Source organism: Bacillus gaemokensis (assembly GCF_001590835.1).
Taxonomy (GTDB): domain Bacteria; phylum Bacillota; class Bacilli; order Bacillales; family Bacillaceae_G; genus Bacillus_A; species Bacillus_A gaemokensis.
Genome location: NZ_LTAQ01000001.1, coordinates 230,686 through 287,951 on the forward strand (window position 1 = coordinate 230,686; position 57,266 = coordinate 287,951).

The window sequence follows — 57,266 nt, forward strand, 5'->3', positions numbered from 1 at the left end:
ATTTTCATATGAAGGCCTTAACCAGTCTTCCGATTATTTGTCAAAAAACTTCGCAAGTCCTGCTAACCTTGGATCAACAGGCTTTTCTTTGTTTTCTTCCGAAATCACTTGCCAGTCTTGACCTTGCGTCGGTGCTCCACCGGAAACATCATCACTGAAAATTTGCATTGGAATCTCCAAAAGTATATTTTCCTTGATTATCGGGAGTAAGTCAAGTACTTCTCCGTCTAAGTAATGGATTTCTGCTTCCGTTTCATACTCTTCTTCTGAAGTTTGGAACACCTCAGTTGTTTTAATGTCAAATGGTAATGTTACATCTACTAAAGATCGAGAACATGGTAATACCATGCTTCCAGTTATATGTAGATGAAACGTAAACTTACTGGAGCCAAAATCAACTCTACCTGTTACGTGAACAGGATTAACTTCGCGAATTTCTTTCTCGACTTCTTTTAGCTCATTTACATCTACCATCTCATCCAATGTCAATCCTTTATTTCTCAATTTGTTTAATTGATGGATGGACCATTTCATATCATATCACCTCAAGGCAACAAACAAAATTATAGCTAGCCATTTTATATTTGTCAATGTTTTTTCTTTACACTATAATGAAGTCATTATAGGAAATAATATATAGATTATCATGTTTTTAGAAAAGATGCTACATCGAAAGGAGAGATTATTATAAAGGCAAGTGGTATCATCGTTGAATATAACCCTTTTCATAACGGTCATTCTTATCATGTGCAACAAACAAAAAAGTTAACACAGTCTGACGTTACAATCGCCGTAATGAGCGGTCCTTTTCTACAACGTGGCGAGCCAGCCATTGTATCAAAATGGCATCGTACAAAGATGGCATTAGCTGGTGGAATTGATCTCGTCGTAGAACTACCCTACGCGTTCGCGACGCAAAAAGCTGAAACATTTGCAAACGGATCCATCTCTATCTTAAATGCCCTTGGCGTCTCTGAAATTTGCTTTGGTAGTGAAGACGGAAAAGTTCAGAACTTCTATAACACCATCTCTTTGCAACAAAAGGAAAAAGATACTTTCAATCGCCTTGTACAGCAATTTATGGATGCTGGAAACAGCTATGCAAAGTCCACTTCTGAAGCTTTTTCGCATATCCAAACAAACGCCAATGCTGTTGATATGTCCCAGCCAAACAATATATTAGGTTTACATTACATTGAAGCAATTCTTTCACAAGAAAGTTTAATCCATGCACATACCATACAAAGATTTGCATCTCATTATCATGATGAAACTTTTCAAGATGATCGCATCGCAAGCGCAACCAGCATTCGGAAGCAATTATTTCGTACAGACAATTCTTTCACGACGATTTATCCATATGTGCCAAAACATACTGCATCTCTTTTAGAACGCTATAAACACGCACATAACACGTTGCATAGCTGGGAGGAGTATTTCCCCTTTTTTAAATATAAACTCATGACAATGTCTTCTCAGGAGCTACAACATATATATGAAGTGGAAGAAGGATTGGAGCATCGAATTTTATCCAAAATACATACAACTTCGTCATTTCTTACTTTCATGGAAGCATTAAAAACAAAACGTTATACATGGACTAGATTACAACGAGCATGTACACATATTTTAACAAATACAACAAAAGAAGAACTAGCACGAGCAAATATAGAAAAGCACTCTCCATATATCCGCCTGCTTGGTATGTCCCAAAAAGGGCAAGCTTATATTTCGCAAAATAAAAAGAAAATAGAACTTCCACTCCTTACTCATACGAAGACATTTCAACATCCAGTACTAGATATAGAACGAAAAGCAAACGCTGTTTATTTCTCTATACTGCAAGAGCCTTTGCGCATGAAATGTATACAAAAAGATATGACACAACACCCAATTCGCTACGATGAAACAAACGGAATTTTTTTATAAAACTAACCTACATTTAATCCCGTTTCCTATCTGTAACGGAGAATTCTTTTCATGAAAAAACCTCTCTGAAACGAGAGGTTTTTTCATGACATTTTCTCTAAATATGTTAACGCATCATCTAATGTATCCACTGGTATAATTTTCATCTTTGTTTCAATATCTTTTGCTGCTTCAAGTGCATCTTTATAATTTGATTTTGATGCCCCTTTTTCATTTGGTGCGAAGAATATTTCTGCTCCCGCATCATTTGCAGCTACAACTTTTTGCTGAATCCCACCAATCGGACCAATTTCACCTTTTTCATTGATTGTTCCTGTCCCCGCAATCTCATGACCTTTTGTTAAATCCTCTTTCACAAGTTGATTATAAATTTCTAGTGTAAACATTAATCCCGCTGATGGGCCACCAATTTCATGCGAATCAATCTTCACTTTTGGATCTGCTACTAATTCCCTTTCTGTTAAAATAGAAACCCCTATTCCTACACGTCCCTTGCCATTAGGAATCGGTTTTAACATTAATTTTTCTGTAAGACGTTTCCCACCTCGAACATACTCTACATTTACTATGTCTCCTTCTTTTTTCCCTTTCATATATGCAACAAATTGATCACTCATCTCAAATGACTGTCCATCAACAGCGACAATGATATCGCCTAACTTTAATTTCCCTTCAGAAGGCATTCCTTCTGAAACTCCAGCGACTAAAACGCCTTTATTTTGAAAGGAGACCAAACGATTTGCACGCTTATATGCATTATAAATAGCTGCATTTTGAGAATCTTTCATTGCATACTCTTGACGAAATTGATATTCCTCATCACTCTCTCCTTTTTGCAATATTTCTTCTGCTTTCGAAATATGATTATATTTATTAAATTGCGCTGCTATTAAATTGACAACATTTGCAGGACCCATCGAAACAGTTACCAACATAAAATCCCCCGATTCTTTCTTTCCACCATCAACTTGTACATACGGCGTTAATTTCGCCGCCATTCCAGGTTTTGTTATATAGTACGGCAGACGAACATACACAAGTAACATCGCCAATATTACCCCAATTATGATTGCATATATAAATCGAAAACGCTTAAACATTGTTTTTCTCCTTCCACTGCTCGATTAATAAGTAAATATCTTGAATATGTTTTTTTGCTTCTTCTTCTCCTACACGAATAATATCTTCAATGTTCGTAAAGGCTCGAGAACTAAACTGTTCTACCGCTGGACGCATCATTAAATCCGATGCAATTTGCCGATTCACAACAAGTTCATGTTGCATAATTTCAATACTTTGCATAATCACATCATAAATCGATGTCACTTCTCCATTCACCTTAATAGGAGATACATCTACAGCAATTACAATATCAGCACCCAGGTCTTTGACAACAGATACAGGAATACGATCAATCACCCCTCCATCCACCAGTAAACGCCCCTCTATTTTTTCTGGCACAAATACACCCGGAACAGAAATACTTGCTCTCACCGCATCCGCAACAGAGCCACTTGTAAATACAACTTTTTCCCCCTTTAAAATGTCAGTGGCCACAACCGCCGTTGGGATATCTAACTCTTCTAAATTTTTATTGTATGTAAACATTTTAATCATATCTTTAACACGTTTTCCAGAAATAAATCCCATTTTCGGTACAGTAAAATCCAAATAATACTTTCTTTTAAATAAAGCCGCCATTCGGTAAAGTCTCTCAACATTGCAACTCGCTGCATAAAACGTCCCAATTAAGGCTCCCATACTACTTCCTGCAATCATATGGATAGGAATGTTTGCTTCTCGCAATACTTTAATCACTCCAACATGTGCAAAACCTTTCGCGCCTCCGGATCCAAGAGCTAAGCCTATTTTCGGTTCTTTCATTTCTCTCACCCTCAATTTTTTTTCGCTCACTTTTCATACTTATGGTCTAAATCTGACATGTATCCACGTATACTGAAATGAACGTTTTTTGGGACAAAGGGGGATTTGGTAAAATGTACGAAAAATGGAAAACAGCTTTTTTTACCATAACGATGATATTTCTCACACTTTCTCTCGTACTTCACCCCCAAGCCGCTTTGCAATCTTCTATTCGCGGATTAAATATATGGTGGGAAGTTGTCTTTCCTTCGTTACTACCTTTTTTTATCGTTGCGGAGCTTTTAATTAGTATAGGTGTCGTAAAGTTTATCGGTGTTATATTAGAACCTCTTATGCGCCCACTCTTTCGCGTACCCGGTATCGGCGGCTTTGTTTGGGCAATGGGAATGGCTTCCGGGTTCCCCGCAGGTGCCAAACTAAGCGCTAGACTTCGACAAAGTAACCAACTAACACAAATTGAAGCCGAACGACTTGTATCGTTTACAAACTCTTCTAATCCATTATTTATTTTCGGAGCTGTTTCTATTGGTTTTTTTAATAATCCAAAATTAGGTTTTATACTAGCTGCTGCACATTATATCAGCAACTTTACTGTCGGTTTACTTATGCGATTTTACGGCAATGACAGCACTTACATAAAAGAAAAACAACCCACTACAAAACGTTCCTTACAACACGCTTTTTCTATTCTCCACGAAACACGTTTACAAGAAAAAAGGCCACTTGGGAAAATACTTGGCGATGCTATTATTTCCTCTATTCAAACTTTACTTATGATTGGTGGATTTATTATTTTATTCTCCGTTTTAAATAAAATGATTACCGTCTTCCAACTCACCGCAGCACTTTCTTTTATTATGCAACATATTTTATCTTTCTTCCAACTGTCAACCCATTTTAGTATTCCTATTTTATCAGGACTTTTTGAAATGACACTAGGCAGTCAAATGATTAGTCAAACCAGTGAAACATCCATACTTGAACAAGCGATGATAACCAGCTTTATTCTTGCTTTTAGTGGCTTTTCCATTCAAGCTCAAGTGGCGAGCATATTAGCAGAAACTGACATCCGTTTTAAACCATACTTCTTCGCCCGAATCATTCAAAGTATTCTTGCCCCTATTTACACTTTTATATTTTGGGGGCCACTTTATGAAAAATTACATTCTTTTTCACCTAGTCAACAAGATATTCCCGTTTTTTTATCAAACCATTCTTCTGTTTTGTCAAAGACCTGGAATCTTTTACTCCACTACGGGCCCACTTTTACACTATTTTGTTTATATCTATATGTTATTTTATTATTCTTACGCACGATCAACAAAGAAAAACCCCGTTCATTTTAACGGGGTTTGAAACTTTTCTTTTAAAGCTCGCTCTACAGTAGGAGGAACTAACCCCGCTACATTTCCACCATAACGAGCTACTTCTTTTACGATGCTCGAACTTAAAAATGAATATTGATTATTTGTCATAATAAAGAAGGTCTCAATATTATCATCTAACTTACGATTCATCGATGTGATTTGCATCTCATATTCAAAATCAGAAACGGCACGTAAGCCACGTAAAATTGCGTTAGCATTACGCATTTTTGCATATTCAACCAACAATCCACTGTGCGAATCAACTTTTACATTCGGAATATCTTTTGTCGCTTCTCTAATCAACTCCAAACGCTCTGCCACCGAAAAGAAAGGTGTCTTAGATGAATTATTTAACACCACAACATATACTTCATCAAATACCTTTGCGCCCCTTTTAATAATATCCAAATGTCCAAGAGTTATCGGATCAAAACTTCCTGAAGAAATTGCTATACTTGTCATTTGGTCCCCTCACCTTCATACTTATAAATCGAAATTGCGGTAATACCGTAATTTTCTGCCCTTACCTTTACAAGTCTTCCTATTGTACTAGGTAAGACTACATCATCACCATGTTCCGCCATAATCAAGCCATCTTCTTTCAGTAAGTCATGTTGGTCCATTATACTAATTAGAGAAATGATTTTTTGATCTTTATATGGAGGATCAATGAGTATAAGATCAAATGATACTTCACGTTTAATTAGCGCCTTCACAGCGCGCTCTGCATCATTTCTATACACTTCAGCTTGATCATGCACTTTACAACTTTCTAGATTTTGGTGAATGACCTTCACGGCTTTGTTATCACGATCAACAAAAATAACTTTCTCAATCCCTCTGCTAATCGCTTCAATTCCAAGTCCTCCACTACCTCCAAATAAATCGAGGGCGATTCCACCTTCATAATAAGGACCTATCATATTGAAGATGGCTTCTTTTACTTTATCCGTCGTCGGACGTGTTTTATTACCAGGCACGGCTTTAAGTGGATGCCCTTTACATTTTCCAGAAACTACTCTCATTTGTTGTCACTACCTTCATTTCAATCTATCGAGCGATTATTACAAACTCATCCCATTCTAGGTAACCGCTATCAAATCCCCTTTGCTTTTCAAGGATTTTTTCTCTATCAAGAGATAACTCAATTTTCCTCTTACTACCTAACAAAATCTGTTACCTATTCACATAAAAACCAGTGTATTTCTATAAAAAATCATCACATATCATATGATAACTTTCCGTTAGTCCCACATATATGTATCCCGCTATTCTCAGATAAGAGTCCCTTCATTAACAGAAGTTTCACTTTATCTTTTTTATCCTATCATAAAATATAAGAAAGAAAAATAAAAAGCAAACGATAAATTTCAAATTCATTATGTATATCTTCATTCAGATTGGACATAAATAAATATAACAACATCACCTTCGATGTTGTTGCCAACCGCGGAGAAGACTTACGTTTCCCCATAAGTTCTTCCTCCGGTTTCTCCTCTCCCTTTGCCTTCTTACTAGTACATACTAGTATAAGAAGGGCCCTGCTTTGCAGGGTTTTTTTTATTTGTCTGCTTTTCATTTAAAAAATGAAATGATACAGTAAAAGAAAGAGGAGGAAATGATATGATTCAACGTTTTATTGAACTAGGAGAAGGCTACTCCGATTTATATGAATTACTTGAAATTGCCAAAACAAATAAAGACCGCGTAGCACACATGTTACAATTTGAAACCTTAAAAAACAAAAAAAAAGTATGCTCACTTGTTGTTGTTCTGAAACCAACAATTATCGGTGACTTCCAACCGCTATACATATGTTGCGAAGGAATTCCTATACTAGAAGATAAAAAAAGCAAACGAATTCTCTTATTCGAAGAAACTGCTGCACAAATCGGAAAGAGAGTTACTTCTTTTGTTGTAAAACCATCTACAACTTTCCCAGAAAAAGATTTATATTTTAATCATCTTATCGGTATTTTGCGAATGAATCATTTTATCCCTCCCATGCAATAGGCTACATTACATCTAACATGCTATTTATCCTATTACTTGCAGGCACTTTCTCAAGCGGAAACAAAGGATTTGTATGTAGAATAAATTGCTCATAAAAGCCTGCTTGATGAGGCTTAATAGCAGTTACATTTACGAAAAGAACCCTCCACCAAAATTGGTGGAGGGTTCTTTTCAACTTAACTATAGTCGTATTCTTTCGCACGATCCGGACGTGAATTTTCAAATTCCGTTTTGAGGAATGGGCGATACGACCGATCGATTTTTTTTACAAAAGGAAGTTTATTTAACTTTTGCATCATATGCTCTATTTGTTCCATATCACAATATACAACTGCATATTTAAATCGCTTTGATATGTAATGAATGTTACCATATTTCCTTAAAATCTTGGCATGTTTCAATGAATGCAAATAAACAATCATACTTTGTCGTTGCCCGAACATAATCTTCTCCATCTTCTCCTTTTATATGCTTATATTCTTGTATCGCATGAACAGTAATCAGAAATTTACGAAATTACAGTACGTTGCAAAACAAATTCTGTATACGTTTTCTTCTAAATCCTAAAAAAACGGGGCATATCACCCCGTTTTTTTACAACCACAACTACCTCCAGAGCCACAACCGCCTCCGCATCCACCTGCATCAAAAAACGGATTTCCCGTCGGAACTTTAATAGCTGATGACACTTCAGAACCAATTGCTACACTGAGTTCATCTAATAACTTTTGCAATGCATTTTCTGCCTTTTTAAAAGCAGAAACCTTCTCATGTAAATCTACAGAGCGCTTTAACTCTCGCATTTTCGTCGAAACAAAAGTATAATCGGGATGATATTTTCCAAAACGTTGTACTTCTTCGTATCGCTCTTTCATTGCCGCAAATTGACCAATTAATGTTTGAGCTTCCAAATCTTCTTGTAACGCCTTATAACACTCTCGATAACCCTCTGCTATATCTGAACAAACAACCGCTTTTGCAAGCTGTTCTGCCTTATCTAAAATCATTACGCTTTCAAGCGTCGCTACAATCATGAGAGACACCTCCGAGTATCCATCATAACACATTTAAAGCAGAACTACTAATTTGAGTGTCCACCTTATCAAAAACAAAAAGATTCTATTACCGAACATTCGTATCCATTATAATCTCTTATATGCAAATATGCTCTGCAATATTATATTCGAGCACATTCCAGCTCCCATTCTCTTCTTTTACATAGCTAATACATGCATTTTTCAAAGGCGTTTTAAATGTAATTTCATCCGGTGAAATCGCGTGTAAAATTGCTTTAATCGCATGAGAATGCGCCACAATAATAACGCGTTTACCCTCATGTATTTTTGCAACATCTTTCAAAGCAGCAAAACAGCGATCCACAATCTTTTCATCTTTCTCCATACCCTCTACATTTCCTTCTGCAATAAGTTGTCTAACTGTAGAAACTGGTTTTCCTGAAGCCTCTCCAAAGTCCCGCTCAACAAAACGTTCATCAAGAATAATAGAATGTATTCCAACAGCATCACCAATTGCCTGTGCTGTTTCTTGTGCTCTTATTAAAGGACTACTAATAATCACATCCCATGCCGCTAACTGCAAAGCAGCAGCACTTTGACTTGCCTGCTTTTTCCCCACTTCATTAAGCGGGATGTCTTCACGCCCTTGAATAATCTCTTGAAAATTCCAATCAGTTTGTCCATGTCGTACTAAACAAATTTCCGTCATGCCATAACTCCTTTTTTCAATAATTCGTTTCTATTGTAACAAAAGTTTCGCATGACGGACATAGTTTTTCCTTCCAATTACGTTGTATTTTGCTGCTTCATATATTGAAACATGTCAATCATAATAGAAGCAACCGCCAGTTGATTTTGAAACTTAGCAACTTTATCTGGAATTGTCTTCTTAAAATACTGTAAGGCAGCTAATTCAAATGCCTCTTTTTCCTCTGGATTACGTGACAATTTCCGATACCAATATGGTTGTTCTCGAATATAACGTTCTAAATCTTCATCAGCTTTTATATATTCCATGAGCTCTGCCCTCATCCTCTTTTCCTCCTAATCTTTTTGAAAGAAAAACGGATTATTTTCAGAATCACTCTGTTCTGGTTGTATACGCTTCCCTTGAAATTGCTGAATCACTTGCTGCACACTCCCAATCGCACTCGTAACATTTGCTAAATGTTGTTGCATTTGTTCTACATCTAATTTTTTTAAAAAGGAAAGCATTTGCCCCATCAAGTCCACAGTTGGTTCATCTGTACTTTCTTTCATAGGAGAAGAAACTGCCTCCCCATCCGCCTTATAAACTCTCCACGTTTCATCTTTCTCCCCTAGTAAATACCACTCCTCATAAAATTGCTGCCACGTTTTTTGACCATTTCGAACTTCATGAACCATTTTAGGGTGATGGTTTACAAACTCTTTAAATTGTTGAACAGAAGGATGCAACTGCCCTTTTGTTGTTGTCATAATCCTCACCTCTTCAAATATATCTACTATATTGTAAGAAAAAAAAGGCGCATGGTTCGCCTATTTTTAGACGATTCATACACCTTTTTTATTTTCGGATAAAATTTTGAGTATAGAATTTATCATATACTCCAACACCAAGCCCAGTAAATTGTTCATTTAGCAAATTCTTCCGATGTCCTTCGCTATTCAACCAACCTTGCACCGCAGCGATTCCATCATTATGCTGCGCCGCTATATTTTCACCTGCAAGTTGAAAGGCAACTTGACCACGTTGTAATCGATCTCCTAACGTCCCAAATTTGGGTGAATCGTGCGAAAAGTAATTATTCTCTTTCATATCTTTACTATGTCCCAACGCTACATCTGCTGTTTGCTGATCCCATGTTACTACCGATAATTGATGACGACCTCGAATAATATTTGTTAAATCTAAAATTTGTTGCATATTCCCCTGCTCTACTTGTTTCATTTTCTCCGTAGTCATTGGCTGTTCTGCTACCAATTCACCAGAATATACAAGTTGATATGGTCTCTGGCTTAGCAAAGTATCATCATCCATATATCTAATTCCGACGAGTTCATGTGTAAAATGATCAAAATACAACTGTGCCCAACCATCTTCCTCTATTGAAACAAGCGGTTGTTCTACAATTTCAGTATCAGACAATTCAAATTGATAACTATTCCTTTCCTTTTTCAAAGAAATTTCATGTGAAAATGGATTTTTTTTATACACCTCTTCATATTTTTCATGCATACGAAATGGTGCTATATCGATTTGTTCACCAGCCGCATAAGCCGTTACTACTTTATGCTCCGCAACCCCAAACTGAACATATTTTGATAAATCTTGATTATAGACCCACCATTCGTAGCCGTATGCAGAGGGTTCAATTCGAGCAGGTTCCCCCCATTTCGCTAACAGATTTTCAGAATCCGCACCTATAAGTTGAGATATTGTTTCCGGAAACCCTTCATTTATCGGCTGTTTCTTTTTTACAATCTTATTCTCCTGCTTAGACTGAGATGGAGTCAATATATATTGCGAAACGAGTAATTTCCCGTATAAGTCAAGCGCTAAAATAAAAATCGTAATCATTACGATACGCAATAATTTCTTCAAACAATATACCTCCTGAACGAACATAAAATTGAGATATACACAAATCCTTTTCTTCCCTTTTGTGTGTACCGCACTCTTTTCACTATATCATATTTTTATCCAAAAAGCCGTGATTCTCCCTTTTCTCGCAATATGAATTGCGATTTCTTATTATTCATACTATTATAAAATTAAAGGTTTAATATTTAAAATAAGGAGGGATTTCATGCAATTTACAAATTCAAAACTTACAGGAACAGTAATTGACTTTACACTTCTAACTGAGATTATGCAAAATCACCATTTCGTACTTGCAGGACAATGGGATTACGAACGCGTTACATACGACTACAAATTTGAAATATTAAAAGATGTATATTATTTGCGTGTACAAGGCTTCGCTACAGAAGGAGATGTTGGAGGCAGACATGCACAGATTAAATTACTTCCACCACTATTAGGAAAGCATTATTATCCACATGGTGTTGAATATGGAGAGAATGAAGTTTTCCCTACAAATGTACTCCAAAAAAGCGAACAACTTCTGCAAAATATTGAAAAAGAATTGAAGGAATTTTCAATTATAGAGTAAACAAAGCATGCGTATCCAGATGGATACGCATGCTTTGTTTACAAATTAAGAATGAATTGTCTTTTTGACTGGATACCCATAAATAGATCCATCTTTTATCTTAACTTTGTCTTCCCACGGAACTTTGTAATTCCCCTCAGCTAAATCTTTAACAAATGTATATGGATTTTCTTTCACCCCACCTGGAGTAGCTACGTATCCTCTAGCCCCTAAATTATAAATGTTATTTTCAAGTCCCCATCCTAATCTAGCTTGATCAGCTAATTCAGGATATACTTCTGCAGTAACAATTTCCCATGGATTACGATGCCCTTGTACTAAAGTAGTTCCATCAAAGTTACATACTTGTCCTTCACCAAAGTAATAAAACACACCATCATACCCTGCTAAATTTACTGATAATGTATACATTAAATTTTGCCATGCATTCGAACGGTTTGTTAACATCCATTGTTCACTCACCTGTGTGCTGTATCCAGAAATCCGAATCAGAACGTTAGCACCTTTGTAAGCTGCTTCACGAGCAATTTCAGGGAACATTCCATCATGACAGATGCAAACAGCTAACTTACTTCCTCCAGGACCATCACAAACAGGTAATCCTAAATCTCCTGCTTTCCATGGTTCAACTGGAACCCACGGATTCAATTTGCGATATTTCAAAATCATCTCGCCTTGAGGGTCAATAATAATTGCTGTATTATATGGTTCCCCACCATCTGGATTTTTTTCCATTATTGAAAACACACCATATACCTGTGCTTCTTTACATGCTTCAGCAAACAACTCTGTTTCCGCTCCAGGCACTGCACATAAAAATTCTTCTGTTGTCCATTTTTTTGTATTGAGCCCTTGTGTACTATACTCAGGAAATACGATTAATTCTAATCCTGGATAACCGGATTTGGTTGAATGAATCGTATTAATAATCTGTTTAATTTGTTTATCAATATCTGCTCGTGACTCCACTACTGGTACTGGATATTGAATTAACGCTGTTAAAAAACCACTAATTGGCTTTACCATACTTCCACTACTACCCATTTAACATCCCCCTTAAAAATAGTTTATGTTTAATAGAGAGAACAAGTTTGATTTGCACCTCTCTACTCAAACCTAGTACTACATGTGTATTGAAACTAGTAGCGAACGTTACACTTGCTTTAAAAGCATTCATTTTCATTCATGACTATAATAGATTAACATAAATAAACAGAAAATTAAATTTATTTATCCTTCATTTTCCCTATTGCATATTAATTCTATTTCCCCATATCAAAAGGTGCATAATCTCCATGCACCTTTTGATTACTTTGTTTGTAAATAAGGAGGTACAGCTTGTAATTGCTCCTCATCTTTTTTCCGTTCTTTACGTGCCCATTTAAAAAATACATAACCAATAATCGCACCATATACTATTTCCTGGACAATTTTCATTATGATACCACCTGTTTGTTGATCCTGTACAATTGGCATCCAATGTAAAAAATCTGGTCCGGTTATATTTAAATCTGTCAATGTCCCGGCTGGTACACAGAGTTCCATCGCTTTCATCCAAGCATTTGGATCCGTATATGTCGCGAACAATGGTTCACTTGCGAAAATTATTAGCGCACAAGCTGGCGTTAATAAAATACCATTAGCAAACATATAACCAAGTTTCTTTATATCACTTAATGTTTGATATTCTGATAACGGATTTAACATTGGCCACCACATCATCATCGCTGTAAAGAATAGTATAGCGAGAAGAATAGGATGTGCCACTTGACTTTGTTTCACCGCATCAAAAACAACTGGTAAATGATAAAAAGAAAATAACCCATTGAATACAAAGAGGGCAATAAGCGGGTTTGCGAAAAGCAATACAATAACCCGGAAAACCTTAAAGGATGTAGCATATTGATACAGCCAAGCAGGTATCCCTAATAATAATAGCGGAGGCACGGCAATATACATCACTGCCATTTCAAACATATGTGCACTGAAAATAATATGTCCAAGTAAATCAACAGGACCTCCCTTTACAATATATAGAAGGAATATTCCTGTCGTAAAATAAAACATCTGTTTTTTACTTACCTTTTCTGAACTCTCAAACCGTGTTCTATACGGCCCAATAATGAGAAAGTAACAGATAAGGATTGAAACCATAAAACATAAAAAGATCGGGCTCCATAACGCTTGAAAACCAAATATCCATAAGTTGCTCATTTTCACACCCACCTTTTCAATATGAATTTCTTATCATCATAGGAAAAGAGGGCCAAAATAACTCAAAGGCCCCCTACCCATTACTGTTTAAACCCATACAATTGTCATAAAAGCCAAAATCGTTAACAATCCTACTAGCAATCCAGAATATAAGAAAAACGATGCTGCTTCATGGCCCTTGTGACTCATATGCATGAAATAATATAGCTGAAATATAACTTGAACAACCGCTAACAATAAAATAAATGGTACAGAGAAAACAGGACTAAAAGTTTTCGGATAAGCGACTGATACAAAAGCTACAATTGTTAAGAAAATCATCAAACCAAATGTTATAACTTGATGCTTCATTTCCTCTGCACTTTTTCTTCTACGATAAACGAGATCTACCTTCGAGTTACTTGTATGTGTTTGCTTTATTGCCATTGTTTATCCCACCATTCCCATCAAGTATACTACAGTGAAAATAAACACCCAAACTACGTCGATAAAATGCCAATAAATAGATGCGACGTAAAACTTTGGAGCATTGTATAAATTCAATCCACGCTTCGCGTTACGAAAAATCAATGTTAAGATCCACAGTAATCCGAATAGTACGTGTAATCCATGTGTCCCAACAAGCGCATAAAACGCTGAACCAAACGCACTACTTCTCATTGTATGTTTAAATTCGTGTGCGTAATGATTAAACTCATATATTTCAAATCCTAAAAAACCTAACCCAAGCAATACAGTAACAATTAACCAAAGTTGCATTTGCTTAAAGTTAAAGTTCTTCATGTGATACATTGCATACACGCTCGTCAAACTACTTGTCAACAAAAGCATTGTCATAATGAATACAAGTGGCATTTGAAACATTTCTTGCGAAGTTGGGCCACCGTTTGTAGAATTCTTTAACGCCAAATATGTGCCAAACAAGGAAGCGAACAATACAGTTTCGCCTCCGAGAAACAGCCAAAATCCAACAAACTTATTTTTCCCTTCAAGGGTTGCTTTTTCAGGCTCTGCTGGAAATGTTTCATTCGTTAATTTTTCCTCTACATGCATTACGCCTTGCCCCCCTTATCATCTAAATCTTCTTTATGAATATGATAACCATGATCATCGATTACCGATCTCAAGAACATTGCACCAAACGTAATGATAAGTCCAACAATCGCGACTAATAACCAGAATGTATCTTTTCCACCCTGCATATACATTGCGCCAAACGCCGCTATAAATAACCCAAGAGATATAACGAATGGTGAGAAAGAAGAATTCGGCATATGAATATCACTTATAGGCTCTGCCGCTGTCATTTCTTTGTTCCCTTCACGTTTCTCAATCCAGAACGGATCTAATCCACGAACGAAAGGTAATTGTTTGAAATTATATTCTGGTGTAGGTGCAGGCATTGTCCATTCTAATGTACGGCCATCCCACGGATCACGTCCTGCTTTCTCTTTAGACAATGATGTTTTAACAACATTAACTAAAAGGACAATTGTTCCAAGGGCCATAAATGCAGCTCCAATCGAACTAACCATGTTACCAAGCTCTAATCCTTGCCCTTCTAGGTATGTGTAGTAACGACGTGGCATACCAATTAGACCAAGGAAATGCTGGATAAAGAATGTTAAATGGAAACCAATAAAGAACAACCAAAATGTAATTTTCCCAAGTGTTTCATTTAATACTCTATTAAACATAAGCGGCCAATAATAATGTGCACCTGCTAACAATCCAAATACAACCCCACCAACGATTACATAGTGGAAATGTGCCACAACGAAATAGTTATCATGGAATTGATAGTCAGCAGGGGCCGATGCAAGCATGACTCCTGTTACGCCCCCCATTACAAATGATGGAATAAAAGCTACAGCCCACATCATTGGCGTTGTAAATCTGATACTTCCGCCCCACATCGTAAAGAGCCAGTTGAATATCTTTATACCTGTCGGAACTGCAATTGCCATTGTTGCAACTGAAAAAATAGCATTCGCAACAGGACCGAGACCAACCGTGAACATGTGATGCGCCCACACCATAAAGCCTAAAAACCCAATTAATACTGTTGCAAATACCATAGATGAATAACCAAACAATCGTTTTTTAGAGAATGTGGCGAAAATTTCTGAGAATATTCCGAAAGCTGGGAGGATAAGAATGTACACTTCTGGATGACCGAAGATCCAGAATAAATGCTCCCATATAATTGTATTCCCCCCTAAAGCCGGGTTAAAGAAACTAGTACCAAATAAACGATCTAACATAAGCAACGCCAATCCAACCGTTAAAGGTGGAAATGCAAATAAAATAAGCGAGGATGTCACAAATGTTGTCCATGTAAACATCGGCATTCGCATGTATGTCATCCCAGGTGCACGCATATTAATAATTGTGACAAGGAAGTTAATCCCACCAATTAGTGTTCCTATACCTGAGATTTGCAGTCCTAATACATAGAAGTCCACTCCATGCCCCTTAGAAGCAAGAGATAGCGATGCATAAGATGTCCAACCCGCATCAGGCGCACCACCTAAAAACCAGCTTAAATTTAAAAATACTCCTCCGAAGAAAAACAACCAAAATCCAAGTGAATTTAAAAATGGGAACGCCACATCTCGAGCCCCAATTTGAAGCGGTACAGCAGCGTTCATAAATGCAAATACAAGCGGCATAGCTGCGAGGAATATCATTGTTGTACCGTGCATCGTCAACACTTGGTTATACATATCTCCAACAAGAAAATCATTATTTGGAATCGCTAACTGAAGACGGATAAATAGCGCTTCTATTCCGCCAATGATAAAAAACAACCCACCTGCAATTAAATAGAGAATGGCAATTTTTTTATGGTCTACTGTCGTTAAATAATCCCATATAACAGCACCCATCCCCTGTTTTTTTGCTACAGAACTCACGTTTTCAACCTCCCCTTCGCAAATGATCCCTCTTTACTTCTCAACTTTTAACGTTTTCAAATATGCATGTAATGCATCTACTTGACCATCCGTTAAGTTTCCATATTTACCAGTCATTTTATTTCCTGGTTTCATATTTTCAGGATCTTTTAGCCATTTTTTTACGTTTTCTTCATTATTTTCGGCAATACCAGCAACCGTATCGCGATCAGCAAAGTTTGCTAGGTTTGGTGCAATACGTGCAGAAGGTGGTCTACTATCATTTGATCCAACTGCATGACAACCAATACAGCTTTTGTTGAATATTTCCTTACCTTCCTGTTCTTTTGTAGAAGCTACTTCCTTTTTACCATCAATCTTCTTCATATCAGCAATCCAAGATTTGTACTCGCTTTCATCAACAGCTTTCACTTTAAATTGCATTAAAGAATGTGATGGACCACAAAATTCTGTACAAAAACCATTATAAGTGCCTGATTTATCTGCTTTTAACCACATTTTGTTGACATTATCTGTATTCGTATCCATTTTTCCAGCTAAAGATGGAACCCAAAATGAATGCTTAATGTCGGCACCCTTCAAATTCAAATACACTTTCTTACCTGTGGGGATAACTAAATCTTGTGAAGTTACTACCTTTTCTGATTTATAAGAAAATTCCCACCAATAAAGATTCGCTGTTACATCAACAACGATTGTATCTTTATCAATATTCTTTTTCTCCATCGCACTTACATCAGCAAGTTTGAATGTATATGTAACAGTTGGGACAGCCAATATAAGCAAAAGGATAATTGGAATGACTGTCCATATAATTTCTAGCTTGTGATTCCCTTCAACTTGTTTCGGGATATAATCTTCCTGCCCCTTCTTTTGTCGGAAACGCACAATTACATACAAGAAAATAATAGTAACTACAAGTACCACACCTACCATAATTGCACTTGCTAACAAGAGTAAATCATATTGCATTTTCGCTACTTCACCTTGCGGAATTAAAGTAGATTGAAAGGCTTTACCGCATCCCCCCAACAGTAAAGCCAGCAGTGAAACGAATGAAAGCAGTCGCCACTGTTTCTTCATACAAACAACCCCCACTTTCTTTGTGAATTAGATTGTACTTTATAATTAAGTAAAGTAAATCTCAACGTAAAGAAATCCCTCATGTCGTTGTCTTAGAAGAATGTTACTACAATCATTGATACAAATAAGATTGTAAGGTAATTCAAGGAGTAAACAAACATTTGTATGGACCATTTGATGTCGTCTTTCTTACGGAAACCATAGAATCCTAGTGCGATCCATCCGATATTAAGCAATGTTGCAATTACCATAAATGTTACTCCGAGTCCACTCATATAAAATGGTAGTGGTAATAAACATACTGTCCAAATCATTATTTGGCGTTTTGTAAACTCAAATCCATGTACTACTGGTAGCATCGGAATGCCTGCATTGCGATATTCATCAACACGTTTCATCGCAAGAGCGAGAAAGTGTGGAATTTGCCAAATAAACATAATTAAAAATAGCATCCAAGCAATTGGATGATTTAGAGTTGGATCAATTGCCGCCCAACCGATTAAAGGTGGAACTGCACCAGATACACTACCTACTACTGTATTTAGTGTGTATGCTCGTTTTGTCCATAATGAATATAGAACAACATATGTGAAAGCACCAATGAACCCAATGAATACTGCCATCGGCGTTGTCAACAACAAGAATACAAATCCAAGAAGTAATATTGAAATACCAAATGTTAATGCGAATCCAGGTTTATATTTACCTGTTACTGTTGGACGGTTTTTCGTCCGTTCCATTAAATGGTCAATATCTCGGTCTATATAGTTATTTAAACTACATGCCCCCGCCATAATTAATCCCGAACCGACAATTGCAAAAAACATCTTATCTAAGTGGTTCAAAACATTTAATCCATTAAAATGTAAAGCCAACCAAAAACCTGTAAATACAGTAAGTGTATTTGAGTTTACAATCCCCATCTTAACGAGCGCTAATAAATCTTGTACACGTGTTGTTTCCGGTATACTTGTTACAGCTGACTCATCATGCAGCTCACTTGTTGCATGGTTCATCATTTCAACCCCCTCTTAAAACTTTCATCTTTCTATTGCGCCCTTACTTCATATGAAATATCGCGCTATATATATAGCAATATTATTACAGTAGAAATATTGTTAACTCATTCTACTACTAATCTACGCTCATACTCGAGTATATTAAAACATATTTCCCGAACAATTTGTGAAGAAAACATGAACTTTTTGTGTCGAATAACAAAAAAGTTTCTCCTATTACTCCCTAATCATACCATGAGATTACCTTCTATAATAAACTATTTTGTCATATTTGGCATATATTCTCCTCATTTCTTTTCATAATAGAAGTATTTTCACCTATAATAGGTGGTTTTTATTCCATTTTTTTGTTTTTTGAAAGCACTTTATCACCTACCTCCATTCCTTTGCTATTTTATTATTTTTTATATATCATAGGACTGTAGCGCATTTCGTTCAATAAAATTGATGAAATGAAAATATTTCGCAATAACTTCATAACAGAAAGATGGTGAAAAGATTGCAACGCTTTATTAAATGGTTAGCAGTCATTACAAGTCTCGACCTATTATTTGTTTTACTAGGGGGAGCATTGGTTACAAAAACAGGGTCAGGGCAAGGGTGCGGTAAATCATGGCCTCTTTGTAATGGTGAATTCGTTCCTTCCAATTTATCAATGGAAACGATTATTGAACTAAGTCATCGCTTAACATCAGGATCCGCAGGAATTCTCGTTACACTTCTTTGCATCTTATCCTGGAAATATTATAAGCATGTACGTGAAACAAAAACGCTTGCTATTTTATCTTTCGTATTTTTAGTTGCACAAGCATTAATGGGGGCAGCCGCAGTTGTATGGGGACAAGTACCTGCTGTACTTGCTATTCATTTCGGTATTTCCTTAATCTCATTTGCTTCTGTCATTCTACTATCGTGTCTTATTTTTGAGATTGACAAAAAATTCGATGCACGATCTCTCATTATGGACAAAAAGATGAAATTTCATATTTATGGTGTAACAATTTACAGCTATATCGTCGTCTATACAGGGGCTCTGGTACGTCATGAACGTGCAAGTTTAGCATGCCCAGACTTCCCACTTTGTAGTAAAAATAGACCATGGCCTACTCAGTTACACGAATGGGTTCAGATGGGACACAGGGTTGCTGCAATGTTCATATTCGCTTGGATTCTATATGCAATGATTGTTGCGATTCGTCACTATAAACAACAGCGAGTTATATACTGGGGATGGATTACTTCATTTATTCTCGTTACGCTTCAAGCAATCGTTGGTATTTTAGTTGTCTATACAGATGCAAGCTTGCCAATGGCATTGTTACACTCACTCTTTATCTCTTGCCTCTTTGCTGTATTATGTTATTTAGTCATGTTAGGCACGAGAAGCAAAGCAAACGTGCAAGACACACGCGAATCAACTACTACACAAAAGAAACAATCATTATAATAACTTGCCTATGGCAAGTTATTATTTTTATATAAAGAAAAGAGCTACTTTTCAGCAACTCTTTTCTTTATTATTATTGCTCCAGTTCAATTAGCAAATCGCCTGTTTGAATGGCATCGCCATCTTTTACATGTACTTTTTTCACTTTGCCATTGAATGGCGCTTGAACGGTTGTTTCCATTTTCATTGCTTCTGTAATTGCCATAGAATCGCCTTTTTTCACTTCATCGCCTTCATTTACAACCAATTTAATGACAGTTCCCGGCATTGTTGCACTAATATGATTTGGATTTTCACGGTTTCCTTTCACACGTTGTGCAACTGTTGCTTTAACACTTTCATCCTTCACAACAATTTCACGCGGTTGTCCGTTAAATTCAAAATAAAGTACACGTGTTCCATCTGGCTGAGGCTCTCCAATTGATACTAATTTAACCATTAACGTTTTACCACGTTCAATTTCTACACCAATTTCTTCACCAAGTCTCATACCATGGAAAAATGTTGGTGTATCAAGTACAGACACATTTCCATAGAGCCCTACAACTTTTTGATAATCCATAAATACTTTTGGATATAATGCATATGCAACCACATCAAAGATAGTTACTTCACGTCCAAGTTTATGGAATAGTTCTTCTTTTAAAGCATTGAAATCCACTGGTTCTAACAACTCACCCGGTCTTACTGTTAATGGTTCTTTTCCTTTTAGAATAATTTTTTGTAATTCTTTCGGGAAGCCACCATACGGTTGCCCAAGATCCCCAGAGAACATTTCGATAACAGAACCTGGGAAATCCAGCGAATGTCCACGTTCAAAAATATCTTGTTCTGTCAGATGATTTTGGACCATAAACAGTGCCATATCACCAACAACTTTTGATGATGGTGTTACTTTTACAATATCACCAAACATATCGTTTACGCGGCGATACATCACTTTTACTTCATCAAAGCGGTCTCCTAATCCAACTGCTTTTGCTTGTTGCTGAAGATTACTATATTGACCACCTGGCATTTCATGCATATATACTTCTGTATGAGGTGCATTCATACCACTTTCAAATGGTGCATAATATTTACGAACATCTTCCCAATAATGTGAAAGTTTCTCTAATGCATCCACCTTTACATCTGGTTGTCTTTCATTTCCACCTAACGCATAATACAACGTATTCGCACTCGGTTGCGATGTTAAGCCTGCCATTGAGCTAACTGCCACATCGACGATATCAACACCTGCTTCAATTGCTTTCGTATACGTTAACACACCATTTCCACTTGTATCATGTGTATGAAGGTGAATCGGAATCGATACTGTTTCTTTTAGTGCAGAAACTAAATCATAAGCAGCATTCGGTTTTAATAGTCCAGCCATATCTTTAATACCTAAAATATGTGCTCCTGATGCTTCTAATTCTTTCGCTAAATCTTTATAGTAATTCAAATCGTATTTGCTACGCATCGGATCATGAATATCCCCTGTATAACACATTGTTGCTTCTGCAATCTTACCGCTGTCTCTTACAGCATCAATTGCAACTCTCATACCTTCCACCCAATTTAAGCTATCAAAAATACGGAATACATCAATTCCAGCTTGTGCCGAACATTCCACGAATTTTTGGATTAAATTATCTGGATAATTTTTATAACCAACTGCATTTGATGAACGAAGAAGCATTTGGAATAATACGTTCGGCATTCTTTCACGAAGTTCTAATAATCGTTCCCATGGGTCTTCTTTTAAGAAACGATATGCTACATCAAATGTCGCGCCGCCCCACATCTCCGCTGAGAATAAATTTGGTAACATTCTAGCTGTTGGTTCAGCAATTTGGTTTAAATCTTTTGTACGAATACGTGTTGCAAGTAAAGATTGATGCGCATCGCGGAATGTTGTATCTGTTAAAAGTACACGTTTTTGATCTTGTACCCATTTTACTAATCCATCTGCACCACGTTCATTTAAGATTTGTTTCGTCCCATCTTGAATCGGCTCATAATGTTTTACATTTGGTATACGTGCATCTGAGAAAATTGGTTTCTCTTTTTTCCCTACTCCAGGGAAACCATTTACTGTTACCGTACCAACATAACTTAACATTTTCGTTCCACGGTCTTTACGCTTTGGAAACACGAACAGTTCAGGTGATGCATCAATAAATGATGTATCGTATTCTCCTGACAAGAAGTTTTTATGTTTGACCACATTCTCTAGGAATGGAATATTTGTTTTAATACCGCGAATACGGAACTCTTTTAAGTTACGCTCCATTTTCGCAGCAGCTTGTTCAAATGTAAGTGCCCACGTTGTTACTTTTACAAGTAACGAATCGTAGTAAGGAGTAATAACTGCACCTTGGAAACTATTCCCTGTGTCAAGACGAACACCAAAACCACCACCAGAGCGGTACGCCATAATTTTCCCTGTATCAGGCATAAAATTATTAAGTGGATCCTCTGTTGTTACACGAGATTGAATTGCATACCCATGCACAATGATCTCTTCTTGTTTTGGTACACTCACTATCGAACTATGTAAAGCATGTCCATCTGCAATTAAAATTTGTGACTGAACAATATCAATTCCTGTAATCATTTCTGTAATTGTATGTTCTACTTGAACACGTGGATTTACTTCAATGAAATAAAAATCATTGCCTTTTACAAGGAATTCAACTGTACCAGCATTTAAATAATTTACATTTTTCGTTAACTGCACCGCCGCTTCACAAATACGATGACGAAGATCATCTGAAAGTGATACACTTGGCGCAATTTCAACTACTTTTTGATGGCGACGTTGTACAGAGCAATCACGCTCATATAAATGCACAACATTGCCCTTTTCATCTGCCAATATTTGAACTTCTATATGTTTAGGTTTTTCAACAAATTTTTCAACATACACTTCATCATTACCAAAAGCTGCTTTTGCTTCTGACTTTGCACGATCATAAGATTCTTTTAATTCATTACTATTACGTACAATACGCATACCACGACCGCCACCACCAAGGGAAGCTTTAATAATTATCGGGTAATCATACTTCTTGGCAAAGTCTTCAACTTCTTCTATTGAATTAACAGGACCATCGCTACCAGGAATAACTGGAATATTTGCTAGTTGTGCTTGTGTTCTCGCTTTTACTTTATCTCCAAACATATCTAGGTGCTTACTTTTTGGTCCGATAAAGATAATTCCCTCTTCTTCACAACGTCTTGCAAATTGAATATTTTCTGACAAAAAACCATATCCAGGGTGAATCGCATCCACACGATTACTTTTCGCAATCTCAATGATGTCTTCAATATCAAGGTATGCGTCAATTGGCTTTTTGCCTTCCCCCACTAAATAAGATTCATCTGCTTTATAGCGATGGTAAGAACCGCTATCCTCTTTCGAATAAATTGCAACTGTGCTTAATCCAAGTTCTGAACAAGCTCGGAATACACGGATTGCAATTTCTCCACGGTTAGCTACTAATACTTTTTGAATACGTTGCAGCTTTGTCATGATTTTCCCCCTCTACTTTACTACCACTCTAGAGATTAAATAGACACACGCTCTAAAGAGCGTGAAGTTCTTCACTTTCTTTTCTAAATTATACTTGGAAAGCTTCACTTTATTTTTATTCATCATACCTTATTTTTCAACAAATGATAAGTTTTCTGATCAATTTGTTTCACAAAAATAGTATAGCACAACTCTTCCGTTTCTAACAGTTTTATTGTATAACCTATTCGAATTAATAAGTTATACTTTTTTGTTACTTTATCAAAAAGTATAACTTATTAAAAACTATAAAAAAAAAGCTTTGTGTTAAAAAACACAAAACCTTTTATTTCACAACAACAAGGTGCGGCTCACCTTGCCCTTTTTTCTTGTTTATTTCTTCTTGTTGCTTTTCCTGTCGTTTTACGAAACTACCTATGTTTAGCAAGATGCCCATTGCAAATAAATTCGCCATTAAAGAACTGCCACCGTAACTAATAAATGGCAAAGGTACACCAGTAAGAGGCAATAGTCCACTCATACCGCCAATATTAACAAACGTTTGTACTCCAAGCAGGCTAGCAATGCCAATTGCAATTAAACTTCCAAATGGATCTTTACACTTTTGAGCGATTCGGAATGAACGAATGATTATAAGTAACAAACTAATTAAAACAATCGCTACACCGATAAAACCAAGCTCTTCAGATATAATCGCCATAATAAAATCTGTATGTGGCTCAGGTAAATATCCGAATTTTTGTATACTGTTACTAAGTCCTCTCCCATTTAGTCCACCTGAAGCAATTCCGATAAAAGAATTCACCAGCTGAAATCCATCACCTTGCGGATCGTCAAATGGATTCAAAAATGCTGTAAAACGTGCTTTTTGATAAGGTTTCAATGCATAGTTACCAACTAAGTATACTAGTGGAATCCATACAATAGAACTTAGTACCAGACGCTTTATCCATGTATTAATAGGAACACCCGAACAAAGGAACATAATCCCAACAATGCCTACAATCAACAAAACCGTCCCTAAGTCATTTTGTTTCAGAATTAAAAATACTACTAATCCTATCCACAGAATTGTACCTGCTGATCCTTTCCATACTGAAGTATCTGTTTCTTGTCTTCTTGCAAAGAAACGTGCGAGTACAATAATAATAGCTATTTTAACAAATTCCGCCGGCTGTATACCAAATACCCACGCTTGCGCACCATTTGCTTTCGTTCCAAGCAATAATGCTAATGATAGTAATCCAACGCTTCCTACCATCATTAACAGTAAAATAATTCGTTTCCTCCAAAGTTGGTATGGAATTGCAACGATTACTCCTAAGCCCAATACTGCACCTATACCTAATGCTAATAATTGCTTACGAAAAAAGTGATCACTCGGAAAATTAAATTTAGCAAATTTTGTAATGGCCAAAATAGAGCTAGCACTGTATACCATTATAACTCCCAGTACACATAAAATAACAAGAGGAAGCAATAACGAATAATCCATTGACTTCCATACTTTTTTCATTCAATATCCTCTTTCTATTTTCAATTTAATTGTTGTATTCCATATGTATCGAAATTCTTCCTGCTTTATTATACAAATAAAAAGCTCAAACTTGTCCAGTTTGAGCCCCCTTATTTGAACCCGTTATTGTTGTTTATTTGTAAACGCTTCATGAAGTGCTGATAATTCTCGTTCGAGCTCTCCTAACATCTCTTTCCCTTGCTCTTCTGCAATAAGACCAAGACGAACCGCAAAGTCAACCTCACGGGATAGTCCAAACATTTGTGTATCTAACACTTCTTCGTATAATGGACATTGCGGCATCGTAAGGTGGTCCATTTGCACCTTAATAAGTCTTAAAATCTTCTCCGCATCCGCTTGTAGAAGGGCAAGTGCCTTTTCCTGATGATTCGCTACTGTCTCAGACGCCAAATTGATTCCCTCCGTTTCCGTCCTACTCTCCATCCTATCTATTAATATTAGCGATAGTTTTAATAAATTGCAATAGAAACATTTTTTGTGACAACCGTGTCTAATGCTATTATACTGAAAAGTGGGAGCATAATACAAATGGGGGAACAACAATGAGTGAAATTTTATTTATAAACGGAAAAGTGCGTTTTCCAATTACCATTGATCCAAGTGTTTGGATTTTTGATGATCGAAAAGTAGATTTAACAACTTATTTTAATGAAAATAAAGAAGAAGAACCTGAACTAGAAACTTATCTGAAACACACGTCTGAGCATTGGGATCGAGAGATTCGTAATGGTGCCTCTTTTCCACCAATTCAAAAAAGCGTAAAGAAATTTAAAAAAGAACAACTTATTACAGGAACCTTTGGCATACCTCTTCATCCATTTTTCAAAAACGCTGAGATTCTCGATTTATCAACACATGTCGAAATTCATACCACGCAAGATACAATTACACTTCCATTAGAAGAAGCAACAAACGCAATTCTTGGCTTTTCAAAAGATGGAAAACCATTACGAGAAGATGGACCTGTTCATCTTTACTTCGGCGACGGTTCGAATATAAGCAATCCAATCCGAAATATTCGTCAGTTTACAATTATTTAAAGAAGGAGTGGGGAAAGAGCCCACTCCTTTTTATTTCGCTATTTTTTGGGAAATACTATCCCAACCTCAAAATCTAGAAAAACCAAAGAAGTTAAACTACCCGTAAAAACCCGATGGGCGAGCGCTAACAATCAGTGGAGATGAATCTCTCACTGATTAAACTTTCACTTTACAATAAATCCGCTGCTAGTTGTGCTAAATTAGAACGCTCTCCTTTTACAAACTTTACATGCCCACTAATTTTTTGCTCTTTAAACTTCTCTACCACATATGTCAGCCCATTATTATATTCATCTAAATAAGGGTGATCAATTTGCTGAGGGTCTCCCATTAATACAATCTTACTTTTTTCTCCTACCCTTGTTAATATTGTTTTCACTTCATGTTTTGTTAAGTTTTGCGCCTCATCAATAATAATAAATTGATCCGGAATACTCCGTCCTCGTATATAAGTAAGCGCCTCTACTTCAATCGAACCCATTCCTGCTAAAATAGCATCTAATTCCCCTGGTTTTTTCGTGTTAAATAAATATTCTAGATTATCAAAAATAGGTTGCATCCACGGTCTTAATTTTTCTTCCTTCTCTCCCGGCAAATAGCCAATATCTTTCCCCACCGGAACAATTGGCCGAGCAACAAGGAGTTTTTTGTACAATCCTAAATCCTCCGTTTGCATGAGGCCAGAAGCTAAGGCAAGTAATGTTTTACCGGTTCCTGCTTTCCCCGTTAAAGTTACAAGTGGCATATCTTCACGAAGTAACAACTCTAGACCCATAATTTGCTGGACATTTCGTGGACGTATTCCCCAAACTTGCTCATTATGAAAAATAAGTTTTTTCACTTTTTTACCTAAATAGTCCACAATTCCAAGTGCAGAACTCGAACCACCTAATGCATCTTTCATCACAATAAATTGATTTGGATAAAACGGATGATTCGCAATCTCCGATAAAGGAAGCTCTCCTTTTTCATAAAAATAATTCAATTTTTCTTTTGATATGTAGCCTTCCAAAAAGCCAGTATATATATTTTCCACTTCAATTACACGATCACTTAAATAATCTTCTGCTTGTAAGTCAAGCGCATCCGCCTTTACTCTTACAAGCACGTCTTTGCTAACTAAAATGACAGACTTTCCATCCTTTTTCGCCTGTTCTTCTAAAGATAAATTTTTTGCAACCGCTAAAATCCGATTATCATTTGTTTTTTCTACAAAAATATCTTGTAATTGAACAAATGAACGGTGATTTAATTCAATACGAAATGTCCCTCCATTTTCAAGAGGTATACTTTCATGCAGCTTTCCTAGTTCACGAAATTTATCTATTAATTTAGATACATAACGAGCATTTCTTCCAACTTCATCCATATAACGTTTTTTCGAATCAACCTCTTCTAATACAACTGCTGGAATCACTACCTCATTTGTTCCAAATGAAAAAATAGATAAAGGATCCTGCAAAAGTACATTCGTATCTAACACATAAATTTTATCCAACCTGTTACCCCCTGACTCCACTTTGAAATTTGTAGAACAAGGGTTTCATCCATAATATGGACGAACCATTGTTATAATTATATGTAATGTATAAACGAGGTAGAATCGAAATTCATATAAATTAAAACTTTTCTTAATTATTTTCCTCATCTATAATTAAGAACTCTATTCAGGCTTCAAAATTTATATTCTGCTAGGAAACCAATGCCCCCCATTCATCCAAAGTAAAACAGAAGAAAAAAGATGGACAGTTTTTATTCGTCCACTCTATCTATAACTCTTTCATCGCCGCTAATACTTGATTATCTAGCTTTGCAGCGGCACGAAGATCATATGTTTTTTCATATGTCGGTTTTGTAGCGAGCTTCGCCCCATAAAACATGACATCACGCACCTCTTGAACAGCTACTTCTACTATAGTTAACTTAAGGGGAAGCCCCTCCATTCTATCTGTTAGAATTGTCGCTTCACCGCTAATAGAAAATACAGATTCATTTACCATTATAGTCAAGACAACACCTGCATGATGGCGTAAATTCTCTGCAATACGAGAGCGTTGGTCGACCGCGAATCGAATACTTGTTTCATCCATTGCATATACCCATGAAATGGCACTTACATTTGGAACCGTTCTCTCAAAATCAATTGTCGCAATTGTAACAATATGCTCCTCGCGTAAAGATTGCACTAAAGAATCTGTTAATGTAGGTTCTACTACATTTGCCATATCTCCACCTCCACATTTCCTTCCTCTTTATGATAACTTATTTTTCGAATTGTGAAAATATTATTTTTTTCCTCTGTAGTTCAAAAATATTAAAATTACGTGATATACTTATATTGATAGAATTTGTATTGAGGTGACGAAATGAGAGTCAAATGCATGCTTTGTGATAAAAAAGAAGTATTAGATGACGAAAACCCTGTGGCCAAAAGGCTTCGTAACCGTCCTATTCATACATATATGTGCATGGAATGCACAGAGCGTATTGCAGAACGTACAATGGAACGTCATGGAACTGGAAAATTCAATCTTTACCGTGATAAAACAATAGAAGATGAGTGGTAAAATTTAAAATAAGCCCTCATTCATTCCGATGAGGGCTTATTTATATTTCTCCGGCTCTTGATTCATTTGATCTAAGAAACAATCTATGAGTTCTACTGGGAATCTTGTGGAATGCTTTTCTCCTTCTCGTTCATATGTAACCAAATACATATCTTCTTTCTTTTCCACCGTTACATCTCTTAATTGATGATCCCCATATAACATGTTATGAAACAACAAATATGTTTCTTGTGCAGCTACATCACTCGGACGCGCTTCCGCGACAGTTTTAATCGTTAGCCAATTATATAACGCATCTTGTACAGAACGCATGAAACATCTTCCCCCCTTTTAGCTTACTTTCTGTTGCTTAGCTTGACGTAATCGCAATCTATAAATACCGAGCACAATCGCTGCCACAACGAGACCTTCTCCCACTGGTAAAAAAACCCCAAAAAAAGTTAGAACCGTGCATCCAATTGCTAATACCACATAAATTACAACATTTTTTAATAGCGATAGCTTCCTAGCAAAACCCAAATTATATACAAGTGCACTCAAAATAATCATTGTGCCATAAAGCAACCACATACCTACTCCTGGGTTCACATCTACATTGTATAACTTTGCAAAAAATGACATTCTCTCAATCACTACACTTCTCTCCTTTACTCGCGTAAATGATATGAACTCCCTTAAGTACAGTATTTTTCTGCATAAACCTCATTCATTTCACTTACTAGCATCGTATCTTACTTCTTACATTTCGCTTTTATTCCACTTACTATAAGAGTACCTTGCAAAAAAAATACTGTCTAGACAAAAGAGTAAATTTTCGAAAAATAAACAAATAAAAAAAGCTGCCTTTTAAAGAAAAGGCAGCTTCTTATTTTTTACGCTTCTACAGATTTCTTTTTCTTAGCAGCTCTTTCGCGCTCGCTCTTATCAAGAATCTTTTTACGAAGACGGATTGATTCTGGCGTTACTTCACAGTACTCATCATCATTTAAATATTCTAATGACTCTTCTAATGTCATGATACGAGGTTTTTTCATTGTTGATGTTTGATCTTTTGTTGCAGAACGAATGTTAGTTTGTTGCTTCATTTTTACAACGTTAACTGTTAAATCATTCTCACGTGTATGTTCTCCAACAATCATACCTGTATATACTTCTGTACCTGGTTCAACAAAGATTACACCACGGTCTTCTACTTGAATGATACCGTATTGTGATGCTTTTCCTGTTTCTAATGAAACAAGAACACCTTGGCGACGTCCACCAACTTGACCAGCATGTGCTGGTTGATAGCTATCGAATGTATGGTTTAAGATACCATAACCACGTGTTAAAGTTAAGAATTCTGTTGTATAACCAATTAAGCCACGTGCTGGAACCATAAATGTAAGGCGAACTTGACCGTTTCCGTTATTCACCATATCTAACATTTCACCTTTACGTGCACCCATAGATTCCATGATAGAACCAGTATATTCTTCAGGTACATCAATTTGTACACGCTCTATAGGCTCACATCTTACGCCATCAACCTCTTTAATAATTACTTCTGGTTTAGATACTTGTAATTCATATCCTTCACGGCGCATGTTTTCGATTAAGATTGATAAATGTAATTCTCCGCGGCCAGATACAATCCATGCATCAGGAGAATCCGTATTATCTACGCGTAAACTAACATCTGTTTGTAACTGAGAACGAAGACGCTCTTCAATTTTACGAGATGTAATAAATTTCCCTTCACGACCTGCAAATGGGCTGTTATTTACAAGGAATGTCATTTGTAGTGTTGGCTCATCCACACGTAATAATGGTAGTGCTTCTTGATGTTCAACTGGACATACAGTTTCACCAACGTTAATGTCTTCCATACCTGAAACAGCTACTAAATCTCCAGCTTTTGCTTCTTCGATTTCTTGACGTTTTAATCCCATGTAACCGAATAGTTTTGTTACACGGAATTGTTTTACGCTTCCATCAGCCTTCATTAATGCAACTTGTTGTCCCACTTTCATTGTACCGCGGAATACACGGCCAACTCCAATACGACCTACATAGTCATTATAATCAAGAAGTGCTACTTGGAATTGAAGTGGCTCTTCGCTGTTATCGATTGGTGCTGGAATATGATCAACGATTGTATCAAATAATGATTTCATATTCTCTTCTTGGTTTGCTGGATTTGAATCTAAACTTGCTGTTCCGTTCATTGCTGATGCAAATACAACAGGGAACTCTAATTGATCTTCGTTTGCACCAAGTTCGATGAATAAGTCGATTACTTCATCAACTACTTCGTCTGGACGAGCAAAATCACGGTCAATTTTGTTTACAACAACGATTGGAGTTAAATTTTGCTCCAATGCTTTCTTTAAAACAAATCGTGTTTGTGGCATACAACCTTCATATGCATCAACAACAAGTAACACACCATCAACCATTTTCATGATACGCTCTACTTCACCACCGAAGTCAGCGTGTCCTGGTGTATCTAAAATGTTAATTCTTTTATCTTCATAATGAATCGCTGTATTTTTCGCTAAAATTGTAATACCGCGTTCTCTTTCTAAGTCATTTGAATCCATTGCACGTTCTTCTACGTGCTCATTTGCACGGAACGTCCCCGCTTGACGTAATAATTGGTCAACAAGTGTTGTTTTACCATGGTCAACGTGGGCGATAATTGCTATATTACGTAAATCTTGTCGTTTTTTCAACATGTCCAACTCCTAGTGTCTTTTTAATCCTTCTCTATTATAAGAGCGAAGGGGATACAATGGCAATCAAAATAAAATCAAGAATGAAAATATAGTTGTATTCTTACTTTTGTGAAAGTAAAATAAAATTGGAGGGTGAAGATATGGAACACATTCAATATCGCTTTTTATTAACAGCTATTATCGGTGTTATTTTCTTAATTGGCATTGGAATTATGATTGCTGAAAATAGTCCCATCGGTATTATCATTTGCATTATTGGTACATTTGTTACAACAGGATATGGATTTGTAACAAAACGAAAAATGCGTAAATCACAGTAACATGAAAAAGTAAGAAGCGTTTTTCACAGCCTCTTACTTTTTTGTTACTGTGATACAAATTGTAATACCTCTTCATATACTCCAGGTTTTGCCACTAACACACTACTTTTTTCTACAATAGAAAGCGCCGTGCCAGCGAATGTCGTCACTTTTCCACCAACTTCTTCTACAATGATCAGCCCCCCACCAAAGTCCCAAGGGGATAATCTTGGTGTCACATATGCATCCAACCTCCCAGTTGCAACATATACCATTTCTAATGCTGCGCAGCCATATGAACGTGTACCTCTTGCTGTTTTTACAAGCTGCATCATTTTCTCCATATTAAGTAATGGGTTATCAGTAAGCCATGTTGCATTTAAAGCAATAACCCCCTGTTTTACCGTTCCTTTCTCTAAAACAGGAATGGATACCTCATTACAAAAAGCACCCTCTCCCTTTACAGCATGGTACAATTCATCATGAACCGGATCATAGATAAGACCAACTTTCCCGATACCGTTCTCATAAACGCCAATTGAAATCGCGAAATTTCTTTTTTGATGAACAAAATTCATCGTACCATCAATTGGATCAATTAACCAAACAACCCCATTAGAAGAAGTAATATCATCTCCATATCCTTCTTCTCCTAAAATATAATGATCTGGGAATGTTTCTTTAATTTTCCCAATCAAAAACTGTTCTGTTTCCCGGTCCATATTCGTTACTAGATCAGCGGCATTTGATTTCGTCTCTATAATAAGTGCATTTTCCAATGACGCCATTAAACGTTCACCAGCATCTCGAATCCATTGCTTTGCATGTGTATCGATTTTTTGCCATACCTCTTGCATAGTTAAACACTCCGATCTATACTGTTCACAGAAAAAACGAACCCTTTATAAGGTTCGCACCAACTAAATTTTTATACATATACTATTATTACGCTTCTAAACGGATCATTTCAAGTCTTAGCACTTCTAATTTTTGTACGCACTCTTCTTTTTTCTGATTATCATTTTCCATCATCGCATCATATAACGTCGCTAATTCATAATCTAATTCCAATCTTAGCACCGGAATCCTCTTTTCAGCATCTGTTCTCTTTAACGCATTAATCACCTGTCTCATTTTCATTTGCCTCCTCCCAATATTCGTCTGCCCTCGGACTATAATTAACTTAATTTTCTGATTTTTTGTTTTATACTATACTATGTTGGATAAATCATCTATGCAACAAAATTATATTTTTTTACTTAAATTTTTTTGTGCTGTTTTTTTTATGAATAGTACAAGCTATGCTAAAATAAAAACAAACTAGGAGTTGGAGGAACGAACCGTCATGACATTACACACATTTAAAGCAACGGACTTTGCAGCCTTTTCTGTTGATGGCCTTGAAGAACGAATGAATGCTATCAAAGAAAATATTCATCCAAAATTCGAAGCACTAGGCAAACAATTTTCTCATTATTTATCCGAACAAACTGGTGAATCTTTTTTCTACCATGTAGCGAGACATGCTCGTCGCAAAGTCAATCCACCAAACGATACTTGGGTTGCTTTTTCAACAAATAAACGCGGATATAAAATGCTACCACATTTCCAAATTGGTTTATGGGGTACTCATGCTTTCATATACTTTGGTTTAATCTATGAGTGTCCACAAAAAGTGGAAGCGGCTCATGCCTTCTTAGAACATTTAAATGATTTAAAAACAAATATACCAAATGACTTCGTTTGGTCCATTGACCATACTAAACCAGGTGTAAAACTGCATCATACGCTTGAATCAGACGATTTAAAAAAGATGATTGAACGTTTAGCCACTGTAAAGAAAGCTGAATTACTAGTTGGTATTCACATCTCGCCAGAAGAGTTTGCAATCCTTACTGATGAACAATTTCTTACAAAAATTGAATCTACGATGCAATCACTCCTTCCTTTATATAAAATTTGTAATCGATAGTAGAAAACGGACAATATATATTGTCCGTTTTTAGTTGTTATTCCATTATAGCACCCTGATTTTTATTTTTCAAAATCTTTTTACATTTTAACGATTTTTTGTTCTTCTACCTCTTTTGCCTTTTGCACTGCACGATATATAGAGTATCCACTTACCTCTTGAAACTCTTTATCGATTTTCTTCTCTTCTGCTTTCGATGGAACAATTTCTTTAAAACGACGGTATAATCCCATCAATTCTTCTCTAACAACGCCTTTTTCATACACCTTTTCAATTGCCTCATAAAACTTCACAATCGCAACCATTTCATCATTTGACCAATTGTAATCAAGTGGATATTGATATTCCATATGTATACACCCCATTTATCTTTTGTTATTATGCTACCTTAACGATAAAAGTTTCATTCTTCTTCGTTATAACCACTTTGCATTATACACTATTTCTCTTTTTTTATGGGATTGTCTTCTCCTCCATGAGAAGGAAAAAAGCAATATTATTGCTATTACTTTTGTGTATGATAAAAATGATAGTTTTTTCTATACATCTATAATTATTGGTGATATAATGCTTTTGTTTTATAGAAAACAAAGTGAACTTCCATCTCAAAAAACTTTCTCATGAATGGTAAGTACAACGAATCAAGTTCTTATAGACAGTTAAAGAACTATACAAGGGGAAATGACTTTCTTATTGAACAAGATACACATAAAACACATCATAATAAATATAAAAAAGAAGAAGGGGTGTATAGATTGTCCCAATACAAAACACCATTGTTTACCGCTTTAGTAGAGCACAGCAAGCGAAATCCAATTCAATTCCATATTCCAGGTCATAAAAAAGGACAAGGAATGGATCCTACGTTTCGCGAATTTATTGGGCATAATGCATTAGCAATTGATTTAATTAATATTGCGCCACTCGATGATTTACATCATCCAAAAGGTATGATTAAAGAAGCACAAGATTTAGCTGCTGCTGCTTTCGGTGCAGATCATACTTTCTTTTCTGTTCAAGGTACAAGTGGTGCAATTATGACAATGGTGATGAGCGTTTGTGGCCCAGGGGATAAAATTCTCGTACCACGTAACGTTCATAAATCTGTAATGTCAGCTATTATTTTCTCAGGTGCAAAACCGATTTTCATTCATCCTGAAATCGATCCAGAACTAGGCATTTCACATGGGATTACAATTCAATCGGTAAAAAAAACTCTTGAGGAACATTCAGATGCAAAAGGATTACTTGTTATTAATCCAACATACTTTGGATTCACAGCAGATTTGCAACAAATTGTAGAATTAGCTCATTCCTATGAAATACCTGTGTTAGTAGATGAAGCCCACGGTGTGCATATTCATTTTCATGAAGAATTACCGATGTCCGCCATGCAGGCAGGTGCAGATATGGCAGCAACAAGTGTTCACAAATTAGGCGGTTCTTTAACACAAAGTTCTATTTTGAATGTAAAAGAGGGGCTCGTGAACGTAAAACATGTGCAGTCAATCATTAGCATGCTTACAACAACATCGACTTCTTACATTTTATTAGCCTCCCTTGATGTTGCGAGAAAACGTCTTGCGACTGAAGGAAAAGCATTAATAACAAAAACAATACAGTTAGCTGAGCATGTTCGCAACGCCGTAAATGCTGTTGAACATCTTTACTGTCCCGGTAAAGAAATGCTGGGGACAGATGCGACGTTTAGTTATGATCCAACAAAGCTAATTATATCTGTGAAGAACTTGGGTATTACAGGTCATGAAGCGGAGTTATGGTTAAGAGAGCATTACAACATCGAGGTCGAACTCTCAGACTTATATAACATTCTCTGTCTTGTTACATTAGGCGATACAGAAGATGAAACGAATATTCTGATTGAGGCTCTACAAGAACTAGTAACAACCTTTAAACACCGAGCTGACAAAGGTGTTCAAGTACAAGTTGAGATCCCAGAAATCCCTGTACTTGCGCTCTCTCCTCGAGATGCCTTTTATTCAGAAACAGAGGTTATCCCATTCGAAGAGGCTGCTGGCCGTATTATAGCTGATTTTGTTATGGTTTATCCACCAGGGATTCCAATCTTTACACCTGGGGAAATTATTACTCAAGAAAACTTAGACTACATTCATAAAAACTTAGATGCTGGTCTACCCGTACAAGGTCCCGAAGACATGACCTTACAAACATTACGCGTCATTAAAGAATATAAGCCTATCAGTTGATAGGCTTTTTTTTCACCATTTTTTCTTTTACTCATACGATACTAAAGAATGTAACGTATAGGTGGGGATACCATTATGATTGTGATTGGCCGTTCTATTGTCCATCCTTATATCACAAATGAAAATGAACCGTTCGCACATGAAAAACAACAAATTTTAGCCATAATGGCTGGAAATCAAGAAGTATACGCCTTCCGAACAGCTGATGAACTCAGCTTTGATCTTAATTTACGCATTAACATTATTACTTCCGCATTGGAACTCTTTCAAAGTGGACTTCAGTTTCGTACATTCCAACAATCGTATTGCAACCCTAAATTTTGGAAACGGACATCACTCGGAGGATTCCAACTTCTTCCAAACGCACCAGCATCCATTGCTATACGAGATATTTTTAAAAATGGAAAACAGTATGGGACAGAATGTGCAACAGCGATGATTATTATTTTTTACAAAGCACTTTTAGCACTATATGACGAAGAAACATTTAACCATTTGTTTGCAAACCTTCTACTATATACATGGGATTATGATCGTGATTTAAAACTAATCACCAAAAATGGTGGCGATATCGTCCCTGGGGACCTCGTTTACTTTAAAAACCCACAGGTGAATCCAAATTCAATTGAATGGCAAGGAGAAAATGCTATTTATTTAGGCAATTTCTTTTTTTACGGTCATGGTGTAGGCGTAAAAACAAAAGAGCAAATTATTTATCTTTTAAACGAACGAAGAATCCCAGACGCATTTATCTCAGCATATTTAACAGATTTTATCACACGCATAGATAGCCGCCTTATGAGTCAATATGCTTCTACTAACAATCCACAAGCAACACTAGGATTTATCCCTATCAGAGATGATGCAATTGTTGCAACAATCGGTCATACAACTACTATCTATTAAAAAAACGCCTGCATCTGCAGGCGTTTTCTCTATTATTAAGCTTTTGTATGTTCATTATGATCACATTCGCAATGAGTTCCACATTTCCCGTAAAGCACTGTTGTTTTTTCATCTTCAAAGTGTGCAATTGTTCCTTCACATACTTGGCATACGATTGTTCCCATCTTTTATTTCCCCCTAAGTTTATAATCTCAAAACTACTTCCATTTACGTTTCTCTATTATTAAGCTTTCGTATGCTCCTTGTGATTACATTCGCAATGAGTTCCACATTTCCCGTACAACACTGTTGTTTTTTCATCTTCAAAATGCGCGATTGTTCCCCCGCATACTTGGCATACGATTGTTCCCATCTTTCATTTCCCCCTAAGTTTATAATCTCAAAACTACTTCTATTCACGTTTCTATATTATTGGGCTTTTGTATGCTCCTTGTGATTACATTCGCAATGAGTTCCACATTTCCCATAAAGTACTGTTGTTTTTTCATCTTCAAAATGCGCGATTGTTCCCCCGCATACTTGGCATACGATTGTTCCCATCTTTTATTTCCCCCTAAGTTTATGGTCCTAAAAACTTTTATATCGGTAGACTCCTTTATATTACTGGGCTTTTGTATGCTCCTTGTGATCACATCCGCAAGATCCACATTTTCCGTAAAGTACCGTTACTTTTTCGTCTTCAAAGTGTGCGATTGTACTTTCACAATCTTGACATACGATTGTTCCCATTTTAAAATTCCCCCTAAGTTTTATAATCCCAAAAACTTTTTTGTAACCGCTTAACTTTCTGTCTTTATTTTAATATGCTATACTTTTTACGTCAATAGGTTTTTAGTATAACACATTAAAAAATTTATTTTATATTAGTATGCGATAATAACATAAAAAAACAGTCACATCTCATATGTACGACTGTTCCTTTTATTTATTCTTCATATTCAGCATGCAATGAACTAGGTGGCACAAGAAACTTAAAAAATTGAGCTAAATCATCAGCTTCTTCCTCTGATCCTAGTTTAAAAACCTCTCTTAAATGTTGAACATTATCCATGTCATCCTGTCCAAGGAGCGTTGCTCGCCCTGTTTGCATACAAACTACAAGAGGTTTCCCAAAAAACATATTTGTATAAATGACTCCAAAATCATAACGATTTTCATGTGTCATGAATCCTAAAAATCGTACCTTCACACTTTCATGCTCATCATACAATTTGTCAAACATTTACTTCCTCCTTTCTTCACGGCGATTTCTACTTTTATATATTAAACAAAAAAGGAAAGATTCCTTTTTAATTGTCAAAAAATTTACAACAGTGTTAAAATAAACATATATATTACGTCAGGGGGAGAATTTTTATGCAACATGCATTCATTAAACTTGTACCGAAATCTAAACAACAATCTGTTTCATTAGAAGAAATAAAACAACTTTTTCATTACTACAAAACAATCACTTCTCAAACTGGTGTGCAAGTTGGCTATGCATATGCTAACGTTGCCTTTCCATATGAAATAATCGATACATCGGATACGACACTTGAATTGAAATCAAATCATGATCGATATGATTCGATCTATGTAGGTGTTGGAATAGAAAACGAGCAAGCTTTCGTTCAAATATCTTTACCTCCCACCGCAACATTTGGTGATAAAGGAAAAGCTAATGAATTTTGTCGTTTTTTAGCAAAGAAATTAGAGGGGAAACTGTGCTTATTCAATGGAAGAACAATGTATTTTTATAAGCGTTGATTTTTCAAACAAGAAGAGAAATTATTAGAAAGAACATACTATTTGTAAAGGTAAGAATCAATGCCTGCTTTCTTGCACTTAAAACAACATAAGCAATTACATATGCTAAATAAAGAAATACGAAGAATAACATCACCTTATAATGGAATTTATCGCCGTTCGATAATGATAATACAATAGAAAATCCACTCCATAAAAGGAAATGATAAAATATAACATGCAGTATTTTCATGGAACATTCTCCTTTGACATGCTCTATTTTATTATAATATATGGGATTGGAATGAAATCATTACATAATATAAAAAGATATGTCCTATTTACAAATAAATTTCACTTTCTTTCCTATTAAAATTAGAACGCACTCTGCGATTTATTTCAAAATTATTTGTTCGATATTTCTAACGTACTCAAAAAATAATAGATACCTCCATAGTCATTATTAAAATGATTCTTATATTCATCCTAGTTTCCCTCTATTTACAACAATTTCTTTCGTAATTTATCGAAAAATAAAAAATAAACCGTCTCTTATCTTTAAGAGACGGTTTATTTTTCTTATTACCATTATTTTACAATGTGAATTGGCATTCCAAGAGCAACTTCTGCTGCTTCCATTGTGATTTCACCTAATGTTGGGTGAGCATGGATTGTTTGAGCGATATCTTCTGCTGTCATTCCAGCTTCGATAGCTAAACCAATCTCAGAGATAATATCAGAAGCGCCTGCACCTGCAACTTGTGCACCTACAAGAAGACCATCTTCTTTGCGAGTTACAAGTTGTAAGAAACCGTCTGTGCTGTTTAATGATAATGCACGGCCGTTTGCAGCGAATGGGAATTTAGAAACTGCTACTTCCATTCCAGCTTCTTGAGCTTGTTTCTTAGTGTAACCAACAGATGCCAATTCTGGATCAGTGAAGCATACTGCTGGAATTCCGATATAATCGATTGCTGATGCATGACCGCTAATTGCTTCAACAGCTACTTTACCTTCGTAAGAAGCTTTGTGAGCTAATGGTGGTCCAGGAACGATATCACCGATTGCATAGATGTTTGGTACGTTTGTACGGCATTGCTCATCGATTTCGATTACACCGCGGTCAGTCATTTTAATTCCAACTTGCTCAAGACCGATTTCTTGAGTATTTGGACGACGACCTACAGTTACTAATACATAATCAGCTTCTACAGTTTGTACTTCGCCTTTTACTTCGAAGCTAACTTTTACGCCGTTTTCAGTTTCTTCAACGCCTTTAGCCATAGCTTTTGTATGGATGTTCACGTTGCCTTTTTTCTGAAGGGCACGTTTTACAACTGTGCTCATTGCTTTTTCGAAACCAGCTAAAATCTCATCGCCAGCTTCTACTACAGTAACTTCAGTACCGAAGTTCGCATATGCAGTTCCTAATTCCATACCGATGTAACCGCCGCCGATTACAACAAGTTTTTTAGGAATTTCAGGTAAGCTTAATGCGCCTGTAGAGTTAATAACACGTTTAGAATATTTGAATCCAGGAATTTCAATTGGTGTAGAACCAGTTGCAAGAACAGCATTTTTAAACGTATAAGTTTGAGCTGCATCTTCAGTCATTACGCGTAATGTGTTTGCATCTACGAAGTAAGCTTCACCGCGAATGATTTCAACTTTGTTACCTTTAAGAAGGCCTTCCACACCGCCAGTTAATTTCTTAACTACGCCGTTTTTCCATTCTTGAACTTTTGTGAAATCAACTGTTACGTTCTCAGCAGTGATACCCATGTCATCAGAATGTTTTGCATTCTCATAACGATGACCTGCATTAATTAACGCTTTAGAAGGAATACATCCAACGTTTAAGCATACGCCACCAAGGTTAGCTTTTTCAATAATTGCTACCTTTTGACCTAATTGTGCTGCACGAATTGCCGCAACATATCCACCAGGACCTGCACCAACAACGACTGTATCTAATTCAATTGGGAAATCTCCTACTACCATTGTTATTACGCCTCCATTACTAATAATTGTGGGTCGTTCAATAAACGTTTAATTTGGTTTAATGCTTTTTGAGCAGTTGCGCCGTCAATTAAACGATGGTCAAAGCTTAGAGATAATGCTAATACTGGAGCTGCAACGATTTCACCGTTCTTCACAACTGGTTTCTCAGCAATACGACCGATACCAAGGATTGCTACTTCTGGGTGATTGATAACTGGAGTGAACCATTGTCCACCTGCAGAACCAATGTTTGTAATTGTGCAAGAAGCACCTTTCATTTCTGCTGGAGCTAAGCGACCTTCACGTGCTTTACCAGCAAGTTCATTGATCTCGTTAGAGATAGTGAAGATAGATTTACGATCTGTATCTTTAACAACTGGTACTAATAGACCTTTGTCTGTATCAGCTGCGATACCGATGTTGAAGTAATGTTTATGAACGATTTCTGAAGATGCATCGTCTAAAGAAGTGTTCAACATTGGGAATTCACGTAATGCAGATGTTAAAGCTTTTACAACGTATGGAAGGTAAGTTAATTTAATACCTTTGTCAGCTGCAACAGCTTTGAACTTTTTACGATGAGCAACAAGTTCTGTTACATCTACTTCATCCATTAATGTTACGTGAGGAGCTGTATGTTTAGAGTTAACCATTGCTTTCGCAATCGCTTTACGGATACCACTCATTTTCTCACGAGTTTCTGGATATTCACCAGCTGGGATTGGTTGTGCTTTTGGTGCTTCTTCTTTTGCTGCTGGTGCTTCTGCTGCTACTGGAGCTTCAGTTGCTACTGCTGCTGGTGCTTGTCCACCATTTGCAAACGCATCGATGTCAGATTTTACAACGCGACCGTTTTTACCAGTACCAGCTACTTTATGAATATCCACGCCTTTTTCACGAGCATATTTACGAACAGATGGCATAGCAATTACGCGCTCATTTACTACTTCTTCAGTTGCTGCTGGAGTAGCTGCCGCTGCTGGAGCTTCTTCTTTCACTTCTTCAGCTTTTGGAGCTTCGTCATGGTCGTCACCTTTAAATTTAAGGTTTTCGTACCCAGGAGCATCAAACTTAATTAAAGTATCTCCTACTATTGCAACTGTACCTTCTTCTACAAGTACTTCAAGTACTTTACCTTTAACAGGAGAAGGAATCTCTACAACTGCTTTATCATTTTGTACTTCAAGAAGTACATCATCTTCGTTTACTTCATCGCCTGGTTTAATAAACCATTTTACGATTTCACCTTCGTGGATACCTTCACCAATGTCTGGTAGTTTAAATTCAAATGCCACGGAATTCATCCCCCTGATTCATATCATTATTATGGAATATTGCAAAAGAAATCAGCATGTGCTGATTTCTTTTGCACATGAAACTAAAATTAGAAGTTCATTACTTTGTTAACAGCTTCAACAATATCTTTATGGTTTGGTAACCATACGCTCTCAGCTTGAGAGAATGGGAATACTGTATCAGCAGCTGCAACACGTACAACTGGAGCTTCTAAGTTTAAGATTGCACGGTCGTTAATTTCCGCTACAACGTTTGCTGCAATACCAGCTTGTTTTTGAGCTTCTTGAACAACAACAACGCGGCCTGTTTTTTCAACAGAAGCGATGATTGTTTCGATATCTAATGGTTGAACTGTACGTAAGTCAACAACCTCTAAAGAGATACCTTCTTTTTCAAGTTCTTCAGCAGCTTTTAATGCAGCATGTACCATCGCACCATATGCGATAACAGATACATCTGTACCTTCTCGTTTAACATCAGCTTTTCCTAAATCAACTGTGTATTCGCCTTCTGGTACGTCTTGACGGAATGAACGGTACAATTTCATATGCTCTAGGTAGATTACTGGATCGTTGTCACGAATCGCAGAGATTAAAAGACCTTTTGCATCGTATGGAGTAGATGGAATAACAACTTTTAAACCAGGTTGTTGTGTCATTAATCCTTCTAAGCTGTCAGCATGTAATTCTGGAGTATGCACGCCGCCACCAAATGGAGAACGAACTGTAATTGGAGCAGTCCAACGTCCACCAGAACGGTAACGTAAACGAGCCATTTGACCAGAAATTGAATCCATTACTTCATATACGAAACCGAAGAATTGGATTTCTGGAACTGGACGGTAACCTTCAAGTGCAAGTCCAACTGCAAGACCGCCGATACCAGATTCTGCAAGTGGAGTATCCATTACACGATCTTCACCAAATTCAGCTTGCAAGCCTTCAGTAGCACGGAATACACCACCGTTTACACCAACGTCTTCACCAAACACAAGTACGTTAGGGTCATTTTTCATTTCAACGCGTAAAGCATCAGTGATTGCTTGAATCATTGTCATTTGAGCCATGGCTTACTTCGACTCCTTTTCTTTGTAAATTTCATATTGTTCAGCTAAGTTGTAAGGCATTTCTTCGTACATGATTTCCATTAAATCAGTTACTTTTTGTTTTGGAGCTTGGTCAGCCTTAGCAATTGCTTGTTTGATATCTTCTTTTGCTTCTTCGATTACTTTTTCTTCTACTTCTTGAGACCATAGGCCTTTGTTTTCTAAGAATGCACGGAAACGTACGATTGGATCTTTTTGTTCCCATTCGTTTTCGATATCTTTTGTACGGTAACGAGTTGGGTCATCACCAGCCATTGTATGTGGACCGTAACGGAATGTTAAAGTCTCGATTAAAGTAGGGCCTTCACCATTTACTGCGCGCTCACGAGCAAAAGCAGTTGCTGCGTATACAGCTAATGGGTCCATACCGTCTACTTGAATTCCGTAAATACCTGCTGCTACTGCTTTTTGTGCTACAGTTTTTGCTGCAGATTGTTTTTCTACTGGAGTAGAGATTGCATAACGGTTGTTTTGAACAACGAAGATTGCTGGAGCTTTGAATGCACCCGCAAAGTTCATACCTTCGTAGAAGTCACCTTGAGATGCTCCACCGTCACCTGTATAAGTAATTGCAACAGATTTTTTACCACGTAATTTCATACCTAACGCAACACCAGCAGTTTGGATGATTTGCGCACCGATGATAATTTGTGGAGCAAGTGCATTTACATTTTCAGGCATTTGGTTACCCATGAAGTGTCCACGAGAGAATAAGAATGCTTGGTATAATGGTAAACCATGCCATACTAATTGTGGAACATCACGATATCCTGGTAAGATGAAGTCTTCTGCTTCAAGTGCGAAATGACTTGCTAATTGTGAAGCTTCTTGTCCAGCTGTTGGTGCGTAGAAACCTAAACGTCCTTGACGGTTTAAAGAAATAGAACGTTGATCTAGTACGCGAGTATACACCATACGGCGCATTAATTCTTTTAATTGATCATCAGTTAATTCCGGCATTGCTGCTTCATTCACAACTTCGCCTTTTTCATTTAAAATTTGTAATGTTTCAAATTGAGCTGCGATAGCTTTCATTTGCTCATCAACATTAAATAGGGTCTTTTTTGTTTTAGTACCCATTCCGTTCACCTCTTCCTCTCTTGAACCATATTCTGAAACGCTTTCACTAGAAATTTTCTAGTAAGAAAACGCAACCATGTAAACCGACAAGTTTATCCGCCGGTTGAGAATAATTTTGTGTACCTAACAATCTGTACTAATGTTTTTTCAGAAACATATTAATACAATCTTGATCACGTTTTTTAGTTTACAACTATTCTAATCACGATGTCAATTACTTTAGCTACGTTTTTTTTATGAATAACATTGAGGTTTCTACTATACGTACATGTTTTTATTTTCACATCTGTATTAGTAGACAATAACCTACTGTTATATTATTCCCTATTTAACCTATTTTTGATCGTAGAATAATATGTAAACGATTTTATTCCTCTTAGTTTTTCTCCCTTTATCTGAAAAATATGCAATTGCTTCTTCCCTTTCTAGGTAAATGCCTATACACTTCCAACTACTCTTCCATACATTATAATAACCGCAGTATTCGCGGAAAATGATAAAGGAGGTCATCTCATGTACGGATACACATATTGTTATCCAACTTGTTCATATCCTTCCTATGGCTATGGAGGTTCTTGTGGAGGAGGATCCGGACGCGGCTTTGCCTTAATCGTTGTATTGTTTATCCTTTTAATTATCGTTGGTGCTGCTTGCATTCGTTAATGTAAAACAAAACAACTATAGAAAGAAACAGACGGCTTTGCCGTCTTTTCTTTTATTCGTGCCCTTGATGACTGAAATTTGTATTTCAAAATAATCTTAATCCCTCATTTCTCTCTCTGACTTCTCCATATATAGGTGATATGTACTTTATCATGACTTTTTTCATCTCCTTTGGTAGACTAAAGGAGAAAGGAGAGATTACATATGCTTACAATGGATGATGTAATTCGCGAGGGAAACCCCGTTCTGCGAGCAGTAGCAGAAGAAGTTTCCCTGCCAGCGAATGAAGAAGATACACGTATACTACGAGAAATGATTGAATTTGTAATAAACAGTCAAAATCCTGAAATGGTTGAAAAATATAATTTACGTCCAGGAATTGGTCTAGCTGCTCCACAGATCGGTGTTTCAAAAAGAATGATTGCTGTTCATGTTCAAAACACTGATGAAACATTATATAGCTATGCTCTATTCAATCCAAAAATTATTAGTCACTCTGTTGAACGTACGTACTTATCAGCTGGTGAGGGCTGCCTATCTGTAGATCGTGAAGTGCCTGGCTACGTTCCACGCTATACACGAATTACAGTTAAAGCCACTACCATCGATGGTGAAGAAGTGAAATTACGTTTAAAGGGGCTACCAGCAATCGTGTTTCAACACGAAATTGATCATTTAAACGGTGTAATGTTCTATGATCATATTAATCAAGAAAACCCTTTTGTAGCCCCTGATGATGCAAAGCCTCTAGAAAGATAAAGTGAAACTTTAATCAGTGGCTTTCTTCATCCCCACTGATTATTAGCCTTCACCAATCGGGCTTTTACGAGCAGTTTATCTCCCACCTAAATTCTTTGTTTCCATTGATTTTTGAAATGGGAGTATTACTGTCCGCGCATAGCGGGATAAAACAAAAAAGATAAAAAAGCAGAAGCCGCGGCTTCTGCTTTTTTTCTATCACAATGTATTCCATTTTACTTGAAATGGTTTTCATACTCTCCTAAAGTAAATGGGCCCACTGCAATCCATGAAGGATACCATCTTCGCTAACATCTTTCGTCACATAATTAGCAAGTTTTTTCAATTCCTCATGACCATTCCCCATTACAATCCCTGTTCCTACAGCCTCAATCATTTCTAAATCATTTAGCCCATCTCCAAAAGCATAGACCTGTTCACGGCTAAGCCCTAATTTCTCAATGAATTTTTCAATTCCTTTTGCTTTTGAACCACCATTTGGAATGATATCCATCGAATACGCATGCCAACGTATAAAATGAAAATCCTGATAATCATGAATAAACTTCTCTTCCTCACCTACCGAGCAAAAAAGAAGTGTTTGATAAATATCACGATTTTCATAAAAATTTGGTTCATATACTGGATGTTCAAATTGTAAACTTCCGAAACTTTCTTTTACATAATCATGATATTCTACTGTCGCTTTCATATCCTTATGGTCTAAATAAACGAGAGGATACCCCTCTTGTTTTGCAAACGATGTAAATGTATGTAACGTACTCGGATGTAATGGATTTTTAAATATTACTTCGTCTTCAAATACAACATATTGTCCATTAAAACTCACATAGTTATGAATATTAAGTTCATTACGAATATCTTCAAACATGAAAGGTGCACGCCCTGTTGCAATCGCTACATGTACGCCTTTTTCCTGCAAAGTACGTACCGCTTCTTTTGTAGATTTAGGTATTTTTTTATCGTGATCTAATAATGTTCCATCAATATCAAAAAAAACAATTTTATCATTCATTTATAAAAATCCTTTCTAACCCTTCTATGTGCCTATCTTGATTCTTCCTTTTCAAATTCTAAAAAAAAGTATAACATATTAAACATCTGTGAAGAAAGCGTTCACTTTCTAACCTTATTTATGAAATATGCATATACTATCAAAAGAATGCTGATATTTATTCGAATGAATTTTCTTTTCCAATCTATCTCATACTATACCCATAACCAGCGACTACTGTTCGTTACTACGGGATAACCTATACAATAAGATTTCTTTATACAAAAAAGAAACTCATCAGATTATGAACACAGCAATCCCCTCTTTTATCTTTTATGATTTCATAACACATAGATAAAGAGTTATTACTTGTAAATATGCATTTTTAAAATAAGGAAAGGAAGGAGTAATCATGCTGAAGAAGCTGAAGAAAAAGTTAAAACGATATTTAAACGATTTAGTTCGCAAAAAGACAATCGCTTAAATCGTGCCCATTTCGGGCTTTTTCTTCATTCTCATTCGAAAAAACATGAAAATCATCACTGTTTGCTTTATAATAGGTAACAGATAATGCAAAACATAGACAAGGAGAGGTTTTTCCAATGATTTTTAAAGTATTCTATCAAGAAAAAATGACTGAGGTTCCAGTACGTGAAAATACAAAAGTTTTATATTTAGAAGCTGATTCTCAAAAAGATGTTCGTACAAAATTAAAAAAGTTCGCATATAATATCGAGTTTGTTCAGTCTGTTACTGGTGCTCATCTTGAATATGAACAACAAAATGCTGATTTAACATTAACGGAGATCGTATAATTTATGAAATTCCTAAAAAATGATCAGGCAGCCGTTTTCGCTCTTGGTGGACTCGGTGAAATCGGTAAAAATACATACGCTGTTCAGTTTCAAGATGAAATTATTATAATTGACGCTGGAATTAAGTTTCCAGAAGACGAACTTCTCGGAATCGACTATGTGATTCCTGATTACACTTATTTTGTACGAAACGAAGATAAAATTAAAGGCTTATTTATCACACATGGTCATGAAGATCATATCGGTGGTATTCCTTACCTATTACGCCAAGTAAATATTCCAATTTACGGTGGGAAATTAGCAATCGCTTTAATTAAAAACAAATTAGAAGAACACGGATTGCTTCGAAAAGCAAAACTTTACGAAATCCAAGAAGATGATGTCATCAAATTCAAAAAGACATCTGTTTCATTCTTCCGTACAACGCACAGTATTCCAGATTCGTATGGGGTTGTCGTAAAAACACCTCAAGGACAAATTGTCCATACAGGTGACTTTAAATTTGACTTCACACCAGTGGGAGAACCGGCAGACTTAACAAAAATGGCCGAAATCGGTAAAGACGGTGTACTTTGTCTCTTATCCGATAGTACGAACAGTGAAGTACCTAACTTTACGATGTCTGAGCGCCGTGTTGGTGATAGCATTCAAGATATTTTCCGTAAAGTGGAAGGGCGTATTATATTCGCAACCTTTGCATCGAATATTCATCGTTTGCAACAAGTTGTCGAAGCAGCTGTTGAAAACAATCGTAAAGTCGCTGTATTTGGAAGAAGCATGGAAGCTGCGATTGAAATTGGTCACAATCTCGGTTATATTCGCTGTCCAAAAGATACATTCATAGAAGCTTCTCAACTGAATCGATTACCAGCTAATAAAGTTGTTATTTTATGCACAGGTAGTCAAGGGGAACCCATGGCAGCACTTTCTCGTATTGCTAACGGTACACATCGTCAAATTCAAATTATCCCTGGTGATACAGTTGTTTTCTCTTCTTCACCAATTCCAGGTAATACAGTTAGCGTAAGCCGCACAATTAATATGTTATACCGTGCGGGTGCTGATGTTATTCACGGAAAACTTTCAAATATTCATACAAGTGGTCATGGTGGACAAGAAGAACAAAAACTTATGTTACGTCTTATTAAACCTAAATACTTCATGCCAATTCATGGGGAATATCGCATGCAACGTATGCATATGAAATTAGCAAACGATTGTGGTATTCCAGAAGAAGATTGTTTCATTATGGATAATGGTGATGTTCTTGCCCTACGTTCAGACGAAGCAAGCGTTGCTGGAAAAATTCCATCTGGTTCTGTTTATATTGATGGAAATGGCATTGGCGATATCGGTAACATTGTATTACGTGACCGTCGTATTCTTTCTGAGGAAGGACTTGTTATCGTAGTTGTTAGCATTGATATGAAAGAATTTAAAGTTTCAGCAGGACCTGATATTATCTCTCGTGGATTCGTTTATATGCGTGAGAGTAGCGATTTAATCAATGATGCACAAACTTTAATTACTACTCATTTAGAAAAAGTAATGGAGCGAAAAACAACACAATGGTCTGAAATTAAGAATGAAATTACAGATACATTAGCACCATTCTTATATGAAAAAACAAAACGTCGTCCAATGATTTTACCAATCATTATGGAGATATGATAAAAAAGGACAATGCTTACAAGCATTGTCCTTTTTTATTTTACCTATCGTATCCTTCTATTCGCAGGCACTACTCCCCACTTAATACTACCTTAAGAAGTGTTTAAAACGATCCACTTCATCATCATGACCGATTACAATTAAAATATCTCCCGATTGGATGTTTTCTGTAGCACGAGGAGAAACAATGACTTCTTTTCCACGTTTAATTGCTACAATGTTTAATCCAAACTTCGCACGAATATCAAGCTCAATTAAAGAGTGACCATCAATCTTTTTATTTGCAATGATTTCTACAATGCTATGCTCATCAGAAAGTGCTAAGTAATCTAATACGCTACTGGAAGCAATATTATTTGCAATACGTTTCCCCATATCACGCTCAGGATGAACAATATGATCAGCTCCTATTTTACTTAACACTTTTTCATGATAATCATTTTGAGCTTTCACAGTAATATTCTTTACACCTAATTCCTTTAAGATAAGGGTCGTTAAAATACTAGCATTTAAATTGTCACCAATCGCAACAACCACATGATCGAAATTACGAATCCCAAGGCTCTTTAGGACCATTTCATCTGTCGAATCTGCAATCACTGCATGCGAAGCAATGTTTGCGAATTCATTTATTTTATCTTCATCAGAATCAATTGCCATTACTTCCATACCTAATTGAGCTAATTCACGACAAATACTGCCTCCAAAACGTCCAAGTCCGATGACAGCAAATTCTTTTTCCTTTTCACTCACATGAATTCCTCCAATTACATCAATTCCTACTTATTTTCATTGTAGCATATTTTATATTTGCCACAAAGACTAGCAAGCCCGACTCATTTTTGCTTCTGTATATAGAAATACTGTTGTAAATAAAATGCCATAATACAAATTAGCATCCCAAACACAAAAATATTTCCAAACGAACTAAACGTTTGAAAAACAAATAATAACGTTTCTTGTCCAAAAAAGGCAAATAATAGCTGTGTAAAAGCAAACAACAACGCCCATCTATAATGATGTTGATGAAATAAATAATGTGTCGCTCCTAAAAATGCACTGAAAGAAACAATAAAAGTCCACCATGTTTCTAAGAAATCTTGCCACCCGACAAAATGATATCCCTTTACTACAAGCGCAATGATTCCTATGACGAACATTGTTGGAACACTCCAAAATAGCGCTCGATTCCGGAAAAACCGAATTCCATTTACATCCCCTTTTTCACTTGCACAATACGTTAAAAATGCTGTACTTATATATAGAACAGAAAGAACCGTTAACACAATGATTAACCAAAAATGAAGCTGATAATATTCATGTTCTATATTTGTTACTATAGCTGCTAACATACTCGGAATTAACATACCCGTCCAACCGTCGATTTTTCGCTCATTCCAAAATACAGCATTACCAATTCGGATACCTAACAACATAAAAATAATGACACCAATTATAAATAACGTTGTCTTATTCCCCACTAAACTTGTTGAAAAGGCAATTAAACCAATAAACAAAAAAAGAACAAAACCATTCATAATTTCTAATACGGGTGATAAATACTTTTTCACCCACTGATATGTTTCTTCATATTCATGTTTGTTTGCTAAGCGATATGCATAAAAGCTAATCCCAAAATAAACCGCCGCAACAATAACATATGCATATAAAAAGAAACATAAAATCGCACTGCTAATCTGCACCTAATTCCCCACCCTTTTTCTATGTATCACATTGATTTTACACATTTTTCATATAAAAAGTAAACCCAAACCTATCGTTCCATTCTACACTGCGAGATTTTCTTTTCATCTATTCTCAAGCTTACAAAGAGTCCATCTAAAAACGATAGAATAAGGAGAAACTTCTATCAACGCATGTTTCTTCATCCTTCATAGATGATTCCCCCTCACCAATCAAGCTTTGATGGGCGAGTTAACTTCTTTGTTTTTCTCCATTTTGAGGCAGGAGTAATACTGCCCGCAAATAGCGAGATAACACAAAAACCTCCTATATAAGGAGGTTTTTCATGTATCAATAAAAATTTCTCATTAACGTTCAAAGAGCAATACAAATCTTACTCAGCTTCTTTTTGCGCCTCATCCAACACACGATTTACTCGTTTTGTTAGCATTTGCATGCCACTTCCACCCGCTTGAAAATGACGGAGAACACCATTTTTATCAAATACATAATAAGCTGGTACATATTGATTTTCAAATGCATCTGTAATTTTGTGCTGATTATCAACTAAAATTGATTGTGATATTCCATGTTCTTGTGCAACTGCTTCTACCTGTTCAAGGTTTAAATCTTCTTCTGAACGCGGCATATGAACTGCAACAACATTTAATTGTTCCTTATATTCATCACGGAAGTTATTGATATCTGGCATCGCTTCTTTACATAAGTGACAACTAACTGACCAAAAATGAATAAGTGTTGGTTTTTCACCAATTAATGATTCACGTTCTACTTCTCCATTTAATACTGTTGTTGCACCGTCTAAAGAAGGCATTGGTTGGCGTAATTTCATGATTTTTCCCCCTTACAGATGTAGAGAAAGGCCTAACAAAATATTGTTAGACCCTCCTGCATTTCACAATAAAATTAAACGTTTAAAGTTGCTTGACCTGGTTTCCAGTTTGCTGGACAAAGTCCACCAGTTTGAAGAGCTTGAAGAACACGAATTACTTCGTCAACTTCACGGCCAATGTTGTTGTGATGCACAACTTGGTACATTAATTCGCCTTCTGGGCTAATGATGAATAAACCACGAAGTGCAATACCTTCTTCTTCAAGTAATACACCGTAATCACGAGATACTACATGGTTAGTATCAGCAGCTAGAGGGTATTTTAATTCACCTAAACCGTTTTTCGTACGGTCAGTGTTAATCCAAGCTAAGTGTGTGTGGATTGTATCAGTAGATACACCAATTACTTCTGCATCTAAATCTTCGAACTCATCATAACGATCAGAAAGTGCGATGATTTCTGTTGGACATACGAAAGTGAAGTCCATTGGATAGAAGAAAAGTACTGTCCATTTATCCTGTTTCATAGTCTCTTCAAGACTTACTTTACCAAATTCTTTGTTTGGCATAACAGCGTCCATTTCAAATCGTGGCGCTTGTTTTGCTACCATACGTTCTGCCATATGTATCAGCCTCCGTAAATTTTTATCATATATTGTCTACTCTTGTATTATATAAGAGGAATTAGTTTTTAGTCAATTTTATTTGATAATTATTATAAAATAATTACTAACAACTTGTTCCTCCACCTACCATTATAAAGTATTGTGTTAGAATTACAAAAAAAATGCATTATAAAGTGAAACTTTAATCAGTGGGGAGTTTTTTCATCCCCACTGATTATTAACCTTCACCAATCGGGCTTTTACAGGCAGTTGATCCCCACCTAACTTCCTTGCTTTCACTGAACTTTGAGATGGGGTCTTACTGCCCGCAAATAGCGGGGTAAATTATAATTTTCCACATGGAAAAGAACAGATTTTAGCCCCTGTTCCCTTTCCATTTTACATATTGATTTAAAAACACAATTGTCTGTTCGATTACTTCCTCTTTCGGTTTTAATTTTGCATGGTGTAAACCATATTCTGAGTCTACCCCAAGCCAAAACATAAACCCTGGGATATCACGGAGCATATATCCGAAATCTTCTCCTGTCATCGCCTCTGTGCATGTAACAACATTCATATTTTTCTGCTCAGATGCAAACATCATAAATTCCCGAGTTAGCTCTTCATGATTATATACTTGATGGTACATCGCTCCATAATCAATAACAGCTTCACATTGAAATGATGCTTCAATCCCTGCGACAATTGCTTCAATGCGGCTTTTCACTCGTTTCATCGATTCAACAGATAATGTTCTAATTGTTCCTTCTAGGCGAGACTTTTCTGCAATGATATTTTGAACCGTACCACCTGTAATTTTTCCAATTGTAATAACCGCGCTATCAAGAGGATTCACATTACGACTAACAACTGATTGAAGCTGTGTAACAAGGTGACTTGCCGCAACAATCATATCATTCGCAGTATGTGGATATGCTGCATGTCCACCTTTTCCCTTTAAATCAATATATAGTTCTGATGTATTTGCAAATAGAAGACCCTCTTTTGTTGCAATGGTTCCTACTGGGTACTCAGGTGCAATATGGAGACCAAGAACCATATCAGGCTGCCATTCTTTCAACTCTTCACTTTCTAACATAGGTTGAGCACCACCTGGTCCTTCTTCAGCTGGTTGAAAGATAACAACAAGGTTATCATCTATTCTATCATTTGCAACAGCCGTTAAAAGCCCTAAACCAATTGTAGTATGTATATCATGGCCGCAAGCATGCATCATTCCTTCATGAGTAGAAGCAAATTCATATCCTGTTTCTTCTGCAATTAATAACCCATCAATATCCGCACGATAACCAATTGTTTTCTCTGGGTTTCTGCCACTCACTTTAACAATTACACCCGTTTTCCATGTTCTAACTTCAATATATTCCTTAGGAAGAGTATTAATATATTCTAAAATATATTGTTGTGTTTTCCATTCCTTAAATCCTAACTCCGGAATTTTATGTAAGTCCCTGCGAATTTGAACAAATTTACTAACTTTCATATTTCCACCACCATTTATAAAAAAGCGTAAGAGCCTATTTGCCCTTACGCTTTCTGTTTTTATTTTTCTGGGTTTAATTGACGAAGCTCTTGTTTAATTTCTGTTTTTGCTTTTGTCTTTTCATCAATTTCTTTAATAACACGTGCTGGCGTTCCCGCAACAACTGTATATGGTGGTACATCTTCTGTTACAACCGCACCTGCTGCTACAACTGCACCTTTACCTACTGTAACACCTTCTAGAACAACTACGTTTGCACCGATTACAACATCGTCTTCAACAATAACTGGTTTCGCAGAAGGTGGCTCAATTACACCTGCAAGCACCGCACCTGCACCAACGTGACAATTTTTACCCACTGTCGCGCGGCCGCCAAGTACTGCATTCATATCGATCATTGAACCTTCACCGATTACTGCACCGATATTAATCGTTGCGTTCATCATAATAACAGCATTATCACCAATTTCAACATGGTCACGAATAATCGCACCTGGTTCAATACGAGCTTTAATACCTTTTAAGTCAAGCATTGGAATTGCAGAATTACGACGATCATTTTCAACAACGTAATCTGCAACATGTTTTTTATTTTCTTCAAGAATTGCCTTAATTTCAGACCATTCTCCAAATACAACACCAGATTTTTTATTCACAAATGCTTGTACTGTTTCAGGGAAAGTTACTTCTTTTAAATCCCCTTTTATGTATACCTTTACAGGAGTTTTCTTCTCGCTTTTTTGAATAAACGAAATAATTTCGTTTGCATCCATCATTTTCATGCTTGTTGCCTCCTAAATCCATTTATAATGTTACTCTACCAAACGAAAGAGCTTGTAGCAAGATAATAATCTTATTTTTCCGTTTGAATTTCTTCTATAATTTCCAAAAATGCTTGTACTTGTTTCAGTTGTCTTGCTGAATCACTTGTCAATAACCATGTTTCTCGATTCAACTGAACAGGCGTTTTATATGTCTTTTCTCTTACTTCTTTTAAGACAGTAGAAGGTAACAATGCATATCCAATCCCATTTAAAACAAGTTGTTTACACGTTTCAATCTGATCAACAACAATCGTACGTTTAGGTGGGTTAGAAAACAAACTATACCACCAATTCTGTATTTGTCCATAATAAGTCGAATCACTTTTAAATTGAATAAAAGGTCTATTTGTATCTTTTAGCATAGAAATATCTTTAATTTCTGTATCCACTAAATATAGCTCATCTTCAAACAATTGTTGTTTGTGCCCCTTATATTCCTGTGTTCCTCGTAATATAGCTACATGAACATCACCTTCATAGAAATGCTTTTGTACCTCACTGCTCCACCCTGTAAAAAGAGAAATCTTCACAAACGGATACTTTTGTACAAATTTCTTTAAAACAGGCGGTAGCCAGTATTGCCCAATCACAGATGCAACAGCTATCTTTAATGTCCCGTATGTTTCCGTTCGATAGATGGCCAATTCACTCTTAATTGCTTCTTCTCGTTGCAACATATCTTTCGCATAATTAGCTACTTTTTCACCTTCTGGTGTAATCGTCAATCCTTTTTGTGAGCGAATAAAAAATTTCATCCCCCATTGTTTTTCCATAGACTGTAAGCGTTGACTAAGTGCAGGCTGTGAAACAAATAAACGTTCCGCCGCTTTTCTCATATTAGATTCCTGCGCTAAAACAACCATCATCTGAAAATCATCAATTTGCAACTTTCTCCCTCTTTCCTTATCTTACATGTAAAGTGAAATTTTCATTAGCAGAGGACACCCCTACTGATTATTAACTCTCACGAATTTGATTTAGACAAGTGGTTTATCTCCATCTGAATTCATCGTTTTTACTGAGGAATATTACTGCTAACAAATAGCAGTACAACCATCTGACCACAATATATATGCACACTGTTTCCCGAGATGCAATATTTATTTTCTATAAAAGAACATGACTGAATTGGAACTTCCCTTATCTTTTTACGCTTCTTTATACTATTCTAGATATCATACATAGTATAGATGTACGATAAAAAAAGCGACTTCTCTTTTTCTTCGAAGTCGCTTGCCCTTCTTTATCGATTATACTGCCTTACCTTTTTATTCAAAAATTTTAAAATCGCACGTCGTGTTAAAATCCCTTCAAAATACCCTTCTTCGTTTATAGCACAAATAAACGGATGATCAATTGTCATTTCTAATGCTTTCGCAAAAGAATCTTCTAACTTAAGGCTTGGAATATCTTCTTTCATCACATGCTCCACTTTCATATCCTCAAGCCTCTCAAACTCAATGCGTTCTAATCCTAAAATTCCATCCAAAATCATTGCAGTACTAATTAATCCATGCAATTTGTACATGGGATCTAAAACAGGTATCGCAGAATATCCAGACTTTACAAGAACAAGTAAAGCATGCTCTAAGCTATTTCCAATTTGAACATGCGCAACCTTTTCTGACGAAATCATTAAATCCTTGACAAGAACTTGTTGAAACTCATCTTTCGGAATACTAATCATATTACATCCCCCACTTCTTCTCCCTTGCTATTGCTAACATGATTTCTAATACACAATCAAGAAACTTACTGCTTGAAATACCACTTTATTTCCCATTTCTATTCATATCTTATGATAGCGTTTTCATATTATTATTTTGTCCTTATTTTATTCCAACAAAAATAACGATACTCAGCTTATTTTACCATAGAACGCAAAAAAAAGACTACCTTTATGGTAGTGCTTAGTATCCTTCATTTTTTAATCGATGAAATAATCTTGTAATTCTTCTATAGTGGGAAATATCCATTTTTTTGAGTCCATTCTCAATATCTGTGAGCTCAACAGCCAAGATTTCACTCGCATAGTTTTGTCGAAATAAGATATCTAACAATAAACTTTCTTCTTCTTTTGTTAAAGTAACTTCCTTCTGCATATATTCCTCTCCTTACACTCTTCCCCTTATTAATTCATTATATAAAATATTCGTTTCATTTAATAGAAGGAAAATTCAGTTTTATCATTTTGTATAGCGATTTGCATAACTAAAGGCGGCGTAAGCATCCGGTTTAATTTTTGCGGTTAGCCCCATCGCCTTTACCTTCATTGTCATATCTGAAATAAACTCTTTTGTTAATCCGTCATTCCCTATATCTAAATGAATTTCCATTACAAATCCAGCCCCATCCTGGGCGTATGGGTGTAATATGTCCCATATTCTCTGCATATGATCTGGCGTAAACAAACAGGCAATTTCTTGACTAAACTGTGTTTCTAGGTATATTTTTTCACGCAAAGTTGTTAACTTTTTCTGTACTGCTTTATGCCACAAACAACCCCATGCACCTTTTCCTACACGATGAATGTGCACTGCCGTAATAAAACGTGTATCTTTCCGATGCGCTTGCGAATCTGTACCAATAGATAAACGATATAAATTGCGTGGATCTCTTTCGATAAAATTACAAATACGTGTAAACACTGTTTCGAAATCCATATGCCTCTCAGATACATTATAAAATCTATGCTCACCGTCCACATAGTCACGTCCTTTCTATTAGACAGACTGTTTGCATTCTCATTGTATGGGACAAAAGCACAAATTATGACTTCTCTATCCTTTATTCGTTTCGATATTTCGAATGACATACTGACAAGATGGGCACGTATAAATGACATTTTGATTAG

Annotated in this window: 68 protein-coding genes (1 of these 68 running past the window's edge); 16 read left to right on the top strand and 52 right to left on the bottom strand. The window is 36.3% G+C overall.

Annotated features, from left to right (window positions below; translation table 11 throughout):
* Positions 1-33: 33 nt before the first annotated feature.
* Positions 34-534: a YceD family protein gene (locus AZF08_RS01135; protein WP_033672202.1), complete on the bottom strand. Its 501-nt coding sequence runs from the start codon at positions 532-534 to the stop codon at positions 34-36.
* Positions 535-687: 153 nt separating this feature from the next.
* On the opposite strand from AZF08_RS01135, the gene AZF08_RS01140 reads away from it, so the two are divergent.
* Positions 688-1,929 carry a nucleotidyltransferase gene (locus AZF08_RS01140; protein WP_082245963.1) on the top strand — a complete coding sequence of 414 codons (1,242 nt, stop codon included), beginning with the start codon at positions 688-690 and terminating at the stop codon, positions 1,927-1,929.
* 83 nt (positions 1,930-2,012) lie between these two features.
* Here AZF08_RS01140 and AZF08_RS01145 read toward each other — a convergent pair whose 3' ends face one another.
* Positions 2,013-3,029: a SepM family pheromone-processing serine protease gene (locus AZF08_RS01145; RefSeq protein WP_033672206.1), complete on the bottom strand. Its 1,017-nt coding sequence runs from the start codon at positions 3,027-3,029 to the stop codon at positions 2,013-2,015.
* On the bottom strand, positions 3,022-3,813 hold the full coding sequence (locus tag AZF08_RS01150; protein ID WP_033672207.1) for a patatin-like phospholipase family protein: 792 nt from the start codon (positions 3,811-3,813) through the stop codon (positions 3,022-3,024). The genes AZF08_RS01145 and AZF08_RS01150 overlap by 8 nt, the downstream gene beginning before the upstream one ends.
* Positions 3,814-3,926: 113 nt before the next feature.
* Between AZF08_RS01150 and ylbJ the strand changes: the two genes are divergently transcribed.
* Positions 3,927-5,159, top strand: a complete 1,233-nt coding sequence (gene ylbJ, locus AZF08_RS01155; protein WP_033672208.1) for a sporulation integral membrane protein YlbJ — start codon at positions 3,927-3,929, stop codon at positions 5,157-5,159.
* Here the strand turns inward: ylbJ and coaD are convergent.
* The 3 genes from coaD to AZF08_RS30645 all read right to left on the bottom strand — a co-directional run bounded on the left by coaD (position 5,151) and on the right by AZF08_RS30645 (position 6,654).
* Positions 5,151-5,642, bottom strand: a complete 492-nt coding sequence (coaD, locus tag AZF08_RS01160; RefSeq protein WP_033672209.1) for a pantetheine-phosphate adenylyltransferase — start codon at positions 5,640-5,642, stop codon at positions 5,151-5,153. The genes ylbJ and coaD overlap by 9 nt on opposite strands.
* A complete protein-coding gene (gene rsmD, locus AZF08_RS01165) occupies positions 5,639-6,205 on the bottom strand; it encodes a 16S rRNA (guanine(966)-N(2))-methyltransferase RsmD (protein ID WP_033672210.1) in 567 nt (188 codons plus the stop codon). Before rsmD ends, coaD begins: the two co-directional genes overlap by 4 nt.
* Positions 6,206-6,507: 302 nt before the next feature.
* Positions 6,508-6,654 (bottom strand): hypothetical protein, encoded by a 147-nt coding sequence (locus AZF08_RS30645; RefSeq protein ID WP_167332910.1) that lies wholly within the window; start codon positions 6,652-6,654, stop codon positions 6,508-6,510.
* Positions 6,655-6,803: 149 nt separating this feature from the next.
* Between AZF08_RS30645 and AZF08_RS01170 the strand changes: the two genes are divergently transcribed.
* Positions 6,804-7,193 carry a DUF7147 family protein gene (locus AZF08_RS01170; RefSeq protein ID WP_033672211.1) on the top strand — a complete coding sequence of 130 codons (390 nt, stop codon included), beginning with the start codon at positions 6,804-6,806 and terminating at the stop codon, positions 7,191-7,193.
* Positions 7,194-7,369: 176 nt separating this feature from the next.
* Here AZF08_RS01170 and AZF08_RS01175 read toward each other — a convergent pair whose 3' ends face one another.
* From AZF08_RS01175 to AZF08_RS01200, 6 genes are all read right to left on the bottom strand, one after another.
* Complete coding sequence (locus tag AZF08_RS01175; RefSeq protein WP_033672877.1) at positions 7,370-7,636, bottom strand: YlbG family protein; 267 nt, start codon at positions 7,634-7,636, stop codon at positions 7,370-7,372.
* Positions 7,637-7,774: 138 nt separating this feature from the next.
* Positions 7,775-8,227 carry a YlbF family regulator gene (locus tag AZF08_RS01180; RefSeq protein ID WP_033672212.1) on the bottom strand — a complete coding sequence of 151 codons (453 nt, stop codon included), beginning with the start codon at positions 8,225-8,227 and terminating at the stop codon, positions 7,775-7,777.
* A gap of 118 nt (positions 8,228-8,345) precedes the next feature.
* Entirely contained in the window at positions 8,346-8,918 is a 573-nt protein-coding gene (locus AZF08_RS01185) for a histidine phosphatase family protein (RefSeq protein WP_033672214.1), read from the bottom strand.
* A gap of 77 nt (positions 8,919-8,995) precedes the next feature.
* Positions 8,996-9,241 carry a YlbE-like family protein gene (locus AZF08_RS01190; RefSeq protein WP_033672215.1) on the bottom strand — a complete coding sequence of 82 codons (246 nt, stop codon included), beginning with the start codon at positions 9,239-9,241 and terminating at the stop codon, positions 8,996-8,998.
* 12 nt (positions 9,242-9,253) lie between these two features.
* A complete protein-coding gene (ylbD, locus tag AZF08_RS01195; RefSeq protein ID WP_033672216.1) occupies positions 9,254-9,667 on the bottom strand; it encodes a YlbD family protein in 414 nt (137 codons plus the stop codon).
* A gap of 88 nt (positions 9,668-9,755) precedes the next feature.
* Entirely contained in the window at positions 9,756-10,793 is a 1,038-nt protein-coding gene (locus AZF08_RS01200) for a CAP domain-containing protein (protein ID WP_033672217.1), read from the bottom strand.
* A gap of 205 nt (positions 10,794-10,998) precedes the next feature.
* Between AZF08_RS01200 and AZF08_RS01205 the strand changes: the two genes are divergently transcribed.
* Positions 10,999-11,364 (top strand): YugN family protein, encoded by a 366-nt coding sequence (locus AZF08_RS01205; protein WP_033672218.1) that lies wholly within the window; start codon positions 10,999-11,001, stop codon positions 11,362-11,364.
* A gap of 45 nt (positions 11,365-11,409) precedes the next feature.
* On the opposite strand, the gene AZF08_RS01210 is transcribed toward AZF08_RS01205, so the two are convergent.
* The 7 genes from AZF08_RS01210 to cyoE form a co-directional block, all read right to left on the bottom strand.
* Positions 11,410-12,408, bottom strand: a complete 999-nt coding sequence (locus tag AZF08_RS01210; protein WP_033672219.1) for a formamidase — start codon at positions 12,406-12,408, stop codon at positions 11,410-11,412.
* 264 nt (positions 12,409-12,672) lie between these two features.
* Positions 12,673-13,578, bottom strand: coding sequence for a cytochrome c oxidase assembly factor CtaG (gene ctaG / locus AZF08_RS01215; protein WP_033672220.1), 906 nt, complete (start codon positions 13,576-13,578; stop codon positions 12,673-12,675).
* 87 nt (positions 13,579-13,665) lie between these two features.
* A complete protein-coding gene (ctaF, locus tag AZF08_RS01220; protein ID WP_033672221.1) occupies positions 13,666-14,004 on the bottom strand; it encodes a cytochrome c oxidase subunit IVB in 339 nt (112 codons plus the stop codon).
* 3 nt (positions 14,005-14,007) lie between these two features.
* Positions 14,008-14,631, bottom strand: coding sequence for a cytochrome c oxidase subunit III (gene ctaE, locus AZF08_RS01225; protein WP_033672222.1), 624 nt, complete (start codon positions 14,629-14,631; stop codon positions 14,008-14,010).
* Positions 14,631-16,466, bottom strand: a complete 1,836-nt coding sequence (ctaD, locus tag AZF08_RS01230) for a cytochrome c oxidase subunit I (protein ID WP_200875202.1) — start codon at positions 16,464-16,466, stop codon at positions 14,631-14,633. Before ctaD ends, ctaE begins: the two co-directional genes overlap by 1 nt.
* A gap of 60 nt (positions 16,467-16,526) precedes the next feature.
* Positions 16,527-17,576 (bottom strand): cytochrome c oxidase subunit II, encoded by a 1,050-nt coding sequence (gene coxB / locus AZF08_RS01235; protein WP_033672224.1) that lies wholly within the window; start codon positions 17,574-17,576, stop codon positions 16,527-16,529.
* Positions 17,577-17,668: 92 nt separating this feature from the next.
* Complete coding sequence (gene cyoE / locus AZF08_RS01240; RefSeq protein ID WP_033672225.1) at positions 17,669-18,592, bottom strand: heme o synthase; 924 nt, start codon at positions 18,590-18,592, stop codon at positions 17,669-17,671.
* A 502-nt stretch (positions 18,593-19,094) separates the two neighbouring features.
* On the opposite strand from cyoE, the gene AZF08_RS01245 reads away from it, so the two are divergent.
* Positions 19,095-20,042 carry a COX15/CtaA family protein gene (locus tag AZF08_RS01245; RefSeq protein WP_033672226.1) on the top strand — a complete coding sequence of 316 codons (948 nt, stop codon included), beginning with the start codon at positions 19,095-19,097 and terminating at the stop codon, positions 20,040-20,042.
* A gap of 73 nt (positions 20,043-20,115) precedes the next feature.
* Here the strand turns inward: AZF08_RS01245 and pyc are convergent, their stop codons facing one another.
* The 3 genes from pyc to AZF08_RS01260 form a co-directional block, all read right to left on the bottom strand.
* Positions 20,116-23,562 carry a pyruvate carboxylase gene (pyc, locus tag AZF08_RS01250; RefSeq protein ID WP_033672228.1) on the bottom strand — a complete coding sequence of 1,149 codons (3,447 nt, stop codon included), beginning with the start codon at positions 23,560-23,562 and terminating at the stop codon, positions 20,116-20,118.
* 325 nt (positions 23,563-23,887) lie between these two features.
* Positions 23,888-25,078, bottom strand: a complete 1,191-nt coding sequence (locus AZF08_RS01255; RefSeq protein WP_033672229.1) for an FtsW/RodA/SpoVE family cell cycle protein — start codon at positions 25,076-25,078, stop codon at positions 23,888-23,890.
* A gap of 123 nt (positions 25,079-25,201) precedes the next feature.
* Positions 25,202-25,489, bottom strand: coding sequence for a YlaN family protein (locus AZF08_RS01260; RefSeq protein ID WP_033672230.1), 288 nt, complete (start codon positions 25,487-25,489; stop codon positions 25,202-25,204).
* 152 nt (positions 25,490-25,641) lie between these two features.
* Here AZF08_RS01260 and AZF08_RS01265 point away from each other — a divergent pair, with 152 nt between their 5' ends.
* Complete coding sequence (locus AZF08_RS01265) at positions 25,642-26,139, top strand: hypothetical protein (RefSeq protein ID WP_033672231.1); 498 nt, start codon at positions 25,642-25,644, stop codon at positions 26,137-26,139.
* Positions 26,140-26,308: 169 nt separating this feature from the next.
* On the opposite strand, the gene AZF08_RS01270 is transcribed toward AZF08_RS01265, so the two are convergent.
* A complete protein-coding gene (locus AZF08_RS01270; protein WP_033672232.1) occupies positions 26,309-27,637 on the bottom strand; it encodes a PhoH family protein in 1,329 nt (442 codons plus the stop codon).
* A gap of 271 nt (positions 27,638-27,908) precedes the next feature.
* Positions 27,909-28,364, bottom strand: coding sequence for a pyridoxamine 5'-phosphate oxidase family protein (locus tag AZF08_RS01275; protein ID WP_033672233.1), 456 nt, complete (start codon positions 28,362-28,364; stop codon positions 27,909-27,911).
* 141 nt (positions 28,365-28,505) lie between these two features.
* Here AZF08_RS01275 and AZF08_RS01280 point away from each other — a divergent pair, with 141 nt between their 5' ends.
* A complete protein-coding gene (locus tag AZF08_RS01280; RefSeq protein WP_033672234.1) occupies positions 28,506-28,706 on the top strand; it encodes a YlaI family protein in 201 nt (66 codons plus the stop codon).
* Between the two features lie 36 nt (positions 28,707-28,742).
* On the opposite strand, the gene AZF08_RS01285 is transcribed toward AZF08_RS01280, so the two are convergent.
* The 3 genes from AZF08_RS01285 to typA all read right to left on the bottom strand — a co-directional run bounded on the left by AZF08_RS01285 (position 28,743) and on the right by typA (position 31,423).
* Positions 28,743-29,018 carry a hypothetical protein gene (locus tag AZF08_RS01285; RefSeq protein ID WP_033672235.1) on the bottom strand — a complete coding sequence of 92 codons (276 nt, stop codon included), beginning with the start codon at positions 29,016-29,018 and terminating at the stop codon, positions 28,743-28,745.
* Between the two features lie 18 nt (positions 29,019-29,036).
* Positions 29,037-29,339, bottom strand: coding sequence for a YlaH-like family protein (locus AZF08_RS01290; protein ID WP_033672236.1), 303 nt, complete (start codon positions 29,337-29,339; stop codon positions 29,037-29,039).
* A gap of 239 nt (positions 29,340-29,578) precedes the next feature.
* The gene (gene typA / locus AZF08_RS01295) at positions 29,579-31,423 is read right to left on the bottom strand and encodes a translational GTPase TypA (RefSeq protein ID WP_033672237.1); all 1,845 of its coding nucleotides are present in this window, start codon (positions 31,421-31,423) and stop codon (positions 29,579-29,581) included.
* 140 nt (positions 31,424-31,563) lie between these two features.
* Between typA and AZF08_RS01300 the strand changes: the two genes are divergently transcribed.
* Positions 31,564-31,743 carry a DUF5325 family protein gene (locus tag AZF08_RS01300; RefSeq protein ID WP_033672238.1) on the top strand — a complete coding sequence of 60 codons (180 nt, stop codon included), beginning with the start codon at positions 31,564-31,566 and terminating at the stop codon, positions 31,741-31,743.
* Between the two features lie 44 nt (positions 31,744-31,787).
* On the opposite strand, the gene AZF08_RS01305 is transcribed toward AZF08_RS01300, so the two are convergent.
* Complete coding sequence (locus tag AZF08_RS01305; protein WP_033672239.1) at positions 31,788-32,579, bottom strand: inositol monophosphatase family protein; 792 nt, start codon at positions 32,577-32,579, stop codon at positions 31,788-31,790.
* A gap of 88 nt (positions 32,580-32,667) precedes the next feature.
* Complete coding sequence (locus tag AZF08_RS01310; RefSeq protein ID WP_001250169.1) at positions 32,668-32,856, bottom strand: hypothetical protein; 189 nt, start codon at positions 32,854-32,856, stop codon at positions 32,668-32,670.
* 211 nt (positions 32,857-33,067) lie between these two features.
* Between AZF08_RS01310 and AZF08_RS01315 the strand changes: the two genes are divergently transcribed.
* Complete coding sequence (locus AZF08_RS01315) at positions 33,068-33,694, top strand: YktB family protein (RefSeq protein WP_033672240.1); 627 nt, start codon at positions 33,068-33,070, stop codon at positions 33,692-33,694.
* 80 nt (positions 33,695-33,774) lie between these two features.
* Here the strand turns inward: AZF08_RS01315 and AZF08_RS01320 are convergent, their stop codons facing one another.
* Complete coding sequence (locus AZF08_RS01320; protein WP_033672241.1) at positions 33,775-34,044, bottom strand: UPF0223 family protein; 270 nt, start codon at positions 34,042-34,044, stop codon at positions 33,775-33,777.
* Positions 34,045-34,449: 405 nt separating this feature from the next.
* Here AZF08_RS01320 and AZF08_RS01325 point away from each other — a divergent pair, with 405 nt between their 5' ends.
* Together AZF08_RS01325 and AZF08_RS01330 are read left to right on the top strand one after the other, a co-directional pair.
* On the top strand, positions 34,450-35,922 hold the full coding sequence (locus tag AZF08_RS01325; protein ID WP_033672879.1) for an aminotransferase class I/II-fold pyridoxal phosphate-dependent enzyme: 1,473 nt from the start codon (positions 34,450-34,452) through the stop codon (positions 35,920-35,922).
* 75 nt (positions 35,923-35,997) lie between these two features.
* Complete coding sequence (locus tag AZF08_RS01330; protein WP_033672242.1) at positions 35,998-36,828, top strand: protein-glutamine gamma-glutamyltransferase; 831 nt, start codon at positions 35,998-36,000, stop codon at positions 36,826-36,828.
* 35 nt (positions 36,829-36,863) lie between these two features.
* On the opposite strand, the gene AZF08_RS01335 is transcribed toward AZF08_RS01330, so the two are convergent.
* From AZF08_RS01335 to AZF08_RS01355, 5 genes are all read right to left on the bottom strand, one after another.
* Positions 36,864-36,992 (bottom strand): GapA-binding peptide SR1P, encoded by a 129-nt coding sequence (locus tag AZF08_RS01335; RefSeq protein ID WP_033672243.1) that lies wholly within the window; start codon positions 36,990-36,992, stop codon positions 36,864-36,866.
* Positions 36,993-37,051: 59 nt separating this feature from the next.
* Positions 37,052-37,180, bottom strand: a complete 129-nt coding sequence (locus tag AZF08_RS01340; RefSeq protein WP_033672244.1) for a GapA-binding peptide SR1P — start codon at positions 37,178-37,180, stop codon at positions 37,052-37,054.
* A gap of 56 nt (positions 37,181-37,236) precedes the next feature.
* Positions 37,237-37,368, bottom strand: a complete 132-nt coding sequence (locus AZF08_RS01345) for a GapA-binding peptide SR1P (protein ID WP_033672245.1) — start codon at positions 37,366-37,368, stop codon at positions 37,237-37,239.
* Between the two features lie 60 nt (positions 37,369-37,428).
* Positions 37,429-37,557: a GapA-binding peptide SR1P gene (locus AZF08_RS01350; protein WP_000536782.1), complete on the bottom strand. Its 129-nt coding sequence runs from the start codon at positions 37,555-37,557 to the stop codon at positions 37,429-37,431.
* A 196-nt stretch (positions 37,558-37,753) separates the two neighbouring features.
* Positions 37,754-38,050 (bottom strand): DUF3055 domain-containing protein, encoded by a 297-nt coding sequence (locus AZF08_RS01355; protein WP_033672246.1) that lies wholly within the window; start codon positions 38,048-38,050, stop codon positions 37,754-37,756.
* Positions 38,051-38,184: 134 nt separating this feature from the next.
* On the opposite strand from AZF08_RS01355, the gene AZF08_RS01360 reads away from it, so the two are divergent.
* Positions 38,185-38,577, top strand: coding sequence for a DUF1885 family protein (locus AZF08_RS01360; RefSeq protein ID WP_033672247.1), 393 nt, complete (start codon positions 38,185-38,187; stop codon positions 38,575-38,577).
* A 4-nt stretch (positions 38,578-38,581) separates the two neighbouring features.
* Here AZF08_RS01360 and AZF08_RS01365 read toward each other — a convergent pair whose 3' ends face one another.
* From AZF08_RS01365 to pdhA, 5 genes are all read right to left on the bottom strand, one after another.
* Positions 38,582-38,809, bottom strand: a complete 228-nt coding sequence (locus AZF08_RS01365; protein ID WP_033672248.1) for a hypothetical protein — start codon at positions 38,807-38,809, stop codon at positions 38,582-38,584.
* Between the two features lie 335 nt (positions 38,810-39,144).
* Positions 39,145-40,557 (bottom strand): dihydrolipoyl dehydrogenase, encoded by a 1,413-nt coding sequence (lpdA, locus tag AZF08_RS01370; RefSeq protein ID WP_033672249.1) that lies wholly within the window; start codon positions 40,555-40,557, stop codon positions 39,145-39,147.
* A 5-nt stretch (positions 40,558-40,562) separates the two neighbouring features.
* The gene (locus tag AZF08_RS01375) at positions 40,563-41,852 is read right to left on the bottom strand and encodes a dihydrolipoamide acetyltransferase family protein (RefSeq protein WP_033672250.1); all 1,290 of its coding nucleotides are present in this window, start codon (positions 41,850-41,852) and stop codon (positions 40,563-40,565) included.
* A gap of 89 nt (positions 41,853-41,941) precedes the next feature.
* Positions 41,942-42,919 carry a pyruvate dehydrogenase complex E1 component subunit beta gene (pdhB, locus tag AZF08_RS01380; RefSeq protein ID WP_033672251.1) on the bottom strand — a complete coding sequence of 326 codons (978 nt, stop codon included), beginning with the start codon at positions 42,917-42,919 and terminating at the stop codon, positions 41,942-41,944.
* A 3-nt stretch (positions 42,920-42,922) separates the two neighbouring features.
* Positions 42,923-44,038 (bottom strand): pyruvate dehydrogenase E1 component subunit alpha, encoded by a 1,116-nt coding sequence (gene pdhA / locus AZF08_RS01385; protein WP_017151120.1) that lies wholly within the window; start codon positions 44,036-44,038, stop codon positions 42,923-42,925.
* Between the two features lie 513 nt (positions 44,039-44,551).
* On the opposite strand from pdhA, the gene AZF08_RS01390 reads away from it, so the two are divergent.
* Positions 44,552-44,701, top strand: a complete 150-nt coding sequence (locus AZF08_RS01390) for a YjcZ family sporulation protein (RefSeq protein WP_018764787.1) — start codon at positions 44,552-44,554, stop codon at positions 44,699-44,701.
* A 204-nt stretch (positions 44,702-44,905) separates the two neighbouring features.
* Complete coding sequence (gene def, locus AZF08_RS01395; protein WP_033672252.1) at positions 44,906-45,460, top strand: peptide deformylase; 555 nt, start codon at positions 44,906-44,908, stop codon at positions 45,458-45,460.
* Between the two features lie 241 nt (positions 45,461-45,701).
* On the opposite strand, the gene AZF08_RS01400 is transcribed toward def, so the two are convergent.
* Positions 45,702-46,475, bottom strand: a complete 774-nt coding sequence (locus tag AZF08_RS01400; RefSeq protein ID WP_033672253.1) for a Cof-type HAD-IIB family hydrolase — start codon at positions 46,473-46,475, stop codon at positions 45,702-45,704.
* 581 nt (positions 46,476-47,056) lie between these two features.
* On the opposite strand from AZF08_RS01400, the gene AZF08_RS01405 reads away from it, so the two are divergent.
* Together AZF08_RS01405 and rnjA are read left to right on the top strand one after the other, a co-directional pair.
* Positions 47,057-47,269, top strand: coding sequence for a DNA-dependent RNA polymerase subunit epsilon (locus tag AZF08_RS01405; protein ID WP_033672254.1), 213 nt, complete (start codon positions 47,057-47,059; stop codon positions 47,267-47,269).
* 3 nt (positions 47,270-47,272) lie between these two features.
* Complete coding sequence (gene rnjA / locus AZF08_RS01410; protein ID WP_033672255.1) at positions 47,273-48,940, top strand: ribonuclease J1; 1,668 nt, start codon at positions 47,273-47,275, stop codon at positions 48,938-48,940.
* Between the two features lie 87 nt (positions 48,941-49,027).
* Here the strand turns inward: rnjA and AZF08_RS01415 are convergent, their stop codons facing one another.
* The 11 genes from AZF08_RS01415 to AZF08_RS01465 form a co-directional block, all read right to left on the bottom strand.
* Positions 49,028-49,693 carry a potassium channel family protein gene (locus tag AZF08_RS01415; RefSeq protein WP_033672256.1) on the bottom strand — a complete coding sequence of 222 codons (666 nt, stop codon included), beginning with the start codon at positions 49,691-49,693 and terminating at the stop codon, positions 49,028-49,030.
* 83 nt (positions 49,694-49,776) lie between these two features.
* Complete coding sequence (locus tag AZF08_RS01420) at positions 49,777-50,643, bottom strand: hypothetical protein (protein WP_033672257.1); 867 nt, start codon at positions 50,641-50,643, stop codon at positions 49,777-49,779.
* A gap of 374 nt (positions 50,644-51,017) precedes the next feature.
* On the bottom strand, positions 51,018-51,476 hold the full coding sequence (locus AZF08_RS01425; RefSeq protein ID WP_033672258.1) for a TlpA disulfide reductase family protein: 459 nt from the start codon (positions 51,474-51,476) through the stop codon (positions 51,018-51,020).
* Between the two features lie 74 nt (positions 51,477-51,550).
* The gene (locus tag AZF08_RS01430) at positions 51,551-52,099 is read right to left on the bottom strand and encodes a peroxiredoxin (protein ID WP_033672259.1); all 549 of its coding nucleotides are present in this window, start codon (positions 52,097-52,099) and stop codon (positions 51,551-51,553) included.
* 358 nt (positions 52,100-52,457) lie between these two features.
* A complete protein-coding gene (locus AZF08_RS01435; RefSeq protein WP_033672260.1) occupies positions 52,458-53,588 on the bottom strand; it encodes an N-acetyldiaminopimelate deacetylase in 1,131 nt (376 codons plus the stop codon).
* Positions 53,589-53,647: 59 nt separating this feature from the next.
* On the bottom strand, positions 53,648-54,370 hold the full coding sequence (gene dapD / locus AZF08_RS01440; RefSeq protein WP_033672261.1) for a 2,3,4,5-tetrahydropyridine-2,6-dicarboxylate N-acetyltransferase: 723 nt from the start codon (positions 54,368-54,370) through the stop codon (positions 53,648-53,650).
* 71 nt (positions 54,371-54,441) lie between these two features.
* The gene (locus AZF08_RS01445; protein WP_033672262.1) at positions 54,442-55,299 is read right to left on the bottom strand and encodes a LysR family transcriptional regulator; all 858 of its coding nucleotides are present in this window, start codon (positions 55,297-55,299) and stop codon (positions 54,442-54,444) included.
* Between the two features lie 356 nt (positions 55,300-55,655).
* Positions 55,656-56,099 carry a cyclic-di-AMP-binding protein CbpB gene (cbpB, locus tag AZF08_RS01450; protein ID WP_033672263.1) on the bottom strand — a complete coding sequence of 148 codons (444 nt, stop codon included), beginning with the start codon at positions 56,097-56,099 and terminating at the stop codon, positions 55,656-55,658.
* 223 nt (positions 56,100-56,322) lie between these two features.
* Positions 56,323-56,514, bottom strand: coding sequence for an antirepressor AbbA (abbA, locus tag AZF08_RS01455; RefSeq protein WP_033672264.1), 192 nt, complete (start codon positions 56,512-56,514; stop codon positions 56,323-56,325).
* 84 nt (positions 56,515-56,598) lie between these two features.
* Positions 56,599-57,117: a ribonuclease H-like YkuK family protein gene (locus AZF08_RS01460; protein ID WP_033672265.1), complete on the bottom strand. Its 519-nt coding sequence runs from the start codon at positions 57,115-57,117 to the stop codon at positions 56,599-56,601.
* A gap of 75 nt (positions 57,118-57,192) precedes the next feature.
* On the bottom strand, positions 57,193-57,266 hold the final stretch of the coding sequence (locus tag AZF08_RS01465; RefSeq protein ID WP_063177224.1) for a hypothetical protein. 76 nt of this gene lie beyond the right edge of the window; only the last 74 of its 150 coding nucleotides appear in the window; the start codon falls outside the window, past its right edge — the gene reads right to left on this strand; the stop codon is at positions 57,193-57,195.

What these genes read in the sequence shown, in the direction of transcription:
- AZF08_RS01185 (WP_033672214.1), bottom strand. Translation starts at nt 8,918, where the DNA reads ATGACGGAAATTTGTTTAGTACGACATGGACAAACTGATTGGAATTTT.
- AZF08_RS01330 (WP_033672242.1), top strand. Translation starts at nt 35,998, where the DNA reads ATGATTGTGATTGGCCGTTCTATTGTCCATCCTTATATCACAAATGAA.
- AZF08_RS01300 (WP_033672238.1), top strand. Translation starts at nt 31,564, where the DNA reads ATGGAACACATTCAATATCGCTTTTTATTAACAGCTATTATCGGTGTT.
- AZF08_RS01435 (WP_033672260.1), bottom strand. Translation starts at nt 53,588, where the DNA reads ATGAAAGTTAGTAAATTTGTTCAAATTCGCAGGGACTTACATAAAATT.
- AZF08_RS01390 (WP_018764787.1), top strand. Translation starts at nt 44,552, where the DNA reads ATGTACGGATACACATATTGTTATCCAACTTGTTCATATCCTTCCTAT.
- AZF08_RS01425 (WP_033672258.1), bottom strand. Translation starts at nt 51,476, where the DNA reads ATGAAATTACGCCAACCAATGCCTTCTTTAGACGGTGCAACAACAGTA.
- cyoE (WP_033672225.1), bottom strand. Translation starts at nt 18,592, where the DNA reads ATGAACCATGCAACAAGTGAGCTGCATGATGAGTCAGCTGTAACAAGT.
- ylbD (WP_033672216.1), bottom strand. Translation starts at nt 9,667, where the DNA reads ATGACAACAACAAAAGGGCAGTTGCATCCTTCTGTTCAACAATTTAAA.
- ctaD (WP_200875202.1), bottom strand. Translation starts at nt 16,466, where the DNA reads ATGGGTGCTGTTATATGGGATTATTTAACGACAGTAGACCATAAAAAA.
- AZF08_RS01360 (WP_033672247.1), top strand. Translation starts at nt 38,185, where the DNA reads ATGCAACATGCATTCATTAAACTTGTACCGAAATCTAAACAACAATCT.
- dapD (WP_033672261.1), bottom strand. Translation starts at nt 54,370, where the DNA reads ATGAAAATGATGGATGCAAACGAAATTATTTCGTTTATTCAAAAAAGC.
- ctaF (WP_033672221.1), bottom strand. Translation starts at nt 14,004, where the DNA reads ATGGCAATAAAGCAAACACATACAAGTAACTCGAAGGTAGATCTCGTT.
- AZF08_RS01340 (WP_033672244.1), bottom strand. Translation starts at nt 37,180, where the DNA reads ATGGGAACAATCGTATGCCAAGTATGCGGGGGAACAATCGCGCATTTT.
- AZF08_RS01150 (WP_033672207.1), bottom strand. Translation starts at nt 3,813, where the DNA reads ATGAAAGAACCGAAAATAGGCTTAGCTCTTGGATCCGGAGGCGCGAAA.
- ylbJ (WP_033672208.1), top strand. Translation starts at nt 3,927, where the DNA reads ATGTACGAAAAATGGAAAACAGCTTTTTTTACCATAACGATGATATTT.
- AZF08_RS01210 (WP_033672219.1), bottom strand. Translation starts at nt 12,408, where the DNA reads ATGGGTAGTAGTGGAAGTATGGTAAAGCCAATTAGTGGTTTTTTAACA.
- AZF08_RS01430 (WP_033672259.1), bottom strand. Translation starts at nt 52,099, where the DNA reads ATGGCAGAACGTATGGTAGCAAAACAAGCGCCACGATTTGAAATGGAC.
- ctaE (WP_033672222.1), bottom strand. Translation starts at nt 14,631, where the DNA reads ATGCATGTAGAGGAAAAATTAACGAATGAAACATTTCCAGCAGAGCCT.
- AZF08_RS01280 (WP_033672234.1), top strand. Translation starts at nt 28,506, where the DNA reads ATGAGAGTCAAATGCATGCTTTGTGATAAAAAAGAAGTATTAGATGAC.
- AZF08_RS01180 (WP_033672212.1), bottom strand. Translation starts at nt 8,227, where the DNA reads ATGATTGTAGCGACGCTTGAAAGCGTAATGATTTTAGATAAGGCAGAA.
- AZF08_RS01265 (WP_033672231.1), top strand. Translation starts at nt 25,642, where the DNA reads ATGAGTGAAATTTTATTTATAAACGGAAAAGTGCGTTTTCCAATTACC.
- coxB (WP_033672224.1), bottom strand. Translation starts at nt 17,576, where the DNA reads ATGAAGAAACAGTGGCGACTGCTTTCATTCGTTTCACTGCTGGCTTTA.
- AZF08_RS01305 (WP_033672239.1), bottom strand. Translation starts at nt 32,579, where the DNA reads ATGCAAGAGGTATGGCAAAAAATCGATACACATGCAAAGCAATGGATT.
- AZF08_RS01400 (WP_033672253.1), bottom strand. Translation starts at nt 46,475, where the DNA reads ATGAATGATAAAATTGTTTTTTTTGATATTGATGGAACATTATTAGAT.
- lpdA (WP_033672249.1), bottom strand. Translation starts at nt 40,557, where the DNA reads ATGGTAGTAGGAGATTTCCCAATTGAATTAGATACAGTCGTTGTTGGT.
- typA (WP_033672237.1), bottom strand. Translation starts at nt 31,423, where the DNA reads ATGTTGAAAAAACGACAAGATTTACGTAATATAGCAATTATCGCCCAC.
- AZF08_RS01135 (WP_033672202.1), bottom strand. Translation starts at nt 534, where the DNA reads ATGAAATGGTCCATCCATCAATTAAACAAATTGAGAAATAAAGGATTG.
- AZF08_RS01285 (WP_033672235.1), bottom strand. Translation starts at nt 29,018, where the DNA reads ATGCGTTCTGTACAAGATGCGTTATATAATTGGCTAACGATTAAAACT.
- AZF08_RS01205 (WP_033672218.1), top strand. Translation starts at nt 10,999, where the DNA reads ATGCAATTTACAAATTCAAAACTTACAGGAACAGTAATTGACTTTACA.
- rnjA (WP_033672255.1), top strand. Translation starts at nt 47,273, where the DNA reads ATGAAATTCCTAAAAAATGATCAGGCAGCCGTTTTCGCTCTTGGTGGA.
- coaD (WP_033672209.1), bottom strand. Translation starts at nt 5,642, where the DNA reads ATGACAAGTATAGCAATTTCTTCAGGAAGTTTTGATCCGATAACTCTT.
- AZF08_RS01365 (WP_033672248.1), bottom strand. Translation starts at nt 38,809, where the DNA reads ATGAAAATACTGCATGTTATATTTTATCATTTCCTTTTATGGAGTGGA.
- pdhA (WP_017151120.1), bottom strand. Translation starts at nt 44,038, where the DNA reads ATGGGTACTAAAACAAAAAAGACCCTATTTAATGTTGATGAGCAAATG.
- AZF08_RS01170 (WP_033672211.1), top strand. Translation starts at nt 6,804, where the DNA reads ATGATTCAACGTTTTATTGAACTAGGAGAAGGCTACTCCGATTTATAT.
- AZF08_RS01320 (WP_033672241.1), bottom strand. Translation starts at nt 34,044, where the DNA reads ATGGAATATCAATATCCACTTGATTACAATTGGTCAAATGATGAAATG.
- AZF08_RS01145 (WP_033672206.1), bottom strand. Translation starts at nt 3,029, where the DNA reads ATGTTTAAGCGTTTTCGATTTATATATGCAATCATAATTGGGGTAATA.
- AZF08_RS01335 (WP_033672243.1), bottom strand. Translation starts at nt 36,992, where the DNA reads ATGGGAACAATCGTATGCCAAGTATGTGAAGGAACAATTGCACACTTT.
- AZF08_RS01175 (WP_033672877.1), bottom strand. Translation starts at nt 7,636, where the DNA reads ATGTTCGGGCAACGACAAAGTATGATTGTTTATTTGCATTCATTGAAA.
- AZF08_RS01310 (WP_001250169.1), bottom strand. Translation starts at nt 32,856, where the DNA reads ATGAGACAGGTGATTAATGCGTTAAAGAGAACAGATGCTGAAAAGAGG.
- AZF08_RS01355 (WP_033672246.1), bottom strand. Translation starts at nt 38,050, where the DNA reads ATGTTTGACAAATTGTATGATGAGCATGAAAGTGTGAAGGTACGATTT.
- rsmD (WP_033672210.1), bottom strand. Translation starts at nt 6,205, where the DNA reads ATGAGAGTAGTTTCTGGAAAATGTAAAGGGCATCCACTTAAAGCCGTG.
- AZF08_RS01345 (WP_033672245.1), bottom strand. Translation starts at nt 37,368, where the DNA reads ATGGGAACAATCGTATGCCAAGTATGCGGGGGAACAATCGCGCATTTT.
- def (WP_033672252.1), top strand. Translation starts at nt 44,906, where the DNA reads ATGCTTACAATGGATGATGTAATTCGCGAGGGAAACCCCGTTCTGCGA.
- pdhB (WP_033672251.1), bottom strand. Translation starts at nt 42,919, where the DNA reads ATGGCTCAAATGACAATGATTCAAGCAATCACTGATGCTTTACGCGTT.
- AZF08_RS01255 (WP_033672229.1), bottom strand. Translation starts at nt 25,078, where the DNA reads ATGAAAAAAGTATGGAAGTCAATGGATTATTCGTTATTGCTTCCTCTT.
- AZF08_RS01350 (WP_000536782.1), bottom strand. Translation starts at nt 37,557, where the DNA reads ATGGGAACAATCGTATGTCAAGATTGTGAAAGTACAATCGCACACTTT.
- cbpB (WP_033672263.1), bottom strand. Translation starts at nt 56,099, where the DNA reads ATGATTAGTATTCCGAAAGATGAGTTTCAACAAGTTCTTGTCAAGGAT.
- pyc (WP_033672228.1), bottom strand. Translation starts at nt 23,562, where the DNA reads ATGACAAAGCTGCAACGTATTCAAAAAGTATTAGTAGCTAACCGTGGA.
- ctaG (WP_033672220.1), bottom strand. Translation starts at nt 13,578, where the DNA reads ATGAGCAACTTATGGATATTTGGTTTTCAAGCGTTATGGAGCCCGATC.
- AZF08_RS01315 (WP_033672240.1), top strand. Translation starts at nt 33,068, where the DNA reads ATGACATTACACACATTTAAAGCAACGGACTTTGCAGCCTTTTCTGTT.
- AZF08_RS01275 (WP_033672233.1), bottom strand. Translation starts at nt 28,364, where the DNA reads ATGGCAAATGTAGTAGAACCTACATTAACAGATTCTTTAGTGCAATCT.
- AZF08_RS01405 (WP_033672254.1), top strand. Translation starts at nt 47,057, where the DNA reads ATGATTTTTAAAGTATTCTATCAAGAAAAAATGACTGAGGTTCCAGTA.
- AZF08_RS01190 (WP_033672215.1), bottom strand. Translation starts at nt 9,241, where the DNA reads ATGAGGGCAGAGCTCATGGAATATATAAAAGCTGATGAAGATTTAGAA.
- AZF08_RS30645 (WP_167332910.1), bottom strand. Translation starts at nt 6,654, where the DNA reads ATGGGGAAACGTAAGTCTTCTCCGCGGTTGGCAACAACATCGAAGGTG.
- abbA (WP_033672264.1), bottom strand. Translation starts at nt 56,514, where the DNA reads ATGCAGAAGGAAGTTACTTTAACAAAAGAAGAAGAAAGTTTATTGTTA.